This window comes from Streptomyces sp. NPDC001709, assembly GCF_053596375.1.
In genome coordinates this window covers 1-47,483 of record NZ_JBSFGB010000054.1, presented here as the reverse complement: position 1 = coordinate 47,483, position 47,483 = coordinate 1, and the positions used below count along the sequence as shown (strand labels likewise).

Genomic DNA, 47,483 nt, shown 5'->3' with positions numbered 1-47,483 from the left:
CCGAAGAGCCGGACGGCCACTCCTTGCGAGCCACTGCAGGCAGAGAACGTTCAGCCACACCCGGCCCTCCCGGGCCACCAAACAACTTACGGAGAACGTTCACCGTGGTCGACATCATCGAGATCTACGTCCACTGGTACGCAGGCCGCTCCAAGAGCGAGCTGGCCACGTCGCTGGGGGTGGACCGCAAGACGGTCAGGAAGTACCTGGCTCCGGCGGAACTGTCCGGGATCACCCCGGGCGGGCCGCCCATGAGCGAGGAGGACTGGGCCAAACTGATCAAGAGCTGGTTCCCGGAACTCGCCGACCGGCGACTGCGCCAGATCACCTGGAGCCAGTTCGACGAACACCGCGACTACATCAGCAGCCTGCTCGGGACGGTCACGGTCACTACCATTCACCAGCGGCTCCGCGACGAACGCGGGGTCCATGCATCCCGCTCCTCGCTGCACCGCTGGATCGAGGCGACGCTGCCCGGAGAGACCAAGAGATCGCAGGTCACCGTCCTGCGGGATGAGGTCGAGCCCGGCTCGGAAGCCCAGATTGACTACGGTTTCCTGGGCCAGTGGACCAACCCGCGCACCGGTAAGCGGCACCGGGTCTGGGCGTTCGTGATGGTGCTGCCCGCGTCCCGGCACATGTTCATCCGCCCGGTGCTCACCCTGGACCAGCACGCATGGACCGAAGCACATGTCGCCGCGTTCAAGTTCTTCGGTGGTGTCCCGCGCCGGCTGGTGCCGGACAACCTGCGCACCGGGGTGGACAAACCCGACCTCTACGACCCCAAATTCAACAAGGCGTATGCCGAACTCGCCACCCGTTATGGCGCCTTGGTGGATCCGGCCCGGGCCGGGAAGCCGAAGGACAAGCCCCGGGTGGAGCGGCCGATGCCCTATATCCGGGACTCGTTCTGGCGCGGGCGGGAGTTCGTCTCCGTCGACCACATGCAGGCCGAGGCGGTCGGCTGGTGCCGCAAGGTCGCAGGCCGCCGGCAATGCCGCCCGCTGGGCGGGGCCTCGCCGATTTCGGTCTTCGAGGCCATCGAGGCCGAGGTGCTGCTGCCGCTGCCGGAGACACCGTTCGTGCTGGCCCGCTGGTCAACTGCCGTGGTCGGTCCCGACATTCACATCAAGGTCGGCCGCACCCTCTACTCGGTGCCCTGGAAGCTGATCGGCCGCCGCGTCGATGTCCGTTCCACCGCCACCATGGTGCAGGTCTTCCTCGACGGTGAACTGGTCAAGACACATGCGGCACTTGAACAGGGCAAACGCACCGACAAGAGCGACTACCCGCCGGAGAAGATCGCCTTCCAGATGAAGACACCGATCTGGTGCCGCCCCCAGGCTGGGCAAGTGGGCGAAGCCTGCCGGGAGGTCGTCGGGTCGCTGCTGGAAGTCGGAGCCCTCTACCGGCTCCGCGCCGCCCAGGGCATCCTGGGCCTGCGCAAGAAGTACGGCGACCAGCGGCTGGAGGCCGCCTGCGCCAAAGCCCTCGCGGTCGGCGACCCGTCCTACCGCACCATCAAGGGCATCTTGATCGCCGGCACTGAGACCGACCCCGAGCCGGAGACCGGAGACGCTGGCGCCGCGGCTTTCCTGCACGGCCGCAGGGGCTGTTCGCCACCGTCGAGACCCCCGGGACGTCGGACGGCGACCACGATGACCAGGGCCAGGACGGTGTTGCGTGATGAGCGTGATGGACACCGCCCTGCGCGAATCACTCAAGGCTCTGCGGCTGTCAGGGATGCTGGAGACCCTCGACGCCCGCCTCCTACAAGCCCACGGCGGCGAGCTCGGGCACCTGGACTTCCTGCAGGTCCTCTGCCAGGACGAGATCACCCGCCGCGAGACCGTTGCTTTCCAACGACGTCTGAAACGAGCAAAGTTCGAGCAGCAGGTCACCCTCGAAGAGTTCGACTTCACAGCCTCCTCGAAACTGCCCGCCGCCCAGATCCGCGACCTGGGAGCCCTGCGCTGGCTGCATGCCGGCGAGTCCGTCATCCTCTTCGGCCCGGTCGGTGTCGGCAAGACCCACATCGCCCAGGCCCTCGGCCACCTCGCCGTCAGGCAGGGCGCCAATGTCCGCTTCGCCAAAACCAGCCGCATCCTGGCCGAACTGGCCGGCGGCCACGCGGACCGCACCTGGGACCGGCGCATCCGCGAGCTGATCCGGCCCGACGTGCTCATCCTCGACGACTTCGCCATGCGTCAGCTGTCCGCGGCCCAGGCCGACGACCTCTACGAACTCGTCTCCGAGCGGCAGGGACGGTCCCTGATCATCACCAGCAATCGGGCGCCCAGCGACTGGTATCCGCTCTTCCCCAACCCCGTCGTCGCCGAGTCCCTCCTCGACCGGCTGATCAACACCAGCCACCAAGTCATCATGAACGGACCCAGCTACCGCCCCAACAAGCGCCCCAAGAACCCCACAGCCAAGACCGAGAAACCCAAGATCACCTAGAACCCGCCCAAGCCAGGACCTGGCCCATTACGTGAACACGGCGCTGGGGAATATCGCGAACGTTCACAGCCTCGCGGGAGCACGGGACAGATCCGGGCGTCCTGGAATGAGACACGCGTAAGTCAGCTCCCTTCAGACGCCACACCATCCGCCTGGCCAGGTCGGTGCAGTCAGGGGCTTGTCGCTTCGGGTGGGGCTTCTCGGAGTGACGGGGCGGACGGACGTCGACGTCAATATTCGTGGTCCAGCCGAGGTAGGCCGAAGGGCATAGGGATGATCTTGGTCTCCTGGGTGCTGGTCGTCACCTCGGGCCCAGTCGTCGTTGTCGCCTCCGCGGTTTAAGCGGCGCCCGTCTTGTCGTTGATCTGGAAGGTGATGACGTCGACTTCGTCGGTTTCGGTCAGATCTGGGTAGTGGCCCTTGAGGGCTTCCCGGAGTTCGGCTGCGGTCGTCAGCCCCTCAGCTTGGGCGTCCTGGTTGGTGAGGTCGCTGACCAGGCAGTGCCTGATGCTGGTCACCTCTGCTGGCAGGACGACTTCGGGGTCGCTCTCAAACACCAGCCGTGCCGGGCCGAGCTTGGCCGGGTCCCGGAAGCGGGTGGTTTTGGTCTTGGCGCCGGAGCGGACGACTTCGAGGTAGCGGGGGTTGAAGCGGATGATCGGGGGACCGGCCGTCTCGGGGTCTTGGTAGAGCGATGGGTCGAGACCGTTCATGCCCGCCTCCGGGGTCCATCGCTGAGCCAGCGGCATCAGGTCGGCGGCGAGCACGGACCTGAGCCCCGCGGACGTGGGCACGATGACGCGCATGGTGGGGTAGTAGTCCACGAAGACCTGCCGATCGCGCCCACACGGGCCGATGACCCCGCGCCCGTGGTTTCCCACGGCGACGATACAGCGCATCTGGCGGGCACCCTGGGCTCGCGCGGCTCCCAGCGCCACGAGTTCGGCGCAGGGTCCGCCGGTGAAGTGGTAGAGGTTCACGCCGGCGAACATCCGGTAGTCGGCGGCCATGACCGCAGCGCCCACCGTGTGGATCCCGTCTTCGTCGGGCCCGGCGTCGGTCTGCGCGTCTATGGTGCGGCGTGCCAACTCCACGAGCTCACGCTCGTCATCATCGAGAACTCGTGCAGATGACGGGACGTACACCTTTTTGACCTTCCCTTCCTTCAGTAGTCGCCCAAGAGCATTTCACGCCATGCAGGCGGGCTCTACAGGGTTTCGGCTTACCTCGGCTGGACCCCTACGGTGGTCCCGTGGGCAGGGATGCAGTGTCCGGGCTGAGGCCGGTCGTGAACAGGGACGACGATCCGGGGCCGCGGTTGTGCCGCGGGTGCGGTGGTCGGCTGATGCCGGCGACGAAGGCGACGGCGGCGTTCTGCTCGTCGGCGTGCCGGGCGCGGCACTGGCGGCTGATGCGGCGGGCGCGGACGAGGACTCAGGACACCCTCGGCATCACCATCAAGGTCGTGCCCCGCCCCAAGGACGCCAGAGGATTGGTCGTGCTGCCCAAGAGGTGGGTGGTGTCCGCGTACAAGTGATCGTGGTCCTGGCAAGATTTCCGTGAAACGGGGCTGTGCCACCGTGCGCCGATGACGCTCCGTCACGGGTAGCGGGACTTTCGGCGAGTGTGATGACCTCGTACGAACTGTGTCGCCGCACCTGGATGTGGTGCGGGTGGAACGGGTGTGGTCGTCGGGTGGTGTGGTTCGTATCTCTGCCCGTACCCGCGAGTTGACGGTGGCGTGTCCGGACTGCCGGTGCGCGTCGGCGCGGGTTCACAGCCGGTATTCCCGCACGCTGGCCGATGTCGCTGCCGGGGGCCGCCCGGTGCTGATCAGTCTGATGGTGCGGCGGTTGTTCTGTGACAGTGCGGACTGCGGTCGGCGGACGTTTGCCGAGCAGGTGGAGGGGCTGACGGTGCGCTATCAGCGTCGCAGTCCGCTGCTGCAGCATCTGGTCGAGATGGCCGGGGTGCTGCTCGCCGGCCGTGGCGGGGCCCGGCTTCTGCACATCTTGAAGACGCCGTTGTCGCGGACGAGTGTGCTGTTCCAGCTGATGCGCATGGGACTTCCGTTGGTCGCCACACCGCGGGTGCTGGGCGTGGATGACTTCGCGTTCGGCACGCTGCTCGTGGATGCCGACAGGCGGCTGCCGATCGAGTTGTGGGCCGGGCGCGATGCCGAGCAGCTGGCCTCCTGGCTGCGTGCGCATCCCGGCGTCGAGGTGGTGTGCCGGGACGGTTCGCTGGTCTACCGGCAGGGCATCACCGAGGGAGCCCCGGACGCGGTGCAGGTCAGCGACCGTTTTCACCTGTGGCAGGGGCTGTCGAAGCGGGTCGCGGACATCGCCGCGGCCCACCGCGGCTGCCTGGCCGCCGCGGTACCTGAACCCGAACCGGCCCCACCGCCGCCGGACGAACCGTGCGAGGCGGCCGAGACTCCCGCCCGCCGTCACGCGAAGCGACTGGTCGAGACCGTCCAGGGATACACCGGCACGGCCCGCAGTCTCAGCGCGATAGCCCGCGAACTCGGCTTGAACCGCCGCACCGTGGCCAAGTACGCACGCGCTGCCTGCTGGCAGGAGTGCATACGGCGCACTCCGCCCCGCCGCTCCACGAGCCTCGACCCGTATCTGGAGTATCTGAGGCAGCGGTGGGAGGAAGGCGAGCACACCGCGACCGTGCTGCACCAGGAGATTGCCGCGAAGGGCTACCGCGGCCACTACCAGCGGGTCAAGATGGCCATCGCGCCGCTACGCCGCGGTCTGCCGATCGACACACCGCGCGAGCGGCCACCCTCGCCCCGCCAGGTCGCCCGGTGGATCACCACCACACCGCCCCGGCGCGGCCTGCACGCCGCCGAGGCACTCCGTCGGCTGCTGGAACACTGCCCGGAGCTCGACCAAACCCACACTCTGGTAAGGCAGTTCGCGGCCATGCTCGATGCCCGCGACGCCGCCCCGCTGCCGGACTGGCTCGACCACCTCGCGGCCTCCGGCTTGCCTGCCTTGGCGAGCCTGGCCAACGCCATTCGCGAAGACCAGCCGGCAGTCGTGCAGGGCATCACCACCCCGTTCAACTCCGGCGTCAACGAAGGCCGCATCACGGATCTGAAGCTCCAGAAGAGGATCACGGCCGGCCGTGCCGGCGTTCCACTCCTGCGCCACCGCGTCGTCCTCATGGCCCACCTCCGACGCCGCTACCCGTGACGGAGCGTCACCGGCGCACGGTGGCACAGCCCCGTTTCACGGAAATCTTGCCAGGGCCACTCAGACGAGTACGGGGACGGGTGGTCGAGCGGTCGAACTCGTGGACCATGCGAGCCCGGAGCGACGCCAGAGACTACGAATGCCTGATGTCCCACGCCGAAGCCCACATCCAGTGGGCATTCAAAGTTTCTGATCAACCCCGCGCCTCCTCAAAGAGGCCTTTGGCGGCTACTTCACCCGAGGCCGCCTGGTCGCCCAAGCCCTCGGCAGCCCTCACCTCATGAAGTTCACCACCACCCACAGCCTGCGCCACCCAGCAGTTGTCCGGCTGATGTTCAAGCTATAGGTCCGCTCGAGCTGGTCCTCCGGGCCTTCGCGGGCCGCCTGGCGGATACATGGGTTTTTCGCCCTCTCGGCGGCGGAGCCCGTGCCGGGACCGACATCCCCCTGCGGCCGCATCAAAACACCACGGATATCCGCGGCATGCGGCACGTCGTCGAACTCCGCCGCGTGGGCTGTCGGCCCTGCCTCCAGGCCCGACACGGGACACTGACGGCCGACCGCGCCGCCCGGCGCCGTTTCAGGATGCCGAATAGCCGGCTGCCGCTTTGTCAGCCGTGGCTTCATCACAGGTGGTGCGGGAGCCGGGCACGCTCACCCCGAGCGCCTTGCGGGTGACAGAACCGCCGACGGGAGCGCGCCTTCCGCCCCGCAATGACCATGATCATCCATATTGATCGCATCAAAACTACCGCCCGGGGAACGGCCGAAGCGGTCTGGCAGCGCGCACGCTCCTTACCCAGGGGTGTGCGCGCCCGAGCAGGTCTTCGCGTCCTTCCCGCAGCGACCCGAGGAGTCGGCATGGTGGAGACACGCATTCCCTTCCGCACCTTCCAGTTGATCGTCCATTCCGCCAGTGGGCGGCACCTGACACCGCAGGGGCGGCAGGACGCGGACGTGCAGATCAGGCTCTGGCGGGACGGGTACCTGTCCGCCGGGGACAAGACCCGCCAGTGGAGCCTCATTCCGATCAGTGGCCAGAACGGCACCGTGCGCATCAAGAACGCCGCTCACGACCGGTGTGTTGCCCTGACACAGGATAAGGCGGGCGCCGAGCTCGTGTACTCCAAGACCAGCAACGATGACTCCCAGCTGTGGCAGATCCGCATCCCCGACCCGGCGCAGGCCGACTTCGTCATCGCCTCCGCCATCGATCCCAACCTGGTCATCTCGCCGAAGGAAGGCAGCCACGACGGCGAGACCCCCCTCGAACTGGAGGAGTTCGGCCCCTGGTCCGACCAGTTCTGGCGCCTGCGCGAGGCCCGCAGCAACTGACCGTCCTCACCACAGACCTGCTCGACAGTGCGTATGTGCACGTCCCTGAACAAGGGGCGTGCACACACGCAGGAGCGGGGCGGCCACGCCGAGCCGACCCCGCGCCGCACGGGCTCGCCGACGGTCGTCGCACGGTGATCGCGGCACCTGGTTCGACGCCCTGTCGGCCAGGTGACGATCCCTATGGAGTGATACCTCAGCATGGTGCGGTTTGACCACCACCTGCTCGGTGCCTGCACAAACACAACGCCCTACCACAAGGCCCCGACCAGGGCACGAGGCGGATTCCCGTGATGCTCCTGGCCGGGGCTCTCCGTCATGTTGTGCGCGCGTCAGTCGGGGATCTCTAGCCGACCGGCAGACCGAGGAACTTTGCCGGAGCCAGCTCGAGGAACTTCGACATCGCGGTGTTCAACCGGGTCGTCCCAGAGCTACCTGCGCCGGCCGCCAAGCTACGGAACGTCAGTTCCAGGGACCTGTCACCGTCGCGAACCAGGAGCGTGGTGATCTGGGCCTGCTGCCCGACTGGACCGGCGAGCATCGTGCGCATCAGCGCCTCGTCGCCGAACCTCCGCTCCACCTCGAGAGGCTTGTGCGGATCACCAGCCGGTTCCACCACCTCAACAGTTATCTCCTGATCGCCGATGCTGATGGTCCACGCGGCGCACTGGGCGTACACCTGTCGCATGTCGGCCATCCAGCTCACGGCGGCCCCCGCCGCCCGCTCCGAAACCCCCACATCGACGACGATCGAGGAGTCGGCGTTTGCGAAGGACGTCCTGACCTCCCTCGCGGCCTTGTCGGTGAACGTCCGGTTCAGCAAGGCCGTGCTTTCCGGGGTCGGGCTGGTCATCGGCGGCGGGTCTTCGTCGGACGAAGGCGAGGCCAACTCCGTGAAATCGTCCAGGCCAGCCGGGGCCAGATCATCGGCCCTGACCAGTAGGCGCTCAAGGTCCACGGACGGGTCCTTCGAGGACGTTGACGAAGCCTCAGATGTGCTCACGAGTCTGCCTGTTCTCATGCGACGAACGGTGCGTGACGGAGACGGTAGGCCGGACCGCATCGAGCCGTTCGGCCAGGAGCTTCTCCTCCTCATCGAGCTCCCGCCCGGCGGGCTGCGGCGCGTTCGGCGACCTCGTTGATCTCCGTCATCCCGCGAGCCTACGAACCCGTACGCCTCCGCGACCTGGAAACGAACAGGCCGGCCTTGACTACTGCCTGACGATTCAGGACACAGACTGCCGCCCACGACCAGCACGAGCACCCCGATACGACGTCATGCCACCTCGCTGACCTGCGACTTCAAGATGGCGAGGCTTCACTGGCTTGGAGCCCAGAGTCCGTGCGCTCCAAGGAGGCCGACCCGGCCCTGGCCCTGGTCCTGAAGGCGATCAAGGCCACGGCGAAGGGCGGCATGGGCAAGCTGCGCCAACGCAACCGCGGCCAGGCGCCGTACTACGAGCCGTGGCCGGGCCTGGAGCGCACGACGTGGCGCCCCGACATCCGCGCCGCCGTGCTGGCCAGTGTCCGGGTCAGCATGCACCGCAAGATGATGAAGACCGCGGCCGCGGCCGACGTCTACCCGGTCGCGATCGGCACCGACGCCCTCGTCTGCCCCTCGCCGGGCCCGTCCCCGCTGGACTTCCTGCCGCACACGCCGGGGGGCAAGCCCGCCCCGGGCTCGTTCCGGCTCGGTGTCTGGCCCGGGATGGTCAAGCACCAGGGCGCCCAGACCGTGTTGCGGGCGGAGCGGCAGTTCGAGGAGCAGGGCGGCGTGTTCAACATCGCCAACCTCATCAGGAACGACCAGACGGCCGGGGAAGGGGAGTAACCGCCGATGGTGGAACGAATCGGGGACAGCCTGGACCGCGCACTGGAGCATGCGTTCACCCGCCCCGCCCCCAAGAGCGCCCAGGCGCAGATGAAGTACCTGGTCAAGCAGCTCAAGGCCACCAAGGCGGTCGCCCAGCTGCTGGGGGTGTCCCAGCGCACCGTGGAGCGCTACGTGGTCGGCACGCTCAAGCGGCCCCGCCGGGAGCTGCGCGAGCGCATAGACCGCGAGCTCAAGAAGCGGTGGCAGCCGCAGGTCAGGGCGAAGGCGAAGCAGAAGGCCGCGACCACGACCGGGCTGGTCGTCTCCACCCGCGCCCGCTTCGGGTTCACCGCCGCCCCGGGCACCACCGACGACGCCCGAGATCCGCGACATCACCCAGGCCCTGCCCCCCCGAGTTCGCGGACCGCCTGTTCACCGCCCGGGAGCAGGGCGCCACCGAACGCCAGCTCCAGCAGAGCGCGGCCGAGGGCCTGGCGCAGATGTACTTCCGCGCCGACAACACCCGCGCGCACGGCCTGGGCGTGGAGTTCACCGACATCGAGGACATCGGCATCGAGCTGTAGCTTCATGGAACGTCTTGGCCTCGCCATCTACGGATGGCGAGGCCAAGACGCTTTTCCGCGGGGACCTTTCCGGCCGCAGCTCGTGGATTCAAGCCAACATGTCACCAATAAGCGGAATTGTCATGTCCAATTCATCGATCGGCCGCCTGTTGTCGTGAGTCTCGCCCGAGCGCGTCGATCACCGGGAATGCAGTCCAACTTCGAAGAGGAGTACACGTGCGAAGACGTCATCACGCGTACCGGGGGATAGTCGCGGCGGCAGTCGGCGGAGTTCTCACGCTGACCACCATGACCGCCGCCCAAGCAGCGCCGGCACCGCTGACCGATCCCGCCAAGGCGGCGGCGATCGCCGATCAGCTGGGCAGCAAGCGCACAGCGGGCATCTACTACCGGAACGAACGACTCGTTGTCGCCGTCACCGATCAGGCGGCGGCAGAAACCGTGCGAAGTGCTGGGGCGGTAGCGGAGGTCGTCCCGCACAGCACGGCCGAGCTCAGCTCTGCCAAGGCGAAACTGGATCAACTGACGGGGATACCCGACACTGCCTGGAGTATCGACCCAAGCAGCAACCGGGTCGAAGTTAAGATCTACGCCGGAGTCTCTCACGCCGACAGGTCTCGAATCGACCGCTTACACCATGCGCGGCGGCGTGGGCATCACATCGGAATACACCTCGGGTGGGACGGACTGGATCACCACCTGCACCGCCGGGTTCAACGTACAGAACGCCAGCGGCAAAAAGTACATGCTCACCGCCGGCCACTGCATGGGGGACGGCGCTGTCACCTGGCACCGCCGGAGCGGGGACATTCCCCTCGGAAGGGCCACCGACTGGGTCTACGGGAACGACACGAACCAGTCCGACTACGGGGTGGTGGAGTACACCAACAGCAACGTCACGCCATACGGGACGATCCAGTACAAGGACGGCTCGGAAGGGCAGATCTCGCGCGCCGCCTCTGCGTTCGACGGGGAGAAGGTCAAGCGCGTGGGGACCATGAGCCAGGACCTGGTGGGCATGGTGCTGGCGACCGACGCGACAGTCACCTACACCGACGGCACCACGCTTCACCACATGATCGAGGCGAGTAACTGCTCGGTGCACGGTGACAGCGGAGGACCCCTCTTCAGCGATGAGATGGCTCTGGGCATCCTGTCCGGCGGCAGCTATGCCGACCAGCCCTGCGGAGATTCCGACGGCCAGGCGGACCGTTCCAGTTTTTACGAGCCGGTGTACAAGGTGCTCTCCTGGGAAGGCCTGAAGATCTACTAGGCCAGGAACCCTTTCTCGCCGCCTGGGGCATGGGCGGAGATGCAGCAGGCGGTGAGGAAACCCGTGAGTGAACCCGACGGCGCCTCTCCGCGTCGAAGGTGTGGAGCGGGATCAGCGCCGGGCGCTGAAGTAACTCTCCGCCATGCTCCCCAACGGAATCCGCCGCCGACCGCCCCCCAGAGGACTCCATGCACACGCACGCGAAGCGCCTCGCCAGCCTGCTGCTGGCCCCGCTCCTGAGCACTTGCCTCCTTGCCGGCTGCGGCAACGACCAGCGCGCCGACGAGGGGCACGCGAACGATCAGTCGCTGCGCAAGCAGCAGGAGCGCGCCCGCCAGGTAGCCGACGCGTGGCACGCATCCGCGGCCGCCACGGCCTGGAACCAGGGCTACTACCCGATGGCCGACGTGGTGCAGCAGCCGAAATCCGGCTGGCACAGCAAGGCAGACGAGCACGCCTACGAGACCAAGAACTTCGTCCTGCGCGGCAATCTGCCCCGCACTGCCGCCGCCGACGGGAAGGTGGACTGGGGAAGCGGAAAGCCTCTCAACCGTCCACTGATCGGGGCGATGAAGGCGTACCAGTCGTTCGCCCTCAACCGCAGTGCCGGACCCCGGCTGACCGTGACGGGGGCGAGACTGGGCACAACGACGATCGTGACGAGTCGGGGCAAGGCAACTGTTCCCGCATGGCTGTTCACGCTGGAGAGCTACGACACCCCGCTGAGGCGGGTCGCCGTCACCCCGTCAAAGCTTCCCAGGCCGCCGATCGCACAAGCCCGGCAGGGCTCCGCCGGCGGTCTCAGGAGCGTCGCCCGGCTGGCCGGGACGGCGGCAGACGGCCGATCCGTCATGGTGAAGGCCACACACGGATCCTGCGACAACGGCCCCGTCGTCAAGGCGCTGGAGACGGACGAGAGCGTAGTGCTGTACGCCTCCGTCGGCGGTGCCCGCAGTGGCCCCTGCACCGCCGAAATGATCGAACAGAGCGTGAAGGTCGAGTTGCGAAAGCCACTCGGTGACCGCATCCTCCTGGACGCCCTCACCGGCCGCCCGGTGCCGTACGGAGATCCCAACGGGCCCTCACCGAGCTGGACATAAGCGCACCTACGTCGTCCTCTCGGTAGTAGCCATCGGCTGCTGCACAAACGCCTCGTCCCCGGCCTTGCCGCTGCCGGGGACGAGGCGTTCGCGTCTCACGGGAGGAGGATTCACGGTTAGCCGGCCGACCAGGACAGCCGTGGCGTCGTGGCCGCTGGGAGGAACCCCGCGACGCCCATCTGGAGCGCCTTGGCGGCGAGCAGCCCCGTGTCGCATGATCATGGGCCGCGCCGGTCCCAGGTTGTCCTGGTGGAGCCGGCGCTGAGCCAGCTGGGGAAGCTGACGGCGGCCGAGACACACCGGCTGGACCGCGTGATCGTCGCGATCAGCGTCAACCCGGAACTGGGCACCCCAGTGCCCGACACCCTGCTGCGCGACTACGTGGACGACGCCGACGGAGTCAGGGTGATCTACTACGTGACCGCCCTTCGGTAGATGACCATCGTGGCCGACGTTGAGACGTAGAGGCCTCCCGAACATCCGTCGCAGTGCCCGACTCCGCCCTCATCCGGGGCGCTGCTGTGCCTGCTGCACGGTGCAGCACTGGGTGCAGTGCGGCGCTGCTCGACGTAGTCCGGGGGTCCTGCTCCCTCTGCTGCGTGGGGCCGTTCGGTACCGGCCGAACAAGCGCCCCAGGGAGCCCACCGAGAAGCTTCCGACCACCTGACCGCTGCCATGCGGTGCTGAAGTGATCGCTCCCGCAGCCCCGCCGTTCCGTCCCCGCTGGTCCGCGTGGATGATGGCGCGGTGACGAACATCAGCGACGCCCACGTGAAGGTCCACTTCCGGATGGAAGTGGACGAGGACGGCTGGCCGCCGGCGAGCGTCGAGAGCCTGTGGGCACTGGACCTTGGCGCGGAACGGTACGTCTCGACAACGCTCCGTGGTTCGTGCGTGGGGTCGCGAGCGGCGATGTCGTCCGCGTGGACGTCGATGACGACGGCCTGCGCTGGGCCGGGGAGACCGTTCAAGCTTCGGAGAACTGCACCATCCGATTGATCGTGCTGAAGGACGGAGGCTCCGCTGCGGCCCGACAGACCGTGCTGGAGACCTTCCACCGGCTCGGCACCACGGGCGAGGGCATCGAGCAGTTCCGGATGGTCGCGCTGGACATCCCGCCGGAAGCAGACATCCAGCGGATCCGCAAGCTGTTGGAACTCGGCGACGATAAGGGTTGGTGGCACTGGGAAGAGAGATGTGTCACTGCCGCCTGGAGAGCCAGTGCAGGCACTGAGGACGATTGCGCCGCCTTGACTGCTCGCGTCAGCAACCAGACGCGAGAGGGTGGGGAATTGTCTGGCGTTTGACATGGGGAATTGGCGGCTCTGTCGGAGATCTTGTGACGATCAGGGCGCCGCGGTCCTACTGGCTCGCTTCGGTATGAGCGCTGGCACCGGCTGCGCGGAGTTCGGCCACCATGGCGGTGGCGGCTTCTTCCGGCACGTTCTCGAGGATGCTCGTCGGCAGCTTGCTGATGAGGGACTTGCAGTGCCACAAGCTCAACCCGGTTTGCCTGTGAAGTAGTTTCACGATCTCGATGACTCGGGGGCCAGAGTCAGTCAGGACTACTGTGCGTGGCAGGTCGTCGCAGACCAGCAAGAACGATTCGCCCACCGTGTCCGATCCCTCTATCAGCCCGCAGATGGCCTGCAGCATATGACGAGGCTCAGCGATCACGTCGTGAGGAGGATGCGCCTGCGGAGCAGATCAAGGTTGGCCCGCCCGTAGCCCATGCGCTTGAGGAGCTTGGCTCTGGTGACGTGGCCTTCAACCTGGCCGGAGCTCCAGTGCGTGGACCGGCCGGCGGTGACGGCGTCCAGGTCTCGCGTCATGCCGTTGACCAGGGAGTGCAGGGCGGGCAGGTCGTCGGCGAGGACGCGGTTCATCCATGCGGGCAGTTCCTCGCCTCGCAGATCGTGCATCATGTCGGCGAAGTCGCGGATGTGTCGTGCGGTGGCGTCGAGGTGTGGGCAGGCGGCCCGGATCTCTTTGAGCTCGGCCGCGTCGGTCTCGGCGAGGTGTCCGGGGCTGGTCATGATCCAGCGGACGACGCGCCGGGGTTTCGGGGCGGGCCGCAGCTCGGGAGCAGGTGCGGGCGGGTTCTTCGGTTTGGGACTGTGCGGCTTTTTGAAGGGGCGGAAGTAGCGGCGGACGCACTGGATGTCCCCGGTGAAGCCGCGTGCCCGCAGTTCGCGGTGCAGCTGCGGGATGTCGTGGCAGCCCTCGCGCCAGCGCTGGTGCAGGTAGGGCTTGTGTTCGTCCAGGATCGATGCCCGGTTGGTGGCCTTGACCAGCAGTTCGTCGAGGCTCTGGGCGCGGGCGAAGCGCCGTACGGTCGAGTGGTCCAGCCGCAGCTGGCGGCCGATCGAGGCCAGGGACTTACCCTCGGACAGTAGCTGCTGCACCGCTGTGTACCGCTCGGTGGTGCGGGCCACCAGCCGCCTCGGGTGTCCGAGGACGTCCCGGGTGCCGTCCGGCGGGATGAACGGCGCCCCTTCCGGGGGTGGCTCCGCCCTCCTCCTGGGTGCCGTGGCGGACTCCGTGACGGCTTCGGCCGTCGTGAATGCCTTGCGGATGCACTGGTGATGGGCGCCGACTGTCTTCTCCACAGCTTCGGCGAGGTTGCGCAGCAGATGCCAGGCGTCTGCCACTTGCTGGGCCTGCGGAGCCCCGCTGCGGGCACCTTCGGCGTAGGCGCCAGCCCGGTCACGGCAGATCACCTCGATTTCCGGATGGCCGCGCAGCCAGGCGGCCAGCGGCTCGGCGTCCCGGCCCGGCAGCACATCGACCGGGCGCCGCTCTTCCAGGTCCACCAGGATCGTGGCGTACGAGTCGCCCTTGCGCAGCGCGAAGTTGTCGACTTCCAGGACGCGCATGTTGGCCTGCGCTAACTCCGGTAACCCACGGAAGAGTTCAAGGAGCTTGTCCTTGGCGACGGGGATGCTCAGCGCGGCCGCGAGCCGCGCACCCGGCCGGCCCGCCAGACACGCGGCGATAGAGGTGAGCAGCGTGCGCAGCAGCGGCGTGTACCGGGCATGCGGGCTGGTCAGCCCTTCGATCTGCTCAGCGAACGTCACCGCCGGACACAGCGGATTGAGGCACTTGAACCGGCGCACCACGAGTTCGACCACCGCCGGGGCTCCGCCGACCGGCGCGTCAGCGAGCCGGCGCGCGTACCGGCCGTGCACACGCCACGACACCACCCCGCATCTTGGGCACCTCGCCGTCGGCACTGCGGAGTGAGCGCAGAACGTGACCGTTCCGGCCGCACGCTCGACCGACTCGACCACCACACCCGCTAAATGGGGCAGCAACCGCCTCAAACCCCCTGAACCGCACACCCGATAGATGCCCAGACCAGGTAGGTGACGTCACAAGATCTCCGACAGAGCCGGCAATCCCCATCTCTGACGGGCTGAGCGTCACGTAATTCGGCTCTGTCGAAGATCTTGTGATCGGACCCGTGCCCGGTGGTTGGTTCGGCGCGTTGTCGCTGGTGTGGTTCGCGAAGCCTTGAAGCGCTTCTTCCTCATCTGGCCGGTGTCGTAGTCGAGTTCGTCCAGCAGTCGGCGGCCGAGATCGTTCTGCACGCGCACGCCAGAGCTGTCGGGGCAGCGTGTCCACACTGTTCAAGGCCGTCCATTCACGGGCGGTATGTCCGACGTTTGGCGGACGCTGCGATAGGCGGCCGGGCCGTGATCATCGAGCTGCTGGTACGCCGCTTCCGGTGTCTGAATGGCGCCTGCTCCGCAATGACGTTCGCCGAACAGGTCGAGGGGCTGACCTCGCCGCACGCCCGTAAAGCCCCGCTGCTGCGGTCGGTCCTGCTGTCCATCGCCTGCACGCTCGCCGGTCGGCCCGGTGCCCGCCTGGCCGCCCTGTTGGGCATCCATGTCGAAAAGGACACTCTGCGGACGCCGCCGTCCCCCCGAAGAACGACTCTACGGCGGCGTTGTCCGCGGAGGTGCCGACCGCTCCCATCGGCCGGCGGATCCCGGCCCGGTGGCAGGCGTCGGCGAGCGCCTTCGACCCGTACTGAGCCCCGTGATCGCTGTGAAAAGTGTGTTCGGGCTCGAGGACGCGGAGGTTGATGAACGCCGCCGGCTGCGCGGGGTCGCGGGGGGTGCTGAATTTCCGCAGTGCTCGTGGCGGCAGGGACAGCCGGTCGCTTCGGTCGGTGTCGGCCCCGTTCCCGAGGCAGTGGACGGCCGCAGTGTCCTTGAGTGGCCGATGTGGCTTCCCTTCCCGCGGCGCAACGGTGCCAGCACCGTCTACATGTCGGAGGCCGAGGTCGCCGTTTACCAGGACCGCATTACCCAACGTCATGTCCGCTACAACGACCTGGTCCGCAAACGCATGTCGTGGTCACCCTGGTTCCGGACCTGAGCGGCGACTTCACCCTCGACACCAACGACCGTCGGAAAGGACCTGCTGGCCACCCCGCGCGGGGCGTACATCGGCCACGCCGCGGTGGGCAGCGGCCGCCTGGTCGTACACAGCGGCGCCGAACCTGCGAAAGCAAGCTCACTTGTCAAGTCACGATATTTCGTGGAGTGACACACGCTTCTCAGTGTGGGCATTTTTGGGGCAGAACCGTTGCGGGTAGCGCAACGGTTTCCCCGCCGACTCACCCATTGCTAGGGAACGTGTAATCCCACGGAGAAAGATAGGTTCCATGAATGCATGGAGATCCTATCTCGTGCTAACGGATACCTCGCAGATATCGGCGGTAGCCAATTCGCCGTGATGTGTCTCGATTCGTGGGTCCCGTTGTCGTCATAGAACGGAGGATTCCCATGTATGCCGAGTCATTGCCTGACAGCGCCCCCAAGGTCTTCTTCCGCGTCCTGGGCCCGTTGCGGGTTTGTTTCGGGAAAGAGAAGGTTCCCCTCTCCGAAAGTCGTCAACTCACCGTGCTGGCGGTGCTTCTGACCGAGGTCAACAGGGCTGTGACACTCAGTAGCCTTGTCGATGCGGTGTGGGGCGACACGCCGCCGGTTACCGCGGACAAACAGATACAGACCTGTGTGTGGCGGGTGCGCAAGGCATTGGTCAATGCCGGGGCCCACGCTGATCTCATTGAGACTGTCCGCGGCGGCTACCTGCTGCGTCTGCCCGACGGGTCTTTGGACACCCATCTCTTCGAGGAGCTCACAGAGCGCGGCCGGGACCGGGCCGAGGCCGGTGATCCGAAGGGCGCCGTCGACGACTACCGCGCGGCTCTGGCGCTGTTCCGGGGAGAGCCGTTGGCCGGGCTGGCGAGCCGGGCGCTCGAGCCGGTCGCGGCTTACTGGGCGGAGCGCAGACTCACTTTGCTGGAGGAGTGCTTCGACGTGGAACTCTCCCTCGGACGCCACCGGGAACTGGTCGGTGAGCTGAGCCTGCTGGTCGACGAGCACCCGTTGCGCGAACAGCTCCGTTGGCGCCTGATGACGGCGCTGTACCTGTCCGACCGCCGGGCCGACGCCCTCGCGGTCTACCGCGCGGGCCGGGCCGCACTGGTCAGCCATCTCGGCCTCGACCCATGCGCCCGCCTCCAGGAGCTGCATCAGCGGATCATTGCAGGCCACCCGGTCCTCTCGACCGAGGCCATCTCGCGCCCGGGGCCCGCCCTGCGGGGCGTATCCTGAGCGGCCGGCTGACTGCGCTCACGGGAGAGCGGGACCTTGCAGAAGGCATGGGCCGGTACCCGACGGCTGCGGGGCACTTGCGGCGTTCATCACCGGGCATCGGCCGCTGCCGCCTCCTCGGCTTGTACGAGCTCGGCGGCAAGCGTCTCCAGTGCGTGTCGGAGCACATCGATGGCGATCGCGTATTCGACGAGGTCGATGTGCTCCCGGTCGGTATGGTCGAGGCTGGAGTCGCCTGGGCCGTAGACAGCCATGGGCACCTTCCAGCGCGGCTCGACGATGTTGAGGTCGGCCGTGCCCGTCTTGAGCTTCAGGGTGGGACGCGCGCCCTGAGCGCGTATCCCGGAGCAGAGGGCACGCACTGCGGCGCCACGGGTGTCGACGCGCACAGGCGGAGTCCGGTCGTCGATCTTCAGCACACCGTCTCCGGCGGAGTCGGCCAGGAACCGCTCGAACTCCTCCAGGGCGAATCCCGGGGGAGTGCGGCAGGCGACGGTCATCCGAGCCTGTTCGATCGTGCCGCCCATTTCCAGCAGCGTCGGGACGGGCCGGTCGGAGGCGCGGCTTCCCGCCGCGTGCGCGTCGCAGTAGCCGACGACCTTGTTCCAGAAGGCGATGGCCGCCTCGGTGGCCTTTTCCTCGGGGCTGGCCGTGTGCACGGCAGGACGGCACACGTCGTACCGCACCACGACCCGCCCCTTGTAGCCGATGCCGACGCCGGACCAGCCGTTGGGTTCCCCGACGAAGGCGGCGTCGGGCCGGTGCCCCTCGAGGAGGTGCGTCGCACCCCGTCCGAAGGTCTCCTCCTCGACGACTCCCGCGACCACCAGTTGCACGGGGCCGACCTCGGCGGCCGTGGCCGCGCAGATCATGGTGGCCAGCGGCCCCTTGGCGTCCGCCGTGCCACGCCCATGCAGGACGGTGCCTTCCTGCCGCACCTCCAGCTGGCTCGGCACGGTGTCCAAGTGGCCGATCAGCATGATCGTCGGGCCGGAGGCTCTGCCGCGCCTTGCGATGACGTTGCCGACGTCGTCGATGTGCGTCTCGAAGCCCCACTCCCGCAGCTCCCCGGCGAGGAAGGCGGCCAGCTCCGCCTCTCCGCCCGATGGCGAGGGGATCTCGACCATGTGTCGCAACAATTGCTCGGCGTGTGTGCTCATGGGGCTCCTTTGACGAATGTCGTGCCAGCCCCCGCCCGTGCGGCGAGCACCGGGGAGTCCCGTCGGCCGTCGGTGAGGACGACGTGCGGGACCCCAGCCAGACAGGCCTCACCCGCGCTTTGCAGTTTCACCTTCATACGCCCTGCCGCGTCGTCCAAGTAGCGGGACAACTCCTGGCAGGACACCTCGGTCACAAGGCTCGTCGGTTCCGCGAGGTCGCGCAGGAGCCCGGGCACGTTGGACAGGATGATCAGCCAGTCGGCTGCCAGGGCGACCGAGAGCCGGGCGGCGAACCGGTCGGCGTCTACGTTGAGCATGTCGTTGGCCGGATCCAGTGCTGGAGGCGACACCACGGGGACGTAGCCGCCGCCCAGCAGGGTCAGCAGGAGATCCGGATCGACCTCGTGGATCCGTCCGGAGAAGTCGTCCCGGACGACCTGCTCGACACCGTCGACCACAGCCCTGGCCGGTGGCGTCCGGCGGGCGGTGACCAGGGATCCGTCGATTCCCGACAGGCCGACAGCGCGTAGTCCGGCCCCGGTCAGCGCCGTGACCAGCGCCGGTTTGACGCGGCCGAGCATCGCCATGGCGAGCGCGTCGAGCGCGGGCGCGTCGGTGTAGCGGCTGTGCCGGCCACTGGGCGCGGTCATGCTGCGGGTGGGTCGGCCGAGGTCGGCGGCGAGCCGGTCGGCTTCGGCTCCGCCGCCGTGCACGACGACCACCTCGCTGCCCTGTTCGGCAAGCCCGGCGATGTCGGCGCACGTGCTGGCCATCTCTGCGCCGAGTGAACCGCCGATCTTGATCACGAAGCGCTCAGGCTGGGTGGAGCCCGGCGAACCGCAGTCCCGCGGTCTCGTCGTGGCCAGAGGCGATGTTGAAGCATTGGACGGCATTGCCGGCACCTCCTTTCACCAGGTTGTCCATGGCCGCCACAACGATCAGGTGATCTCCCTCCGAGTTGAGTGACATGCCGATGTCGCAGTAGTTGGTGCCGCTGAGGATCTTGGGCTCCGGCATCCGGCGCAGGGCGGACCGCTCCCTGACCAGCCGCACGAAGGGCTCGTCCTGGTAGGCCGTACGGTAGAGCGCCCACAACTCGCGCTCGGTGACGGTCTGCGCCGGAGTGATGTGGCAGACCACCTGGATCCCGCGTACAGCGTCGACTGCGGTCACCGTCATGTGCACCCGCACTCCGCATGCCTGCTCGATCTCTGCGGTGTGCCTGTGGCCGTGCGGCTTGGCCATGCGCAGAGCGCTGCTGCGCTCGGGGTGGTGGCTGCCCTCGTCGGGGGTCCTGCCGCCGCCGCTGGAGCCGGTGCGGGCGTCGACCAGGACCACGCCCGCGACCAGGCTCGCCGTGGCGAGCGGGTGCAGGGCCAGGATCGCGGCGTTAGCCATGCAGCCCGGGACCGCCATGTGGCTCGCCCCGCGCAGTCGTTGCCGGTGCAGTTCGGGTATCCCCGGCTGGAAGCGGGAGAGCCAGGACTCCTCCGGCGCGGCGCCGAAGTAGTAGCGTTCCCGCTGGGCGGGGTCGTGGAGCCGGAAGTCGGCGCTCAGGTCCACGACCATCGGCGCGAGGGCAGACCATTTGCCGACGGCCTTCATCGATACTCCGTGAGGCGTTGCCAGGAAGACGACGTCAGATTCCGACACGTCTTCCTCGGACACGAAGGACAAGTCGCTCTGGCCGCGCAGGTTCGGGTGCGCGGCGCTGAGGGGACGTCCGCGGTGGTGTGTCGAGGTGGCCTGGGTCAGCTCTACGTGCGGATGCTGAAGCAGCAGCCTGACGAGTTCGCCGCCTATGTATCCGCCAGCGCCGATCACTGAGGCCTTCACTGGGCCACCACTTCCAGGACATGGCTGACGATGAGATCGGCGATGTCCAGCCCGGTGGCCGAGGAGAGCCCATGGAACTCCATCGTGTGGTTTACCTCGGTGACCAGCATCTCGCCGTTGGAGCGTTCGATCAGGTCCACCGCGAGCATGCCGCCGCCGACCACCTCCGCGGCCCGCAGCGCGAGCTCGGCCAGGTCCGGCGTCACCCGGCACGGCTCCGTGGCGGCACCGCGCGCCGTGTTGGTGATCCAGTGCTCCGACCTGCGGTAGACGGCCGCGACGACCTGGTCGCCGAGCACGATGGCCCGTATGTCTCGGCCGGGCTTGTCGATGAGTTCTTGGACGTAGAAGACCGAGTGCACGGGTGAGCGCATCGCCTGCTTGTGCTCGACGAGCGTCTCAGCCGCGTCCCGGTCGTTGACCTTCGACAGCAGCCGGCCCCACGACCCGACGGCGGGCTTGATCACTGCCGGGTACCCGATCTCCTCGATGGCCTGCAGCGCTGCGTCGGGGGTCACCGCCACGACGGTCCGCGGGGTTGGCAATCCGGCGCGTACCAGGGCCAGCGACGTGAGGATCTTGTCGCCGCAGACTTCGATGACGCTGCTCGGGTTGAGTACCTGATGGCCTATCGACTCGAACAAGCGCGCGGTGTAGAAGCTCCGCGTGTGCGACATGATCCGGTTCAGTACGCCCCGGTAGCGCACCGGCGGTGGAGATCGGAGATCGCTGACCAGGGAGCGGTCGTCGATGGGCGTGTACGGGATGCCGCGCCGCTCGAGGGCGGCGAAGATCAGCCGCTCCTCGAGGCGGACGCGGGTGGTCAGGACGGCCAAGAGGCCGTCCTGCGACGCACTCATGCTCATCCGTTACTCCCCGAAGTCTTCCTCGATCTCCGGGGCGAGCGCGAACTCGGCCGGGTCGAGGCAGATGATCTCCAACTCGACCTTGCAGGTCGGGCACACGACGATCGACGTCACGCGCATGTCCGGCGCCGTCGGTACGATCTCGTCGCACTCCGGGCAGGTGCTCGTCGTGGTGGTGGTCATGATGCACTCTCCTTTGCGGTGTTACTGTTGTGAACCGTTGTCGTGTAGGAACGGCCGCTCACGACGGCCTTGGCGGCGGTGACGATGTTCTGCGGGCTGACGCCGCCGGCGATGAGCTGGGCACGGTGGCTGCCCGGTTGGGAAGAGAAGGCGTCGCTCACGCCAATCCGCAGCACCCGGGTCGGCTCGTGCTCGGCGACGGCCTCGGCGACCGCGCCGCCCAGCCCGCCGAGCAGCACGTGGTCCTCGACGGTCACGACGCCGGCGGTGCCGCTCGCCGCCCTCACCACCGCCGTGACGTCGAGGGGCTTGATGGTGTGCATGTTCAGCACTGCGGCTGCGATGCCTTGCTCCGTGAGCTGTTCAGCCGCCTCCAGCGCAAACAGGACGGGGTAGGAGCCGGCCGCAATGATCGTCACGTCACTGCCGGTGCGCAACTCCACCGCCTCGCCGACGGTAAAGCCGGCGTCGCCGTGGTAGACCGGGGCGGTGGAGCCGCGGCCGAGCCGGATGTAGACCGGGCCGGACATATACGCCGCCGCGTTGACCATCCGCACCGTCTCGCCTGCGTCCGCTGGCGTCATCACCGTCATGTTGGGCAGCGACCGCATCACCGCGAGGTCCTGCTGGGCATGGTGGGTCGGGCCGAGGTGGCCCGCGGACAAGCCGGAATGCGTGGCGACGATACGTACCGGCAGCCTGTGGTAAGCGATATCGATCTTGACTTGTTCCAGGGCTCGGGCCGAGGCGAACGCGGCCATGGTGTTGATGAAGGGCAGGATGCCTGTGCTGGCGAGCGCGGCTCCGACGGACATCAGGTTGGCCTCGGCAATACCAAGGTCCACGTACTGTTCCGGCAGTACGGCCTCGAACTGCTTCTCCAGCCCGCCCATGTCCGAGTCAAGGCACCAGATCCGGCTGTCCGCTCGCGCCAGTTTCAGCAGTGTGGCGCGGTAAGCGGCCCGGTCGGAGCCGTCCTGTCGGTTGTCGACGGTTCGCCGCGCCGAGCTCTGCGCCCGCAGGGTATCGCTCATGGCTCGCCTCGCAGGGAGGCGAGTGCCCGCTCGTACGCTGCCTCACCGAGCTTGGCGAAGTGGCTTTGCTTGCGGTGCTCCAGATGGCGCACGCCGCGTCCCTTGACCGTGTCGGCGATCAGTACGGTCGGGCGCCCCGGAACCGGGGCGGACCGCAATGCTGGCACCAGTTCGGCGAAATCGTGGCCGTTCACCTGGGACACATGCCAGCCGAAGGCCCGCCACTTGTCGGCGAGGGGCTCCAGCCGCATCCGGTCCTCGGTCAGACCACTGATCTGCAGACGGTTGCGGTCCACCACGGCGGTGAGGTTGTCCAGCTCCAGGTGTGTGGCCGCCATGGCCGCCTCCCAGACCGACCCCTCTTGCAGTTCGCCATCGCCCACCAGGGTGAAGACCCGATTGGGGCATCCGGCCCGGCGGGCGGCCAGAGCCAGCCCAGTGGCCAGCGACAGACCGTGGCCCAGCGACCCGGTCGCGAACTCCACGCCTGGCACCGCGGGTGTGGGGTGCGCCATCAGCCGCCCGGTGGAGCACCCGTAGGTGCCCAGCTCGGAGGTGGGCAGGAACCCCCGCTCGGCGAGCGTCGCGTACAATGCCGCACTGGCATGCCCCTTGCTGAGCACGAAGTGGTCGCGCCTCGCCCAGCCCGGCTCGTCCGGGCGCACCCGCAGGACCGCGAAATAGAGGGCCACGAGGATGTCGGCCGCCGACAGGGATCCGCCCACGTGCGTGCCGATCGCCCCGGCCCCGATCCTGAGCACGTGCTCCCGGACCGCCATCGCCCGGCACCGCAGGTCGTCCCAATCCACGTCCTTGCCCGTGGCCGCCTCGTCGATCTGGACGCTCATGTCGGCACACCGGCCTTCTGCCGGTACCCCTTGGCGGCGGCCCAGGGCGGCTCGTAGTCGAGGGCCCGGGCGAAGCGGGCGATGACGTCGAGGCCCCCCCAGACCCGTTCGAAGGCGGTCGCGTACTCGTCCAGAGCAGGACCGGCGTCGGGGTTCAGGTGCATGCGCCGCAGGCAGAGGGAGTCCTCGATGACCTGGCAGGTCACCGGGTAGTCAGCTAGATCGTAGCGCTGCGGATTGGTTCCCGGCAGCGACCACGGATAGCCCTGGCCGTAGGCGTTCTGCTCCTGGAACACCGGCTGACCGGGCAGCGGAATGATCTGATAGTGCGTCAGCGGCACGCCCTCCGCGAGCAGCGCCCGGCGCAGCGCCTGGCGGAAACGCCCCGGTGTGACCCCGTCCAGGCCCGCCGCCTGCGGGTCGAAGCGGAAGCGCAGCATGTGCCACATGTGGGTGCGGTCAGTCGGGACGGGCGGGACGACGATGCCCGGCAGCGCCGCAAGCCGCGACAGGAAGACGGGGATGTTCTGGTCGCGGCAGACCTGGTAGTCCCAAAATCTGGCGAGCTGAGCCCTGGTGAAGGCGGCCAGCACCGAGCTGAGCTTGAGGTTCGAGCCGCGGGTGGCGGACACGTACAGCCGTTCCTCCGTGCTGAGGTCCTCGCCGAGGACACGTAGGCTCCGGCAGCGCTCGGCGACGCTCTCGTCGTCCGTGACTATCAGTCCACCCTCGCCGCAAGTCGGGATGCTCTTCTCGACGTTGAGGCTGAACACCGCGGCAGCTCCCATGGAGCCTGCGGTCTCACCGTGGTACTTCCCGCCCTGCGCCTGCACGGCGTCCTCAATCACCAGCAGGCTGTACTTGCGGGCCAGGGCCCGGATCTCGTCCATGTCGGCGGGCAGACCGCCGAGGTGGACCGGGATGATTGCCCGGGTGCGGTTTGTGATCTTCGCTTCGATCTGCTTCACGTCGATGTTGAACGTGACCGGGTCGATGTCCACGAAGACAGGAATCGCCAACTGGTACAGCGGCGCCATGGCGGTCGCCACGTAGCTGAGCGCCGGGACGATCACCTCGTCGCCGGGCTGGAGGCCCAGGGCGGTCAGCGCCAGCTCCAGCGCCACCGTGCCGCTGTTGACAGCGATCGCGTAACGGGTGTCGCAGAACTCGGCCCATTCCCTCTCAAGCCCGCTGATCTCCTGTTCGCTCTTCGCGCCGACCGTGAACTTGCGGCTGTCCAGGGCGCGCAGGACGGCGTTTTTGTCCGACTGCGTCACCACCGGCCACTCCAGTCGCCGGTGTTCCGGACGAACCACGGGCTTGCTACCAAACATTGCCAGCTGCGCCTTCATGTCTCTCCCTTGTGAGGCGAACAGGCCTCGCCTGTTCCGTTTCGCCGATACGTGAAGAGCCGTCCACGATGCCGTGGGCCCTGGCTCTGCGCTGGACAGTACGGTTCGCCGCTCTTGTCGCGTTCTCACGGTGATATGCGGCCGCCCGATTCCCAGGGCGAGCGCTCCGGGGCAGGGCGGTGCCACCGAAAGACGGGACCGGGGCGGCGCGAGTCGGGATCAGCCTGAGACCACCGCGAGAGAAGCCGTTCCTACGGTGTCCCAGTCTCGACTCGATGGCCCAAGCAGGAGGTGTGCGGGGTGGCTATCACACGAACCGGACAGTGCGTGGTGACCGCGTCCGACTGGCGGCTGTCCGACGAGGTGCCGGAGTGGGTGGTCGCCAGCTGCCTCTACGACTCCGCGGGCTGGCTGCGCGCCTGGGAGAGGATCGGCGTCGAGAAGCGCGCGAGGCATGCCTACGTGCACACCAGCCCGGCGGAGTCTGACGGGGCGTCGGCTCTCCCGCTATACGCCGTGCACGAATCCCCGTTCTGGGACGGATACGAGCGGCAGGTCGGCCTCGCGGGCCGGTTCGGCAAACCGATGATCTTCGCTGGCTCCCCGTACTTCATGTACGGCAAGCGCGGGCACGTGCCCGCCGCGTTGGTCCGGGGCGCGTACGCCACCGCGATGGAATGGATCGAGTCGGGACCGGCCGAGGTGCTCGTTGTACCCAATCTCACCGCGGAAGGCGTGGCCGACTGGCTGGCGGTGGCCGGGCCTCCGGTCGGCCGCACACTACTCGAACGAACCTACAGCTGTGACCTCTTCGGTGACTTCGACGACCACATGTACCGCGTCACCAACAAGATCAGGCGGGATGTGCAGAGGCGGCTGCGCCGGGCCGACGAGCGCGGCCTGCGGGTCCGGATGGTTGAGGGGCCGGAGGCGCACACGCTGGTGCCCGCCGCGTTCCGGCTGACCGTCGACACCAGCAACAAGAATGACTGGCCGGCCCTGTTCGACGAGGACGCGCTGCAGGGCATGCTGCGGGTGCCCGGAGCCATGATGGCCGCCGCGGAGGTGGACGACCGGCTGGTTGGGGCCTTCTTCGCGTTCCGGCGTGGGTCGGAAGTGACCTTCATGTGCGGCGGTGTTGACTACGCCACGCTCCACGACCTGAGCACCTATGTGGCGCTCATGTACCGCAGCACAGAGTGGGCGTACGGGCACGGCATGAGCCGCATCGAGTGGGGCCGCGACAACTACCGCTTCAAGGAGCGGCACGCTCTAACCGGTACCGACCTGTGGGCCCTGGTCTACGCCCCCGAGCGCCGCCCGGACCTCGAACCGGCGCTCGCCCACATGAACCAGGTGCTGTCCGCCTACATCAGGGGAGACTGAGATGGGACCAGGTCGGTGTCGTGCCGCGCTGCTTCTGGCAGCCATCGTCAGTGTTAACGCGTCGTACACGGTGATGATTCCGTTCGTCCCGGACCTGGAGCACCGGGTCGGGGCCGGGCCGGTCGTCGTCGCGCTGACCTTCGCACTGTTCGCGGGGGCCAAGGCGCTCGCCCAGCCGGTCGGCGGATGGTGGGTCGACAGATGGCGGGCGGACCGCGTTGCGATGCTGTCCATGCTCACCGCCGCGGTCGGCATCCTTCTCACGGCCCTGGCCCGGGACAGTCTGACTCTGCTGGCCGCCCGGGTGTGCTGGGGGATTGGTGAGGGATTGGTGTCCCCGGCTCTCTACGCCGGCATGGCAGCGCTGTGCCGACGGCACGAGATCCCCACCAGCCGGATGATGGGGAACTTCGGGTCGGCCTCGGTGGCCGGGCTCCTCCTCGGGCCGCTGGTCGCCGGAGTGGCCGTGCCGGCCGGCTTGACGGGGCTGTTCTTTGCGGGGGCCGCAGTGACCGCGGCGACGGCTCTCGGACTCGCACTGGCCATTCCCGGGCAGGAGACCGGGGGGCCCTGGGAAGAAGCGGATTCCGTCCCCGAGGCGGATGCCTCCGCGGCGGGGCCCGCACCGGTCCGGTGGTGGGTGTGGGCACTTCTGCTCGGCGGGCTGGACATGTTCACCTTCCTGGTGTACTCGGCGCTCGAACCAGTTCTGCCGGTCTACCTCAGTACCGGAGCGCACACGTCGGCACGAACGGCGATCTCGGCGGTCTTCGTCGCCGGACTGGCCGTCTCGGGCCTGGCGATGTGGTTGCTGGGCCGGTACACGCCGCCGCTGCGGACCCTGGCGGCGATCGGGCTGGGTCTCACGGCCGTCGGCCTGTGTGCTATGGCCGCCAGCGCCCACTTCGTGGCCGTCGGAGGAAGCTTCATGGTCTACATGTTCGGTTATGCGATGCTCTTCCTCAGCGCGCGGCGCGGGATTGTCGAGCTAAAGGCTGCCACGGCGAACGACGGCAAGGCCTTTGGCCTGTTCGGCCTGGTCTCGGACATCGGCAACGTCCTCGGCCCAGTCATCGGCGTCGCCCTCTACGAGGTAACCGACCAGCTGCCGTTCCTCGTGCTGGGCGCCGTGAGCGGTCTGGCGCTGCTGGCCCTCGCCGTTGTGGGCCGGCGCCGGGGCACGCTGCCCGCAGCGCTCCGGCGGAGCGCGGCACGGCGGCGCGGGCGGCCGAGGCAGCACAAGACGCCGGCAAGACGGCAGTGATACCAGCCGCTGTCACAGTGGGGCCGGACAGCCGATGACGTCCGAACTAGTCCGACGACAACCACCGAGGGCAGGGAGGATCAGCCATGACCTTCACGTATCAACTCTGTGAGGCAACTGTCGGGTTCTTGTGCGTCAACCTGCGGACACGCCACGGTGGCCCGGATACACCAGCTGCAGGTTGCCGCCAGGTCCCGATCCGGCATCGCGTTCGTGTGAGGACAGCGTCCGAGTGACGGGGCCGGTGTGATCGCGGCACGGCGGCGCCATGCCCGGCGTGCCGAACGAAACCGAGACACGCGGGGCTCCGTCCCGAGCCCCGTACCACCAGGAGGCAGGGATGGTTGTCGAGACCACGTACGGACTGACCACGGCACTGGTGATGGCCGACGAGGCCCTGGATACGGACTGGGCGTCCCGGCGGGACGAGTTCGACCTGGTCCGCGTCGTCGACCCCGAGCCGAACTGCCGACCGCAACTGCGGCGGGCCGGGTTCGCCGTCCATCCGGCCTGGGTCACCTGGATCGCTCCGGCTGGCCCTTCCGAGAAGGCCTTTCTCGACGGGCTCTCCGGGAAGGAGCGCCGGAGCGTCCGGGCCGGCATGCGGTTCGTGGACGAACAGGGCATCCGCATGAAGGCGGTCGTGCCACTGGATCCGGACACCTACGACGCCTTCCTGGGACTGTACGAACGCCAGATCAGCACCATGCGCCACGGTGTGCCCTTCGCGCGCTACGACCGGGACGACGTCCTTGCGCACGCCGACGAGTACTTCGCCGTTCAGGCCCTCGCGGACGACACGCTCGTAGGCTGCTGCGTGTGCCGCGTTCGCAAGGACGTGTCCGCGGTGGTGATCCGGTTCGCAGCCACCGCCCCGGACAGTCGGCAGCACTGCGTCGTACGAGTCATGTACATGCAAGCGTTTCAGGTTGCCCGTGAACTAGGCTGGCGGGACATCTCACTGGGCACCGATCCGGCACTGTACGGCCACATAGCCAAGCCCGGCCTGTTCAGCTTCAAGACGAAGCTGTGCTTCACTCCGACCCCGGCACGGTTCTTCGGAACGATGGACGACCCCGACGAGGCCACTCGAGTGCTCCGCCTGGACGCGCTGAGCGAACCATCCCTGCTGCTGCGCTACCACCTGCCCGCGGATGACGGCTCCGTGCTGATCGCCGAAGGGACCCCGCTCGGCCTCGATGTGCTGACTACGGAGCCGGACCCTGACCTCGGGCCGTACCAGGCACCCTTCGTCCAGGACGTCGGTGTGCGACTGGTCGGGTGATACGGCATCCCGGTCGGCGTCTTCGCGCGACGTGTTCCTGCGGCAATGCAGGCCGCCAGCTGGCCCGCCAAGCGGCACTCCACGGCGCGGAGCAGCCGCTTCCCGCCTACCCGCACTGGCTGGAGCGACTCGCCGACTTCGACCCACGACGCGTTCTCTTCGCTCACGATTGCTCGGTCCGGGAACTGTCGCAGAGCACCTTAGGACAGGCCAGACCACTCCAAGCCGCATCGCCCGAACGCGCGCCGGCGGCGTTCGCCATCAACGCCCGCGAACATCGGCTGTCCCTGCTGAAGTGGTGTTCAGACTCGTCGACAAGTGGTGTCCGTTTCCAGGCTCTGGTCCACTTCTTGGGCTATGTCTCTGATGGGTGCGGCTCTTCCTCAGTGAGCTGGTGATGCCGTGAGTCGTTGCCGTTCATACCGGACGGCGGATCGTCGTGTCCTCTGAGGGAGCCTGGCCCGCTCTGTCCGGGTCGCGCCGCAGGCTCAGGGCCGCGTCAGGTCAGCGGCACGTCTTCGCATACGGCTGGCTCAGCATGAACTTTGTCCAGCTGTTCTTGCCGAGTCCGGTCCCGGCCATCGTGCAGGCCTGCGCGTCCGGTGCGCGACGCAGGTCAGCTAGGGCGCCTGTGTTCCATAGCCGTACGTTTCCGTCGGCGCCGGTCGTCAGGAGCTCGCGGCCATCCGTGGTGAAGACCAATGCGGTCACCCTGCCGTGATATGCCCTCTCGGGCTCGCTGAGGCGCAGGGGGCCGTCGCCGCTCGGTGCCCAGATGAGCACGGTTCCGTCGGCGGCCCCTGTGGCGATCGTCGAGCCGTCGGGAGAGTAAGCGATCGCTGTGACCTCTCCTTGGTGCCCGCTGACTGGGAGGTTCTGGTTGTAAAGGTGCCCCGCCCTCCACCCACTGATGTCCCAGAGGGCCAGTGTCCCATCCCGGCCTCCGACTGCCAGGACATGACCGCGCGGGGAGAAAGCGACGGTGGAGCCGGTGCTTCCGGGGCCGGTGAGCATCGACCCGCCGCTGCCCGGGCGTGGCCCGACCTCGCCGTCGAAGACCCACAGTTCGACTTGGTAGCTCATGTCTGCTGTCGGGATGTAGGGCCAGTCGCGGGGCCCTACGCGTGCCAGGGTCCCTGTGAGCGGGTCGACGTCGACCCGGGGGGCGAGGGGGGTGAACCACATTGCCCAAAAAGAGCTCGGGACTTGGGCTGCGGTGGTCCAGCCGATCGATTCAAGGGCATCGGCTGCCTCCAGGGTTTTTCCGTCACTACTGAACCGCAGGAGGGTGACCGGTCTGTTGAACGGAGCCACGGCCCGGACCCGTGCCGGCCTTGCCACGGTGCTCACTTTCCATAGTTCGATCGCGCCCCGCTCGCCTCCAACGGCCAGGACGCGGCCGTCCGGGCGGTAGGCCAGAGCGGTGACCCGGCCGCGGAAACCGGGGCGCAGTGTGCTGGTACGGAAGGGGTGGTCCGCGTCGGTGATGTCCGTGAAAGCCAGGGTTCCGTCGGGGCGGGCCGTCACGGCTGTGTGCCCGTCCGGGCTTATGGCAAGGCCGAAGGGCGATGCGGTCGTCAACAGGGTCTTGCCGAGCGGCGCGGGCCAGGCAGGGTGGCGCAGGTTCCATACGACGGTGTAGTCGTTGTCGAACGGCCCTTGGTGGCACTCGTAGTCCAAAACAAATCCGCACCCTGCGTGCGCCTCTGCCGGGCTGTAGCCGATCACCAGGTGGGTGCCGTCGGGGGTGTAGCGGACCTCAACCACGCCGCCGTTCTGCGGAGCCGGGAAGTGGTCGGTGCGGCGGGGCCGGGCGCGGTCACCGAGGTCCCACAAGGTGATCGCGCCGTTCTCGTCGGCCGTGGCGAGGCTCGTACCTCCGGGGCCGAAGGCGGCTGCGTCCCCGGGCAGGGGCGTGCCGAGTCTGACCGGCCGGTCCGTGCGGGTAATGTCCCACAGCACCACAGCCCCTCGCGCGACAGCCGCCAGAGTGTGTCCGTCTGGGCTGAAGGCCACGCTGCCAGCGTCATAGAAGGATGGGCCGTCGCTTCGCCGGGGAAGGTTCGGCATACGCAGTGTCGCAATTGGGTGCCAGTGGGTACCGGTGTCCCACAAAGTCAGGGTGCGCTCGGACGTGGTTGCCACAAGCCGTCCGTCTGGCGAGAACGCCCTGACGACTGGGGGGTCGGAATCATCCGAGGGTATCCGGAAGAGCGGCCCGCTTCGGCGGGGGTGAGAAGGATCGGTGACATCCCAGACCGTCACGGTCTGGTCCTGGTGTTCGACTACTACGTGCCGGTCGTCCTCGCTGAGTAGGGCGTTGCGGATATTTCTGTCAAACTTGGTGCTCGTGGGCACGAGGCGGGCCTTTCCTGCGAGCCTCCACAGCCGGATGCCGGATCCGTCGATGGCGATGAGCAGGTGCCCCACGTAACTGACGTCGGCTTCGGACGGGGGAAAGCCGGACAGGACTCGCGTCTTCGGAGCGGTAGCTCCGGGCGCCAGGTCCCGTGTCGCGATCTGGAGTCGCGTGGGAGGGTTATTGCGGGTGATGAGCCTGCTGCCTCCACGGGCAACGAGCAGGCTGCCTCCGCGGGTGAAGCCTAAGGGCCTTCCCGGCAGGCTCGTATCAAGCCGAGTCGTGGTCATGGTGTTCACGAGCGACGCCCGTACGCTCGGTTCAGGGTCGGTGTGGTAGGCGGCGAGACCTAGTTGCAGGGCAAGCCAGGGATTGCTGGGGCGCAGTTGTTCGGCGCGCGCGGTGAGCTGCAGTGCGACGGCATGGCGCTGTTCCTGCCGCGATTCGCGTAGCGCCTGCTGTGTTCGCTCCAGTTGTATCTGCCGGGAGATTGCCAGCGTGGTCACAGTAATCAGTGCAAGTGATAGGGCGACAGCTGTGACGGATCTGAGCATCACGCGCCACTTCCGGCTCCGGCGGACGAACTCCGCGATGTCGGAGTTGGGGCGCAGGTGACCCTCTGCCTGCCATTTCATGCCGTGGTCGAGGTCACTGCCGTGCAGGAGGTCGCTGCGTTTGCGCTGTCGCTTCCACAGGGCCTGTTGGTGGGCGGCACGGTGACGCCAGGAGTTGAACTCCTCGTACTGATCCACCCACGTACTGAGATCGTCCCAGCCGGTCAGGAGATAGTCGTGGATGAGTTCTGCGTAGGCGCCCTCCGGTTCACCGGCGTGGTTGGAATTGCGTCCGTTGGGGTCGTGTCCTCGGGTGACAACCAGGCGCTCGGCGGCGAGTACGGCCAGGATCTCGTCCATATTGGCGCGGCCCGCCAGCGTGCGTAGTTCGTCGAGGGGTAGCTTGTCGCGGACATCGGGGATGCGCCGGGAGTCGTCGCGGCGCACCATTGCCGCCAGCATCCGCTGGGCTGCTCCTTGTTGGTGCCTGTCGGGCAGCTTCTTCATGGCCTTGCGCCCCCACGCGTTGAGGCTCTCGGCGATGCCGTTGGTGCCGTACGCCTCCTGGACCAGCCGGTCATCCCTGCGCATGTCCCAGAGGTGGCTGAGAGTGATCTCCAGCAGAGGAAGCAGGTGCGTGGCCGACCGGCCGTTGGCTGCGGCCAGTACGTCGTCAGCTATTCGGATAGGGAGGTCGGCGGGTTCCCATGTGACTCCTGCCGCCGCAGCTGGTTCGGTGATGATGGCATGGAGATCATTTCGGGTCAGTATGGACGGCACGTACCACGGGTCGCCGACCTGGCCGAGCAGGCCTCCGGCCACATTCTCCAGGCGGGGCATGAAGTCGCTGCGCATGATCATGACGATGGTGGCCGACACGCCGGACCTGAGGAGTCTTGTCAGCTGGTCCACCGCTGAGCGAGCATGCGGAGACAGGCCGGCCTGCGGACCAGCCGCAGCGAGGATTTCCTCGAACTGGTCGATGAACAGGACGAGACGGTCGCGGTCGCCCAGCGCTGAAAGCCGTTCCTGCACCGCCGTCGCAATGTCAGCGCTCGCGCCGGGAAAGAGGCTCGGTTGGTCCAGTGCTTCCGCCAGGTTCTGCCCGGGATGCTCCAGATACAGGGGCACCCATCGCCCGCCGCCCGGCTGCAGCTGTGATTCCAGTCGTTTCAGTACGCCAGCACGGACCAGCGAGGACTTGCCGGAACCGGACGGGCCGACCATCAGAAGGCCGTGCGTGCGGTTCGAGGTGAGTTTCTCCACTGCCTCTTCGACTGCCTTGCCCCGGCCGTGGAACCACCGGGCATCCAGCTCGGTGAACGGCTCAAGACCGAGGTACGGGCGCATGCCCGCACCCGGGCTCACCGCTGGCCACACCGTGCGCAGTGTCTCGGTGGGCACCGCCTGGGCCGTGTTCTGCCCCCGGTCGTAGCCATCGGGGACGGAGATCGACCGGACCATCCCGATGACCAGACCGCTTCGGTTGTCCACCAGGGGCGCGCCGCTGAAGCCCACGGTCAGGCTGTTGGCGTTATCCAGGTCCAGCACGGGATAGTCGGACGATCCCGACTTCACCCCCAGGGCACGGGCCTGCCCTCTGTTCCCTCTGTTCTTGCCGTCCTCGCCCTCATCGCCGTATGGGGGAAATCCGAAGGTGCTGAGTCTGTGACCAGAGCAGCCGTCGGCTGTGCCGAGCGGCAGTGGTACTGCCTGTAGCGGCAGTTCGGTCAGCCGGATGACCGCGACGTCCTGGTCCTGCGGATCCGTCCACCCGGTCGGCAGGACCTTTCCCTGCACTCGAGGGCTTCCTTCAAGCTGGGGAAAGACCAGCCACAGCTGGTCGCGGGGGCCATACCCGGCCTTCTCCACCACGTGTGAGCAGGTCAGCAGCACTTTTTCGGAGCGGGGACCGGCCAGGAAGCCAGCGCCTGCGACCGAACCGTCAGAGGAGAGGATCTGCGCTACGGCGCCCTGCAGAGCGGACGGCGGCGGCTTGGCGGTCACCTCTCACCCCGCCGCGTCGCCCGAGGCTGCGGCCCAGGTCATGGTGACCTTCAGATGACAGCTCGTCTCGCTCCGGGCGATCACCGCCCCTGCTTCCGCGGCCAGGTCAACCCCGAACTCCACCGTCACATTGTCCGGACGGGCCCGGCGCAGCTGCTCCAGCACCGTACGGGCCGCGTCCGCGACAGGGTCCAGCACGTCGTGCAGCGTCTGCGGCAAGTCCCGCATCCTGTCTGCGACCCGACCGGCCATCACCGGCCCCCGGTCCGTCGCACCGGCCTCGACGAGGATAGACGCCCCATCTCCCAACGACATGCGCGCAACGCTCTGCATCTCTTGGCCTCCCCCTATATCCCGACATGGCTGTGAATCCCGGATACGGCGGATACGTTAGCCGACGGGGTCTCTGCCTGACCGGCGATCGGGGATGGGTGTGGATTCTTCTGTAGTGAGGTGGTGATGTCGTGCGCCGTTGCCGTTCGTGGTCGAACGGCGGATCGTCGTGTGCCAGGACGTGGTCGTGGAGGCGGCGATGGCGTCGTGGTTGGAGGAGCTTGATCGGCGGGAGGCTGCCGCGCGGGAGGAGATCGCCGAACTGCGGGGCCGGATCGAGGAGTTGCTCAGGCGTCTGGCTGAGCAGGAGGAGGTGTTGTCCCGGCTGCAGATCACGCGGGAGACGATGACCGAGATCTTGTCCGGCGAGGAGGCGGTCTCGGTTGCCGGAGCGGAAGCGGGCGCGTTCGAGGCGGAGATGGAGGAGCACCCGTCCCTGGCGGGATCGCCGGTGGGGGTGCGACTGGTGCCGCAGTGGACGCCCGGGCTGGCCGTGGGGGTGCTGCCGAGTTCGTACCAGGACATCGTCGAGGTTCTCCAGGACGCGGTGCATCCGATGCGGGCGCATCACCTGTGTGCCGCGCTGGGTCTGCCGACGGACAAGAGCAAGGTGGAAGGCTTCCGATCGAAGCTGAAACGGCTGGTCGAGCGGGGCTGGCTGGCGGAGGAGGAACCGGGGCTGTTCACGCCGTGCCAGGCCTTGGCGGCGGCCGGGGATGCGCCGGAGCAGGCGGGGTCTTCTGCCGTGCGCCGCCGCGCCGGTGTGGGGGCGGGCTCTCGTCCCTAGCGTCGAAGGTGCCACCCATCGTCCGCCCGAAGAACGAGAGCCCGATGACTGCAGGCTATGCGGCCGCCGCGACGGCTGACCCCTTTGACCGAGCCGCTTCTTTCCTCACTTGTCTCATCGATTCCCTCTCCCGTACCGAAGCTCTGCTCCTGCCCCATGAACGGGTGGAGGAAGACGCCGAAAATGGGGCGAGGGAGCTGGCCCGCCTCCTCCTGCAGGGCCACTTCGACCTGCGCTCCCGCAGGGAGGAAGCCGAGCTGTCGGCCCTCGACACAGGCGGGCGGGCCCAACTCGCCGCGGGCCGGACCCGGCTGGAGAAGGGACACCAGCGCCAACTGGCCACCGTGGTCGGGCCGGTCACCGTCACCCGGTGCGCGCTGCGCGCACCGGGCCTGCCCAACTGCTATCCGGCCGATCAGGTGCTGGGGCTGCCGCGCGAGCGGCACAGCCTGGGACTTCGGCGTCTGGTCGTGCTGGAAGCCGCCCGCGGCTCCTACGACCACGCCCTGGAGGCGATCGAGCGCCGCTGCGGAGCGCGGGCGGTGGGCAAACGCCAGGCCGAACAGCTCGTGCGGGCGGCCGCGGTGGACATCGCCGCCTTCTATGCCGCGCGCGCCCCTGCCCCGGCCGCGAGCACGACGCTGCTGGTGCTCAGCGTCGACGGCAAGGGGATCGTGATGCGCCCGGGGCATCTGCGGGAGGCCACGCGGAAGGCCGCGGAACGGGCGACGCGCACGTTCCGCACTCGGCTGTCCGCCGGGGAGAAGACCTGCCGCAAGCGGATGGCCACCCTCGCCGTCGTCCACGATGCAGATCCGGCCGTGCGCCGGCCGCACGACATCATCGCCCCGCCCGGCGGCCGCACCACCCGCCGCACTCCACGCAAGGGGCCCAAGGCCCGCGCGAAGTGGCTCACCGCCTCGGTTCAACACGACGCCGACCACGTCATCGCCGCCGCGTTCGACCAGGCAGAAGCCCGTGATCCGCAGCACCGACGGTGCTGGGTGGTACTGGTCGACGGCGCCGAACACCAGCTGGAGCTGATCCACGCGGAGGCCACCCGACGCGGCGTCACCATCCATGTCGTCCTCGACATCGTCCATGTGATCGAGAAGCTGTGGGCGGCCTCACGGTGCTTCCACGCCGCCACCGATCCGGACGCCGAGACCTGGGTCGGGGCCCAGGCCGTCCGGATCCTGGCCGGCGACGCCTTCGGCGCCGTCACCGGCATCCGCGCCCAAGCCGACCGGCTGGGCCTGTCCGCAGATCAACGGGCCGCAGCGGAACGGGCTTGCCGCTACCTGGAGTACAACGCCGCCCATCTCCACTACGACAAGGCACTCCAGGCGGGATGGCCGATCGCCAGCGGCATCGTCGAAGGAGCAGCAGGTCATCTGGTGGCTGACCGACTCGATATCACCGGCAGCCGGTGGACCGTCCCTGGAGCCGAAGCCATCCTGACCCTCCGGGCCCTCATCAGCAACGGCGACTTCCCGCAGTACTGGACCTTCCACACCCACAGAGAACGCGAACGCCTCTACTCCCAGCCCGGCCAGCGCAACAACGAACTCCTGGCCTGACCGGCGTGCTCACTCCAGAAGAGCCGCACCCGTCTCTGATTTGGGGGTGGTGACGATCAAGAGCAGGTGGGCATCATCTGGGCGTGGGGGATGTGGTTCACCTCGCCGACCTTCTTCTTCCGGGGGTTAGGGTGGCGGTAGAAGGAGTGGTTGTTGGGGACACTGAGGTCCGGCTTACTGTGCGGTCTACGGTGGGGTCGGCCGCCTGTCCGGGATGTGGGTGGAGATCCTCGCGTGTGCACTGCTACTACCAGCGGTGTCTGGCGGACCGTCCCGTCGCTGGCTGTCAGGTGCGACTCGATCTGCGGGCACGTCGTCTCGTGTGCGGTAACGGCAGCTGCGGGCGTCGGACGTTCGCCGAGCAGATCCCGGACCTGACGCGTCGTCATGCCCGTCGCACGAACGCGCTCACTGCCCTGCTCACCGACATCGCCTTGTTTCTGGGCGGACGTGCGGGAGCCGATCTGTGCGGGCGCCTGGCTGTGACCATCGGCAAGGACACTCTGCTCCGCCTGCTGCGCGCACTGCCCGTTCCGGCGCCGGAATCTGTCCCGTGTCTGGGTGTCGACGAGTTCGCCGTGCGCCGCGGCCGGACCTACGCGACGGTCCTCGTCGACATGAACACCCACCGTCCCGTCGACGTCCTCGCGGACCGCACCGCGCACACCTTCGCGGCCTGGCTGCGAGACCACCCCGAGGTGCAGATCGTTTGCCGTGACCGTGCCGGCTCCTTCCGTGACGGCGCCCACGCCGGTGCACCACAGGCCCGGCAAGTGGCCGATGCCTGGCACGTGCTGCACAACCTTGCCGAGGCTGTCGAGCGCGTCGTCGGACGACACCGCGCTGACCTGCGTGAACCCCTCACGGCCCAGCCCAAGCAGGACGGCATTCGTCCACCCGCGGGCGTCCACCTCACTGCCCTGGACGAGCTCGACGTGCACGGACGGCCGCGGCCGCTGGTCGCCCGCACCCGCGAGCGCCACCAGCAGATCCACGAACGCCTCGAACGCGGCGGCAGCCTGCGCGCCATCGCCCGGGAGCTCCGCCTCAGCCGGGGCACCGTCCTGCGCTTCGCCCGCGCCGCCGATGTCGAGCAGCTTCTCGTCGTGGCGACCCACCGCCCGAGCATGATCGACGACTACCGGCTCTACCTGCATCACCGCTGGATGGAGGGCTGCACCAACGTTGCCGCACTCACCCGGGAGATCCAGCAGCTGGGCTATCGCGGCGACGTCAACACCGTCCGCCGCCACCTGCGGCCCTATCGCACCGGGATGATCCCGGCGGATGCCCCGCTGCCCCATCTGACCGTCCGCCGGATCACCGACTGGATCATGCGCCGACCCGAGCAGCTCATCGAGACCGAGCGCAAGCGCCTCGACGAGCTGTGTGAACGCAGTCCTGCCCTGGCCACGACCACCCAGTACGCCCGGCGCTTGGCCACGATGGTGCGCGAACGTCGCAGCGAGCACCTGGCGCTCGACGTCTGGCTCGCTGATGTCCGCTTCGACGGACAGCGAGAACTCCGCACCCTGGCCGCCGGCATACGACGCGACCGAGCAGCCGTACTCGCCGCCCTGACCACCACCTTCACCTCGGGAGCGGTCGAGGGCAACGTCACCAGGATCAAGCTGCTGAAGAGACAGATGTACGGCCGGGCCAACTTCGACCTCCTGCGACGCCGAGTCCTCCTGTCACCTTGATCGACCGGCCACCACCCCCAAATCAGCGACAGAGCCAACTTCTGTGACGCGGCTACGGAGAGTCAGGTACTTGCCGGGTGTCACGCTGCTTTTGCCGATGGCGACTGCCCGCGTTGTGCCTGCCGGATGCGCTGGACAAACATGCGGGTGACAGAATTAAGGATCTTTGCATCGGCCGCAACTGGGCCATGCGTGTTGATGTTTACCCAGGCGTAAACGGAGTCCAGGCGAAGATTGATCGAGGTGCTGCAGTAGTTCTTGCCGATACAGTATGAGGCCGTGAAGACTGCATCGACGTTCGGGATCTGTGCGGACCCCAGATGGGCGGCCGCCATCTTGGACCTCATCTCGGTGTACCGGTCGATCGCCTGAGTTCGGGTGTGGAAGGATCGGACACCGAATCCAACGACGCCTTCCAGGTCAGGGGCGGTGAAACCCTGTTGTCCTGCGGCTAGAAGGCCGCCGTCATTTCGGGCAGCCCCTTGGAGGCGAGCTTTGCCAGATCTCTCCCACCCTGGAGGAACGTCGTCCAAGTCAGGTAGGACCGCCTGTACTTGTTTTTTGCCCAGGGTTTCGGCGGCTTGCGGCGAGGACCTGACAGCCTGACTCGATCTATGCTCCCCAGCATCCGTCCCGGACCCACACCCGAACAGGGACACCACCGCCCCAATCAGAAATAGACCCCGAAGTGCCCTCTTGACTCGCAACACTCTTCCCCCTCGGAGACAAGCGACCAGCCCGAAGATCATATTGGCGCCTTCAAGTGGTACTCACGCGTTCCAGCCGTGGGATCACTCTGTCCATCACGACAACAGGACACGCTTGCGTAGAAGTCCGAAGCCAGCGCGACCGTACATCTGCCGCTTGAGCATCTTGATCCGGTTGACATGGCCTTCGACAGCGCCCGAGCTCCAGTGCAGGGTGAGGCCGGCCACGACAGCGTCGCGGTCTCGATCGATGCCTGCGGCGAAGGTGTGGAGGGCTGGCAGGTCGTCCCGCCGGACTGCGCCGAGCCAGTCCGGCAGGTAATCGCCGTGACGGCCGGTGAGCATGGCCGCGAAGGAACGGACGTGCCGGGTGAGAGCGTCGAGTCCCGGGCAGTGCGTCTGGACGGCCTTGAGCTGGAGTTGCTCGGTTTCGGTGAGAGTTTCCGGGTGCCGGAGGATCCACTTGGCGACGGACCGCGACGAGGGCGGCCTGGCGGTGACCGGCCCGGGTGAGGTGCGCTTGTCGTGCAGGTAGGCGCGAACTCGCTGGTAGCTGCCCTTATAGCCGAGCGGCACGATCTCCTCCCACAGCTTCCACGCGTTGGTGCAGCCCTCGCTCCAGCGGTCGTCCAGGTGGGGCTTGTAGTCATCGAGGACCGAGGGCCTGTTCTGCCACTGGCCGGTGAACAGTTCCTCCGCCGTCGCGGCGTCGGCGAACCGTTAGACGGTGCGCCAGCTCATTCCGAGCTGTCGCTGGACCGAGCGAAGGCTGTGTCCTGCCTTCAGCAGGGCGTGGACGGCTGCATGCCGGGCTCGGGTGCGGTCGGCGAACCGGTGCCCTCGCGGCCAGGGCGAAACGGACGGGTCCTCTGACAGGACGGCCTCGGGTTCGGGTTGAGGTGCTGCTGGCGTCAGGACCCGCAGGCAGCGGCGGTGCTGGGCAACAGTCCGCTCGGCGGCCTCGCTCAGGTTGTGCCAGAGATGCCACCTGTCGGCGACCTGGACCGCCTGGGGCGCTCTGGCAGTGGCGCCTTCCGCGAAGAACGGCGCACGGTCCCGGCAGACGACCTCGACGCCGGGCCGCTGGGCGAGCCACGCGGCCAGGCTGGACGCCTCCCGGTCTGGGAGCAGATCGATTGGACGGCGGGTTTCGACGTCCACCAGGACAGTGCCGTAGTGGCGGCCCTTGCGAGTGGCGTACTCGTCGACGCCAACCACCCGCGGCGCCGGTATCTCCGGCTTGGGAAGAGCATTGACCAGGCGCAAGACGGTGCTCCGGCTGACGGACACACCGAGGGCCGCGGCCAGCCGAGCGCCGGCCCGGCCGGCCAGGGCGAGCCCGACTGCGGCCAGGGCCGAACGCAGTTCTCGGTTCGTTGGCCATACCTGCGGGTCAGGTCGGCAATCTGCTCCACGAAGGTATGGCGCGGACACATGGTGTTCCGGCACCGGAACCGCCGTACCCGGAGCTGGAGTACGACTCTTCGTCCGGCGCTCGGTACGTCAGCGGGGAGCCGCAGGTAGGAGCTGTGAAGCCCGGTCGACCAGGCCGCGCATCCCGGGCAGGCGGCCCCGGTCGAGGTGCAGCGTGCATCAACGCGCACTATCTCGATATCCACGTCCACCGACAGCACCGCGATGTCCGCGGTTGACGGGAACAACAACTCTTTCAGCCGGAGCACGACCTCTTCCACGGCTTCGAACTGTCAGCCCAGCCATCGTGACCGTGGCTCATTTTCGGGCGACTTCGAGTGCCACCCTGAGACGCCCAGCCGTCACTCACAGTCTCAACTGCACGGAAGCTGTGCCAGAGCCCGTTCTGGTGAATATCGAGGACGACCCGAACGAGTTGCCTCTCGACGACAGGTGGCCTGGCCAACTGCTTGACATGGTGCATTGAGATGCCCCCGGCGGGCCGCCAGGGGCTGATGGGTGGTCGTCCGTGTAGGGCGGTGCTTGGTCGGTGGTGCGTGTCCCGTGGTGCTCGTTGGTGTTGTTCGGGTGGTTGTCGGGATGCTGCCGGAGAGCGATGACACTGGCTCACCAGCCGGAGCCGCTTCCCGCCTGACGGGCACCTGAGAAAAAAGTTCGGCTGCTGCTCCCGCCCGGCGGGACGTCAGGCTGATCAGCCTGTTATTGCAGGTCAGGGCCGTGTGATGTGGTCTCCATGACAGTGGATATCAGGGTCATCCGGGCCGGTCAGATGTACCGCTACTACCTGCGAGAGACCGTCGTCGGCGACGGCCGCCGCCCAGCGCGCACGCCGCTGCGCGAGGCCCAGGAGCAAGCCGGTGTGCCGGCCGGGCGATGGATGGGCCGCGGCCTGGCCGCGCTCGGACTGACGCCGGGTGAGGAGGTCACCGAGCAGCAGCTGCGGAACCTCTTCGGCGAGCGGGGCCGGCACCCATACGCGGACCGGATCGAGGCCGACGGGCTCGCCAAGGGCGAGTCCCCGAAGAAGGCGTTCAAGGCCGGCGCCCTGGGACGCCAGGTGACGGTGACCGGTGTCGACTTCGTCTTCCGGCCGCAGCCGACGATCTACCTGTTGTGGGCGCTGGGGGATGAGGAGACCCGGCGGGTGATCGAGGCCGCGCACGAGCGCGCGATCGAACGGGTGCTGGAGTGGATCGAGGACGAGGTGGCGGTGATCCGGTACGGCAAGGACGGCATCTACCGGTGCGGCCGCCCGGCGGTCTGGTCGCCGCCCGCTTCCGCCACTACGAGGCACGGTCGGGAATGCCCTTGCTCCATGACCATCTGCTTGTGTCCGTGAAGGGGCAGCGTCTGGACGGGAAGTGGGGCTCGGTCCACACCACGGCGCTGCACGAGAACACCGTCGCCGCCTCCGCGCTCTACAACGAGATCGTGGCCGCTGAGGTCTGCGAGGCGCTGGGGCTGGCGACCGAGCCGCGCACCGTCACCCCGGGGCGCCGGCCGGTGATGGAGATTGCCGGGGTGCCGCACGAGCTGATCCGCTGGACCTCCCGGCGCAGCGACCAGATCGCCGCCTGCCGGGCCGAGCTAGAGCGCGAGTACGTCACCGCCGTCGACGACGACGGCGAGCCGAAGTTGCTGCCCGTGGTCTCCGAGCGGTCCCGCGCCAAGCTGAACGGGATCGCCGCGAAGATGACGCGCCCGCCGAAGCAGAAGGCCCGGCCGCTCGCCAAGCTGCGCAAGGAGTGGAAGGAGAGCGCGATCCGCACCTCCGGGGTGGCCGCTGACGTCATCAACTCCCTTCTCGAGTACGCCCGTGCCGCAGCGGCGGCGATCCGGGCCCGGGTCGCCGCGGTGGTCGACGTCGCCCTGGCGGCCGTCGACGTCACCGCGACGGTGTTCGTGATGAACGACGGCGGCCGCTTCCACCGCCGGCACCTGCTCGCCGAAGCCCGTCGCCACCTCGTCCTCGTCCTGCGCGGCCGCCGCCGCGACCCCGGCCTGGACGACCAGATCGTGGCCGCTGCCATCTCCACTCACTGCCTGGACATCAGCGAGCCGAAGACCGTGCGCGGCCTGGAGTCCGGCTACCGCCTCTACACCGCACGGTGGGCGCTGTCCGACCTCCCCGCCCGCCGCCGCCCACCAACCCCCAGGCCCGACCTGCATCGGCACCCCCCAGCCGATCCCAGCGCGCCGGCTGCGCCCCAGGCCCTGCACCAGACAGTGGGGGAGTGGGAGATACCCCGCCGCCCGCTGAGCGGTTGCCGGATCGCGTTGCGCGAACCGGGCCGGTCAGCAGCAGGTGCCGGAGTACGTGCCGGTCAACCACGATCCCGCTCCTGGCAGGGCCGAGTTCGCCGATCTTGTTCAGCTGGGCGTCCAGGGCCAGTCGCTCAACGTAGGCGTCACTGACGACCGCGTCCAGCAGCGGGTGCCAACGCTGTGGCAGACAGCTACGCAGCGCCTCGAATCCGACCGGATCCAGTACGAGCCGGTACCCCTGAAATCGTGCGGTGATCGTTGGGTCCCGCTCGTAGACGTCGACCTCGATCCCGGCGCCACGCAGGGCCTGTGCCAAGCACAGACCCCCCAGCTCGATCGGTTCGCGCCCCAGCGCTGAGCGGCGGCGTCCCGGCGCATGACGGCCCTGACGCCAGGCACGGGTCAGGGCCGTCAGCCACACGAGTACCGGCGCAGGGGCCGGAGGGAGACACCGTGTCGTCATCTCCAACGCAGCCGGCCGCCGGGAGGTCACGCCCGGCCGGAGCCGATGCTGGGCCGCTGACCTCAGCGGGTGGGGTGGCGCGGCGGCCACGCCCACGAGAGGAGCACCGCCTGACACCCGTCGGAAGGCGGCGGGGGCCGTACCGGGGGCCGGCCTGACTCCGCCGCCGGTCAGCTCCTTGGGCTGCTTCATGAGACAGGCGCAAGCCGCACCCTGTCCCAGCCGTTACCCCGTGCGGCGCATCCACCACATCCACTCCACCAGGCCCCTCGGCATGACGACACCGCGTCGAAAGACTCAGGATAGAGCGCACGTCATAGGTGAAAACGACATCTCAACCCGCCCTGGACAACGCCCACCGACAGGGTCCTGTGCCCGAGGCGGCCCCGGCGTGCGCACTGCCTGAGAGCAGGCACAACCTGGGAGCAGGGCCAGTCAGCCGGGGCAGGGCAGACAGCGTGCCACGGCCCCGCGGCGGGGCCGTGGCGGAAGGGGATGGTGAGGCATGGCGCAGATGGACTACGCGGCGCTGTTCGCCGCCACACCAAGCCCCTACCTGGTGCTTACCCCGGACCTGGTGATCGCGGAGGTCAACCGGGCCTACCTGGAAGCGACCCGGCGCGCCCGCGAGGACCTGCTCGGCCGGCACCTGTTCGACGCCTTCCCCGACAACCCCGCCGACCCCTCAGCCGACGGGGTGCGCAACCTGCACGCCTCACTGCGCCGGGTGCTGGCCAATGGCGAGCCGGAGACCATGGCCCTGCAGAAGTACGACATCCCCGTCATGGGCCGGCCCGGGGTGTTCGAGGAGCGCTGGTGGTCGCCGATCAACATCCCCGTCCTCAGCCCCGACGGGAGCGTGGCCTTCATCATCCACCGGGTGGAGGACGTCACCGCCTACGTCAAGTCCCACAGCCCCGGCCGCAGCCCGGACCGGCAGCTCTCCGAGCGCGAGGTACTGGAGGCCGAACTGTATGCGCGGGCGCGCGAGCTGCAGCGCCTGAACGAGGAACTGCGCCAAGCCCACGCGCGGGAACGCCAGGTCGCCGTCACCCTTCAGGAGGCCATGCTCTCCGCGCCCGACCTGGCCCGCCACGACGACGTCGCGGTGCGCTACCTGCCCGCCACCGGTTCACTGAACGTGTGCGGCGACTGGTACGACCTGGTCGACCTGCCCGATGGTCGCTTCGCCGCCGCCGTCGGCGACGTCACCGGCCACGGCCTTGAGGCCGCCGCCGTCATGGGCATGCTCCGCAGCGCCCTGTCCGCCGCCATCCGCGCCCTGGAACGCCCCGCCAAGGCGTTGGAAGTCGTCGGCCTGTACGCCCGCTCCGTCCACGGCGCCCTGAACACCACCGCCGTCAAAACCCTCATCGACCCCACCAGCCACCTGATCATCTACAGCAGCGCAGGCCACCCGCCCCCGATCCTGCTCCACCCCGACGGCACCTGTAACCTGCTCGACCAGGCCACCGACCCACCCCTGGCCGCGCGCATGCAGCACGTCCCCCGACCCGAAGCCGACCAGACCTACACCCCCGGCGACACCCTCGTCCTCTACACCGACGGGCTCATCGAACGCCGGGGTGAAGACATCGACACCGGCCTCGGCCGCCTCACCGGCGCCCTGGCCCGCTACTGCGCCCTCGCGCCCGAGGCCATGGCCGACGCCCTGCTCGCCCACCTCGGCGTGGCCGGTGGCGCCCGCGACGACATCGCTCTGATCATCATCCGGCTCTGAACCCGACCGCCCGCTCAGCGACCGCCCGGTGGCGGGGGTGAGCTTGTCGCGCCGGGTGCGCAGAGGGGAAACCGCTCGGGACGTGAAGGCGGTTTCCGCCCCCTCTGGCCCCGGATCGGCTGCGGCCACAGCGGGCCGTCCTCGTCGGCGCGGCGCTTCTCGGCGAGAAGCTGCGCACCACCGTCACCGCCGTTCGGGGCCGGGCATACGACGTCGTCGGGCACCAGCAGGCGGCGATGCCCGAGCAGCTGCTCGCAGCATGGGCCGCCGACTCCGAGCACGATGACCAGGAGCCGGGGGCCGATCCCGGGAGGCGGTCGATCTGACGGCGGTGCGGGCTTTGTGGGAGTCACGTCCGGACGTGGTGGCCTTCGATCTCAGGGTCGAGCGGCTGCGCCGCCTGCAGGGCCGCGTTCACGAAGGCGGCCGACGACTCCCGTGGCCGCGCGGGCCGTACGCCGACGGGGGTGATGCCGACAGAGCGCGAGGCGCGAGGGCGACCAGCAGGGGCACCGCCTGCAGGAGCCCGGGACAGCGCTGCGGCTGGGAGGCCGGCCGCTGTCACGCCGTGGTGTGCCATCCGGGTTCCAGGCTGTCGAGGAGGGCATGGAACGCCTGGTGGGCCCGGTCCCAGTGGCCGTCCGCCAGCGGGGCGATCAGCAGGCCGAGGAGGGCGTCGGTCAGAAGGGTGGCCTGTGTATGTGCTCGGTCCTGGGCCATGCCGAGGTCGCGGAAGACGGAGGTGAACAGGAGGGTCCATTCGCCGATGATGTCGCGCATGACGGGCCCGTAGCGGTTGGGGTGGAGCACGCTGGCGCTCATGATCTCGAGGTAGACAGGGAGTGCGGTGCGTACATCGGGGTCGCTGAACTGCCGCCACACCTCTTCCACGAACCGGCGCAGGTCTGCCGGGTTCGTGGGCCGGCCGACGGCCTGCAGCAGTTCGCGTGTGCGCAGGAGGGGGCGGCGCTCATAGATGTCGAGTGCCTCGGCGACCATCTGTTCCTTGGTGCCGAAGTAGTACAGGAGCATGCGGTCGCTGGTGGCCAGGGCTTTGGCCAGAGGGCGCAGGGAGAGGTCCGCGAGGCCGTTGCGCAAGACGTACTCGCGGACCCGGTTCAGAAGGTCGCGTCGTTTGGCTGGGTCCGGCGGGCGGGGCATGGTGCTCCTGGAGAGGCGAGGGCGAGACGCTGGCATGCCCGTTATTTACCTTTTTGGGCAGGTCTTTACCGTAGCACCTGCTACGCCTATATTTGAGGTGTAGCGAGTGCTACGTGCACGCCCTGGCGCACGCCAGGCAGCACCTTGACTGGCGGGCCGTCCGGACGCCGAAGAAGGGACTGATCCCCATGGCGATCCAGGCGATCGACTGCCGCAGCACCGTTCACCGCGAAGAGCGGGCCTCGCGCGGCGGTGCACCCTCCTGGTGCGCCAGGCAGTGGGCCCTGTGGTCCCGCATGCTCAGCCCGCTGCGCCCGCTGGACGCACCCCGCGCCCGAGCCACCACCTGGGACGCCTCATGGCCCTTGCAGCGGGACCCGGCCTCCGTGCGCCGAGCGCGACGGTTGGTGACCGCTCAGCTGAGCGACTGGGCCGTGGACGACCTAGCCGACACCGCCGAACTTCTGGTCAGCGAACTGACCACCAACGCACTGCGTCACACACGCGGCCCGCTCCGACTCAACCTGCGGCTGCGCGACTCCCGCCTGCTGTGCGAGGTCGAGGACACCGAGTCCTCCAGCCCTGCACGCACGGTCGCCGATCCGGATGCGGAGGGTGGCCGGGGCATCGAACTCCTCGACCTGTTGGCGGACGCCTGGGGCAGCACTCGGACGGCCACTGGCAAGACCATGTGGTTCGAGCTGCAAGCCGCGGGCCGCCCACATGGGACGCAAGCACCGTGACCACGATGACACGGGCTGCGCGGCCGGCCGACGCGCTCGGCCAGACCGCTCCCTGCAGCCAGTTCCTCACCGGTGTCGTCGCCATCGCGGCAGGCAGTCATCACGGCCTGGTTCTGCGATCCAACGGGACCGTCGTCGCCTGGGGAGCCAACATCGACGGCCAACTCGGCAACGGATCCAATACCAACAGCAACACGCCCGTCCAGGTCAGCGGACTCGGCGCAGTGACCGCCATCGCCGCAGGGAACTTCCACAGTCTGGCGGCGCTGAGCGACGGCACCCCCCGCGGCTGGGGAGGCAACAGCTCTGGCCAGCTTGGCAATGGCACAACCACCCCGAGCACCACGCCCGTACGGGTCTGTTCGTTCGGTCAGACGGCGCCCTACAGCAGTTTCCTGGATAACGTGATGGCCATCGCCGGAGGCGACACCCACAGCCTGGCCATCGTCCGCTCGTCCGCCGACCTGGCCGTTTCGAAGGGGGCAAGCCCGGAGCCGGCAAGGCGCAACCGCAATCTGACTTCTGACGGTGCACAACAACGGGCCCTCTGAGTCTGATGACGTCGTGCTCACCGATAACCTGCCCTCCACCACCAGGTTCGTGAGCGTCACTCCCAGCCAGGGCAGCTGCCAGACACCACCGGTGGGATCCGCCGGCACCGTGAGATGTCCGCTCGGCATCTTGGCGAACGGCGCGACATCCACCACGAAGATCGTGGTCACGGTCAGCGCCGCGCGAAACAGCACACTCACCAACACGGCGACCGTGACCAACAACACGTTCGACCCGAACCAGAACAACAACTCCGTGACCATCCAAACCCCGGTGCGCTGAAGGTCCAGGCACCCCGCAGCAACAGAGGCTCCGGAGCTCTCCGGAGCCTCTGGGCTGTGCAGATCGGTTTGCCATAGACGAAACAACGTTGCTACACCGCCTCTAGAGATCTTTAACGGTGCGGGTTACGTCGGGTCGTGACGGCTGCCGTGGGCCGCGCTATGCCGGGAGAATGAGGTATCCCGATGGCGGTGGAT

General features: G+C 68.1%; 42 protein-coding genes and 7 pseudogenes. 28 read left to right on the top strand and 21 right to left on the bottom strand.

Features of this window, described 5'->3' with window-relative positions; genetic code table 11:
• Positions 1 to 104: 104 nt before the first annotated feature.
• Both istA and istB read left to right on the top strand, forming a co-directional pair.
• Positions 105 to 1,604: pseudogene (istA, locus tag ACWC0C_RS43160) on the top strand (IS21 family transposase); the annotation flags it as partial.
• Between the two features lie 82 nt (positions 1,605 to 1,686).
• Positions 1,687 to 2,460, top strand: a complete 774-nt coding sequence (istB, locus tag ACWC0C_RS43155; protein WP_450870248.1) for an IS21-like element helper ATPase IstB — start codon at positions 1,687 to 1,689, stop codon at positions 2,458 to 2,460.
• 338 nt (positions 2,461 to 2,798) lie between these two features.
• On the opposite strand, the gene ACWC0C_RS43150 is transcribed toward istB, so the two are convergent.
• On the bottom strand, positions 2,799 to 3,554 hold the full coding sequence (locus ACWC0C_RS43150; protein WP_450870247.1) for an ASCH domain-containing protein: 756 nt from the start codon (positions 3,552 to 3,554) through the stop codon (positions 2,799 to 2,801).
• Positions 3,555 to 3,805: 251 nt separating this feature from the next.
• On the opposite strand from ACWC0C_RS43150, the gene ACWC0C_RS43145 reads away from it, so the two are divergent.
• From ACWC0C_RS43145 to ACWC0C_RS43135, 3 genes are all read left to right on the top strand, one after another.
• Complete coding sequence (locus ACWC0C_RS43145; RefSeq protein ID WP_450870245.1) at positions 3,806 to 3,997, top strand: hypothetical protein; 192 nt, start codon at positions 3,806 to 3,808, stop codon at positions 3,995 to 3,997.
• Positions 3,998 to 4,106: 109 nt separating this feature from the next.
• On the top strand, positions 4,107 to 5,666 hold the full coding sequence (locus tag ACWC0C_RS43140) for an ISL3 family transposase (RefSeq protein WP_450870243.1): 1,560 nt from the start codon (positions 4,107 to 4,109) through the stop codon (positions 5,664 to 5,666).
• Between the two features lie 861 nt (positions 5,667 to 6,527).
• Positions 6,528 to 7,001, top strand: a complete 474-nt coding sequence (locus tag ACWC0C_RS43135; RefSeq protein ID WP_450870241.1) for an RICIN domain-containing protein — start codon at positions 6,528 to 6,530, stop codon at positions 6,999 to 7,001.
• A 346-nt stretch (positions 7,002 to 7,347) separates the two neighbouring features.
• Here ACWC0C_RS43135 and ACWC0C_RS43130 read toward each other — a convergent pair whose 3' ends face one another.
• Positions 7,348 to 7,959 carry a hypothetical protein gene (locus ACWC0C_RS43130; protein WP_450870240.1) on the bottom strand — a complete coding sequence of 204 codons (612 nt, stop codon included), beginning with the start codon at positions 7,957 to 7,959 and terminating at the stop codon, positions 7,348 to 7,350.
• A gap of 384 nt (positions 7,960 to 8,343) precedes the next feature.
• Between ACWC0C_RS43130 and ACWC0C_RS43125 the strand changes: the two genes are divergently transcribed.
• The 7 genes and pseudogenes from ACWC0C_RS43125 to ACWC0C_RS43095 all read left to right on the top strand — a co-directional run bounded on the left by ACWC0C_RS43125 (position 8,344) and on the right by ACWC0C_RS43095 (position 13,078).
• Positions 8,344 to 8,832, top strand: coding sequence for a hypothetical protein (locus ACWC0C_RS43125; protein ID WP_450870238.1), 489 nt, complete (start codon positions 8,344 to 8,346; stop codon positions 8,830 to 8,832).
• Positions 8,833 to 8,838: 6 nt separating this feature from the next.
• A pseudogene (tpg, locus tag ACWC0C_RS43120) lies at positions 8,839 to 9,398 on the top strand (telomere-protecting terminal protein Tpg).
• 288 nt (positions 9,399 to 9,686) lie between these two features.
• Positions 9,687 to 10,007: pseudogene (locus ACWC0C_RS43115) on the top strand (alpha-lytic protease prodomain-containing protein); the annotation flags it as partial.
• Between the two features lie 40 nt (positions 10,008 to 10,047).
• Positions 10,048 to 10,671 (top strand): S1 family peptidase, encoded by a 624-nt coding sequence (locus tag ACWC0C_RS43110; RefSeq protein ID WP_450870237.1) that lies wholly within the window; start codon positions 10,048 to 10,050, stop codon positions 10,669 to 10,671.
• A 188-nt stretch (positions 10,672 to 10,859) separates the two neighbouring features.
• A complete protein-coding gene (locus ACWC0C_RS43105; RefSeq protein ID WP_450870235.1) occupies positions 10,860 to 11,771 on the top strand; it encodes a hypothetical protein in 912 nt (303 codons plus the stop codon).
• A gap of 249 nt (positions 11,772 to 12,020) precedes the next feature.
• Positions 12,021 to 12,206: a hypothetical protein gene (locus tag ACWC0C_RS43100; RefSeq protein ID WP_450870233.1), complete on the top strand. Its 186-nt coding sequence runs from the start codon at positions 12,021 to 12,023 to the stop codon at positions 12,204 to 12,206.
• Positions 12,207 to 12,607: 401 nt separating this feature from the next.
• Positions 12,608 to 13,078 carry a DUF4265 domain-containing protein gene (locus tag ACWC0C_RS43095; RefSeq protein WP_450870232.1) on the top strand — a complete coding sequence of 157 codons (471 nt, stop codon included), beginning with the start codon at positions 12,608 to 12,610 and terminating at the stop codon, positions 13,076 to 13,078.
• Between the two features lie 55 nt (positions 13,079 to 13,133).
• On the opposite strand, the gene ACWC0C_RS43090 is transcribed toward ACWC0C_RS43095, so the two are convergent.
• Positions 13,134 to 13,427 carry a ribosomal protein L7/L12 gene (locus ACWC0C_RS43090; protein ID WP_450870230.1) on the bottom strand — a complete coding sequence of 98 codons (294 nt, stop codon included), beginning with the start codon at positions 13,425 to 13,427 and terminating at the stop codon, positions 13,134 to 13,136.
• 17 nt (positions 13,428 to 13,444) lie between these two features.
• A complete protein-coding gene (locus ACWC0C_RS43085; RefSeq protein WP_450870251.1) occupies positions 13,445 to 15,061 on the bottom strand; it encodes an ISL3 family transposase in 1,617 nt (538 codons plus the stop codon).
• 180 nt (positions 15,062 to 15,241) lie between these two features.
• On the opposite strand from ACWC0C_RS43085, the pseudogene ACWC0C_RS43080 reads away from it, so the two are divergent.
• A pseudogene (locus ACWC0C_RS43080) lies at positions 15,242 to 15,448 on the top strand (hypothetical protein); the annotation flags it as partial.
• Here ACWC0C_RS43080 and ACWC0C_RS43075 read toward each other — a convergent pair.
• Complete coding sequence (locus ACWC0C_RS43075; RefSeq protein ID WP_450870254.1) at positions 15,401 to 15,664, bottom strand: hypothetical protein; 264 nt, start codon at positions 15,662 to 15,664, stop codon at positions 15,401 to 15,403. The pseudogene ACWC0C_RS43080 and the gene ACWC0C_RS43075 sit on opposite strands and share 48 nt — an antisense overlap.
• Positions 15,665 to 15,707: 43 nt before the next feature.
• Positions 15,708 to 15,830, bottom strand: a pseudogene (locus ACWC0C_RS43070) (IS3-like element ISRhosp5 family transposase); the annotation flags it as partial.
• On the opposite strand from ACWC0C_RS43070, the gene ACWC0C_RS43065 reads away from it, so the two are divergent.
• Both ACWC0C_RS43065 and ACWC0C_RS43060 read left to right on the top strand, forming a co-directional pair.
• Positions 15,816 to 16,157: a hypothetical protein gene (locus tag ACWC0C_RS43065; RefSeq protein WP_450870252.1), complete on the top strand. Its 342-nt coding sequence runs from the start codon at positions 15,816 to 15,818 to the stop codon at positions 16,155 to 16,157. The pseudogene ACWC0C_RS43070 and the gene ACWC0C_RS43065 sit on opposite strands and share 15 nt — an antisense overlap.
• Before the next feature lie 410 nt (positions 16,158 to 16,567).
• Positions 16,568 to 17,401, top strand: coding sequence for an AfsR/SARP family transcriptional regulator (locus ACWC0C_RS43060; RefSeq protein ID WP_450870228.1), 834 nt, complete (start codon positions 16,568 to 16,570; stop codon positions 17,399 to 17,401).
• Positions 17,402 to 17,490: 89 nt separating this feature from the next.
• Here ACWC0C_RS43060 and ACWC0C_RS43055 read toward each other — a convergent pair whose 3' ends face one another.
• The 8 genes from ACWC0C_RS43055 to ACWC0C_RS43020 are packed head-to-tail and all read right to left on the bottom strand — an operon-like array spanning position 17,491 to position 24,608.
• Positions 17,491 to 18,561: a M20/M25/M40 family metallo-hydrolase gene (locus ACWC0C_RS43055; protein WP_450870226.1), complete on the bottom strand. Its 1,071-nt coding sequence runs from the start codon at positions 18,559 to 18,561 to the stop codon at positions 17,491 to 17,493.
• Positions 18,558 to 19,367, bottom strand: a complete 810-nt coding sequence (locus ACWC0C_RS43050) for a [LysW]-aminoadipate kinase (protein WP_450870224.1) — start codon at positions 19,365 to 19,367, stop codon at positions 18,558 to 18,560. Before ACWC0C_RS43050 ends, ACWC0C_RS43055 begins: the two co-directional genes overlap by 4 nt.
• A gap of 7 nt (positions 19,368 to 19,374) precedes the next feature.
• Positions 19,375 to 20,385: an N-acetyl-gamma-glutamyl-phosphate reductase gene (gene argC / locus ACWC0C_RS43045; RefSeq protein WP_450870250.1), complete on the bottom strand. Its 1,011-nt coding sequence runs from the start codon at positions 20,383 to 20,385 to the stop codon at positions 19,375 to 19,377.
• An 8-nt stretch (positions 20,386 to 20,393) separates the two neighbouring features.
• The gene (gene lysX / locus ACWC0C_RS43040) at positions 20,394 to 21,263 is read right to left on the bottom strand and encodes a lysine biosynthesis protein LysX (protein WP_450870222.1); all 870 of its coding nucleotides are present in this window, start codon (positions 21,261 to 21,263) and stop codon (positions 20,394 to 20,396) included.
• A 3-nt stretch (positions 21,264 to 21,266) separates the two neighbouring features.
• Positions 21,267 to 21,446, bottom strand: a complete 180-nt coding sequence (locus ACWC0C_RS43035; RefSeq protein WP_450870221.1) for a lysine biosynthesis protein LysW — start codon at positions 21,444 to 21,446, stop codon at positions 21,267 to 21,269.
• Complete coding sequence (locus ACWC0C_RS43030) at positions 21,443 to 22,480, bottom strand: transketolase family protein (protein ID WP_450870219.1); 1,038 nt, start codon at positions 22,478 to 22,480, stop codon at positions 21,443 to 21,445. The genes ACWC0C_RS43035 and ACWC0C_RS43030 overlap by 4 nt, the downstream gene beginning before the upstream one ends.
• Positions 22,477 to 23,328, bottom strand: coding sequence for a transketolase (locus ACWC0C_RS43025; protein ID WP_450870217.1), 852 nt, complete (start codon positions 23,326 to 23,328; stop codon positions 22,477 to 22,479). Before ACWC0C_RS43025 ends, ACWC0C_RS43030 begins: the two co-directional genes overlap by 4 nt.
• A complete protein-coding gene (locus tag ACWC0C_RS43020; protein WP_450870215.1) occupies positions 23,325 to 24,608 on the bottom strand; it encodes a DegT/DnrJ/EryC1/StrS family aminotransferase in 1,284 nt (427 codons plus the stop codon). Before ACWC0C_RS43020 ends, ACWC0C_RS43025 begins: the two co-directional genes overlap by 4 nt.
• A 372-nt stretch (positions 24,609 to 24,980) precedes the next feature.
• On the opposite strand from ACWC0C_RS43020, the gene ACWC0C_RS43015 reads away from it, so the two are divergent.
• The 4 genes and pseudogenes from ACWC0C_RS43015 to ACWC0C_RS43000 form a co-directional block, all read left to right on the top strand.
• Positions 24,981 to 26,066 carry a GNAT family N-acetyltransferase gene (locus ACWC0C_RS43015; RefSeq protein ID WP_450870213.1) on the top strand — a complete coding sequence of 362 codons (1,086 nt, stop codon included), beginning with the start codon at positions 24,981 to 24,983 and terminating at the stop codon, positions 26,064 to 26,066.
• Positions 26,067 to 26,139: 73 nt separating this feature from the next.
• Positions 26,140 to 27,330: an MFS transporter gene (locus ACWC0C_RS43010; protein ID WP_450870212.1), complete on the top strand. Its 1,191-nt coding sequence runs from the start codon at positions 26,140 to 26,142 to the stop codon at positions 27,328 to 27,330.
• A gap of 340 nt (positions 27,331 to 27,670) precedes the next feature.
• Positions 27,671 to 28,615 (top strand): GNAT family N-acetyltransferase, encoded by a 945-nt coding sequence (locus ACWC0C_RS43005; protein WP_450870210.1) that lies wholly within the window; start codon positions 27,671 to 27,673, stop codon positions 28,613 to 28,615.
• Between the two features lie 47 nt (positions 28,616 to 28,662).
• Positions 28,663 to 28,800 (top strand): annotated as a pseudogene (locus ACWC0C_RS43000) (N-acyl homoserine lactonase family protein); the annotation flags it as partial.
• 319 nt (positions 28,801 to 29,119) lie between these two features.
• Here ACWC0C_RS43000 and ACWC0C_RS42995 read toward each other — a convergent pair.
• Together ACWC0C_RS42995 and ACWC0C_RS42990 are read right to left on the bottom strand one after the other, a co-directional pair.
• On the bottom strand, positions 29,120 to 33,535 hold the full coding sequence (locus ACWC0C_RS42995) for an nSTAND1 domain-containing NTPase (protein ID WP_450870209.1): 4,416 nt from the start codon (positions 33,533 to 33,535) through the stop codon (positions 29,120 to 29,122).
• Positions 33,536 to 33,538: 3 nt separating this feature from the next.
• A complete protein-coding gene (locus ACWC0C_RS42990) occupies positions 33,539 to 33,850 on the bottom strand; it encodes a CU044_2847 family protein (RefSeq protein ID WP_450870208.1) in 312 nt (103 codons plus the stop codon).
• A 157-nt stretch (positions 33,851 to 34,007) separates the two neighbouring features.
• On the opposite strand from ACWC0C_RS42990, the gene ACWC0C_RS42985 reads away from it, so the two are divergent.
• The 3 genes from ACWC0C_RS42985 to ACWC0C_RS42975 all read left to right on the top strand — a co-directional run bounded on the left by ACWC0C_RS42985 (position 34,008) and on the right by ACWC0C_RS42975 (position 37,938).
• On the top strand, positions 34,008 to 34,655 hold the full coding sequence (locus ACWC0C_RS42985; protein ID WP_450870206.1) for a hypothetical protein: 648 nt from the start codon (positions 34,008 to 34,010) through the stop codon (positions 34,653 to 34,655).
• Between the two features lie 44 nt (positions 34,656 to 34,699).
• On the top strand, positions 34,700 to 36,235 hold the full coding sequence (locus ACWC0C_RS42980; RefSeq protein WP_450870205.1) for an ISKra4 family transposase: 1,536 nt from the start codon (positions 34,700 to 34,702) through the stop codon (positions 36,233 to 36,235).
• An 83-nt stretch (positions 36,236 to 36,318) separates the two neighbouring features.
• Positions 36,319 to 37,938 (top strand): ISL3 family transposase, encoded by a 1,620-nt coding sequence (locus ACWC0C_RS42975; RefSeq protein ID WP_450870204.1) that lies wholly within the window; start codon positions 36,319 to 36,321, stop codon positions 37,936 to 37,938.
• Between the two features lie 80 nt (positions 37,939 to 38,018).
• Here the strand turns inward: ACWC0C_RS42975 and ACWC0C_RS42970 are convergent, their stop codons facing one another.
• The 4 genes and pseudogenes from ACWC0C_RS42970 to ACWC0C_RS42955 all read right to left on the bottom strand — a co-directional run.
• Positions 38,019 to 38,273: a hypothetical protein gene (locus ACWC0C_RS42970; protein ID WP_450870203.1), complete on the bottom strand. Its 255-nt coding sequence runs from the start codon at positions 38,271 to 38,273 to the stop codon at positions 38,019 to 38,021.
• 468 nt (positions 38,274 to 38,741) lie between these two features.
• Entirely contained in the window at positions 38,742 to 39,221 is a 480-nt protein-coding gene (locus tag ACWC0C_RS42965; RefSeq protein ID WP_450870201.1) for an ISL3 family transposase, read from the bottom strand.
• A gap of 144 nt (positions 39,222 to 39,365) precedes the next feature.
• Positions 39,366 to 39,911, bottom strand: a complete 546-nt coding sequence (locus ACWC0C_RS42960; RefSeq protein ID WP_450870200.1) for an ISL3 family transposase — start codon at positions 39,909 to 39,911, stop codon at positions 39,366 to 39,368.
• 233 nt (positions 39,912 to 40,144) lie between these two features.
• Positions 40,145 to 40,249 (bottom strand): annotated as a pseudogene (locus tag ACWC0C_RS42955) (hypothetical protein); the annotation flags it as partial.
• A gap of 563 nt (positions 40,250 to 40,812) precedes the next feature.
• On the opposite strand from ACWC0C_RS42955, the gene ACWC0C_RS42950 reads away from it, so the two are divergent.
• The 3 genes from ACWC0C_RS42950 to ACWC0C_RS42940 all read left to right on the top strand — a co-directional run bounded on the left by ACWC0C_RS42950 (position 40,813) and on the right by ACWC0C_RS42940 (position 44,548).
• Positions 40,813 to 41,418 (top strand): relaxase domain-containing protein, encoded by a 606-nt coding sequence (locus tag ACWC0C_RS42950; RefSeq protein WP_450870198.1) that lies wholly within the window; start codon positions 40,813 to 40,815, stop codon positions 41,416 to 41,418.
• The gene (gene mobF / locus ACWC0C_RS42945; RefSeq protein WP_450870196.1) at positions 41,322 to 42,494 is read left to right on the top strand and encodes a MobF family relaxase; all 1,173 of its coding nucleotides are present in this window, start codon (positions 41,322 to 41,324) and stop codon (positions 42,492 to 42,494) included. The genes ACWC0C_RS42950 and mobF overlap by 97 nt, the downstream gene beginning before the upstream one ends.
• 818 nt (positions 42,495 to 43,312) lie before the next feature.
• Entirely contained in the window at positions 43,313 to 44,548 is a 1,236-nt protein-coding gene (locus ACWC0C_RS42940; protein WP_450870194.1) for a PP2C family protein-serine/threonine phosphatase, read from the top strand.
• 561 nt (positions 44,549 to 45,109) lie between these two features.
• Here ACWC0C_RS42940 and ACWC0C_RS42935 read toward each other — a convergent pair.
• Positions 45,110 to 45,709, bottom strand: a complete 600-nt coding sequence (locus ACWC0C_RS42935) for a TetR/AcrR family transcriptional regulator (RefSeq protein ID WP_450870192.1) — start codon at positions 45,707 to 45,709, stop codon at positions 45,110 to 45,112.
• A 188-nt stretch (positions 45,710 to 45,897) separates the two neighbouring features.
• Here ACWC0C_RS42935 and ACWC0C_RS42930 point away from each other — a divergent pair, with 188 nt between their 5' ends.
• The 3 genes from ACWC0C_RS42930 to ACWC0C_RS42920 are packed head-to-tail and all read left to right on the top strand — an operon-like array spanning position 45,898 to position 47,286.
• A complete protein-coding gene (locus ACWC0C_RS42930) occupies positions 45,898 to 46,452 on the top strand; it encodes an ATP-binding protein (protein ID WP_450870191.1) in 555 nt (184 codons plus the stop codon).
• Positions 46,453 to 46,457: 5 nt separating this feature from the next.
• Positions 46,458 to 47,003 carry an RCC1 domain-containing protein gene (locus tag ACWC0C_RS42925; RefSeq protein ID WP_450870249.1) on the top strand — a complete coding sequence of 182 codons (546 nt, stop codon included), beginning with the start codon at positions 46,458 to 46,460 and terminating at the stop codon, positions 47,001 to 47,003.
• Entirely contained in the window at positions 46,981 to 47,286 is a 306-nt protein-coding gene (locus ACWC0C_RS42920; protein WP_450870190.1) for a hypothetical protein, read from the top strand. Before ACWC0C_RS42925 ends, ACWC0C_RS42920 begins: the two co-directional genes overlap by 23 nt.
• The last annotated feature ends 197 nt before the right edge of the window (positions 47,287 to 47,483 follow it).

Bases quoted from the DNA above. Each gene is read 5' to 3' on its own strand.
- istB (WP_450870248.1), top strand. From the start codon at position 1,687: ATGAGCGTGATGGACACCGCCCTGCGCGAATCACTCAAGGCTCTGCGG.
- ACWC0C_RS43145 (WP_450870245.1), top strand. From the start codon at position 3,806: ATGCCGGCGACGAAGGCGACGGCGGCGTTCTGCTCGTCGGCGTGCCGG.
- ACWC0C_RS43135 (WP_450870241.1), top strand. From the start codon at position 6,528: ATGGTGGAGACACGCATTCCCTTCCGCACCTTCCAGTTGATCGTCCAT.
- ACWC0C_RS43105 (WP_450870235.1), top strand. From the start codon at position 10,860: ATGCACACGCACGCGAAGCGCCTCGCCAGCCTGCTGCTGGCCCCGCTC.
- ACWC0C_RS43090 (WP_450870230.1), bottom strand. From the start codon at position 13,427: ATGCTGCAGGCCATCTGCGGGCTGATAGAGGGATCGGACACGGTGGGC.
- ACWC0C_RS43075 (WP_450870254.1), bottom strand. From the start codon at position 15,664: ATGGATGCCCAACAGGGCGGCCAGGCGGGCACCGGGCCGACCGGCGAG.
- ACWC0C_RS43060 (WP_450870228.1), top strand. From the start codon at position 16,568: ATGTATGCCGAGTCATTGCCTGACAGCGCCCCCAAGGTCTTCTTCCGC.
- ACWC0C_RS43055 (WP_450870226.1), bottom strand. From the start codon at position 18,561: ATGAGCACACACGCCGAGCAATTGTTGCGACACATGGTCGAGATCCCC.
- lysX (WP_450870222.1), bottom strand. From the start codon at position 21,263: ATGAGCATGAGTGCGTCGCAGGACGGCCTCTTGGCCGTCCTGACCACC.
- ACWC0C_RS43035 (WP_450870221.1), bottom strand. From the start codon at position 21,446: ATGACCACCACCACGACGAGCACCTGCCCGGAGTGCGACGAGATCGTA.
- ACWC0C_RS43030 (WP_450870219.1), bottom strand. From the start codon at position 22,480: ATGAGCGATACCCTGCGGGCGCAGAGCTCGGCGCGGCGAACCGTCGAC.
- ACWC0C_RS43025 (WP_450870217.1), bottom strand. From the start codon at position 23,328: ATGAGCGTCCAGATCGACGAGGCGGCCACGGGCAAGGACGTGGATTGG.
- ACWC0C_RS43010 (WP_450870212.1), top strand. From the start codon at position 26,140: ATGATTCCGTTCGTCCCGGACCTGGAGCACCGGGTCGGGGCCGGGCCG.
- ACWC0C_RS43005 (WP_450870210.1), top strand. From the start codon at position 27,671: ATGGTTGTCGAGACCACGTACGGACTGACCACGGCACTGGTGATGGCC.
- ACWC0C_RS42990 (WP_450870208.1), bottom strand. From the start codon at position 33,850: ATGTCGTTGGGAGATGGGGCGTCTATCCTCGTCGAGGCCGGTGCGACG.
- ACWC0C_RS42980 (WP_450870205.1), top strand. From the start codon at position 34,700: ATGACTGCAGGCTATGCGGCCGCCGCGACGGCTGACCCCTTTGACCGA.
- ACWC0C_RS42970 (WP_450870203.1), bottom strand. From the start codon at position 38,273: ATGGCGGCCGCCCATCTGGGGTCCGCACAGATCCCGAACGTCGATGCA.
- ACWC0C_RS42950 (WP_450870198.1), top strand. From the start codon at position 40,813: ATGACAGTGGATATCAGGGTCATCCGGGCCGGTCAGATGTACCGCTAC.
- ACWC0C_RS42940 (WP_450870194.1), top strand. From the start codon at position 43,313: ATGGCGCAGATGGACTACGCGGCGCTGTTCGCCGCCACACCAAGCCCC.
- ACWC0C_RS42935 (WP_450870192.1), bottom strand. From the start codon at position 45,709: ATGCCCCGCCCGCCGGACCCAGCCAAACGACGCGACCTTCTGAACCGG.
- ACWC0C_RS42930 (WP_450870191.1), top strand. From the start codon at position 45,898: ATGGCGATCCAGGCGATCGACTGCCGCAGCACCGTTCACCGCGAAGAG.
- ACWC0C_RS42925 (WP_450870249.1), top strand. From the start codon at position 46,458: ATGACACGGGCTGCGCGGCCGGCCGACGCGCTCGGCCAGACCGCTCCC.